Origin of the sequence: Paenibacillus sp. UNC451MF, from assembly GCF_000686845.1 — a bacterium.
GTDB lineage: Bacteria > Bacillota > Bacilli > Paenibacillales > NBRC-103111 > Paenibacillus_S.
Genome location: NZ_JMLS01000028.1, coordinates 57,672 through 103,931 on the forward strand (window position 1 = coordinate 57,672; position 46,260 = coordinate 103,931).

Below are 46,260 nucleotides of genomic sequence, written 5' to 3' on the forward strand. Positions count from 1 at the left end.
TGAAAAAAGTGCTGCTTATTGAAGACGAAAAAAACCTGGCGATGTTTATTGAACTCGAGCTTCTGCATGAATCTTTCTCCGTTACTGTCGCTAATGACGGTCGGAAAGGCGTAGAGCTGGCGCTTGAACAAGAATGGGATATGATCCTGCTTGATATCATGCTGCCAGGTCTGAACGGTCTAGATGTGTGCCGCCGAGTCCGTGAAGCCAAAAAAACGCCTATTATCATGCTTACAGCTAGAGACAGTGTTGTTGACCGCGTATCTGGATTGGACAGTGGTGCTGACGATTACATTCCGAAGCCTTTTGCAATTGAGGAATTATTAGCCCGCATGCGCTCGTTGTTCAGAAGAGTCGATATGGCGGACGAGCCTGGATCCCATCAGCTTATTTCCTGCGGCGATATCGTGATCGATCTGGATGCAAGAAAAGTGATGAGAGGAGAAGAACCGATTGAGCTGACCAAGCGGGAATTCGATCTACTCGTTATTTTCGTGCAAAATCCAAACATCGTGATGTCTCGAGACTTGCTGCTCGATCGGGTGTGGGGATTTGATTCCGAGGTGGAGACGAATGTTGTAGATGTGTATGTTCGTTACTTGAGAAATAAACTGGATCCTAAAGGCAAGGAGCGCTTTATCGAGACAGTTAGAGGAATCGGGTATGTAATGAGATGAAGAGAGTGGTCCGACAATGGGTTGCTGGATTGACCATCAAGTGGAAAATGGTGTTATGGTCCTCCTTTATGCTTATCGTTTTGTTCACAGCCTATAATTTTGCGCAATATGCAGCAGTCAATCAATGGATGGTCAAGCAGGAGAAAGCTTCGATTCAAAAAACAATGACTCAACTGGTGGATTATTTTCAAGAAAAAATCCCCTTAAACGACACCAAAATCAAGAGCAGCGCAAATTTTCTAGAGAAACTGAACGAACATAATCAATTGATCCGTATTCTTGACGAGCACGGAATACCAATAATAACCATAACAGATCAAATGCCCGAATCGTATGTAACCCCTCAGACTGTTGATCGAGAAATGCTGCTGAGTCTATGGCATTATGAAGACCATCTGTTGGTTATGCGGAGTCCGCTAATCTCCGGTGACTTTCGGGGAACGATTGAAATCGTTAACAATTTGGAGACGTTTGATCAATTTACAGCAATGATTTTTTGGGTGATGATTCTAGCTGGTTGCGGGTCCGTCCTGTTAAGTGCTCTGGGAGGCTATCTTCTGGTGAAGCAGTTTCTTAAACCGGTGCAGTCTCTGGCTGATGCAATTCGCAATGTGAAACAAAAGGGGCTTCACGAACGGGTCGAACAGCACGGAGACAAGGACGAACTTAGTCGGCTTGCAGCATTATTTAACGATCTTATGAGTGAGTTGGAAACGTCGTTCAAGCAGCAGAAACAGTTTGTTGAGGATGCTTCGCATGAGTTGCGTACTCCGATTTCCATCATTAAGGGTCATCTTTCTCTATTGGACCGCTGGGGGAAAAGCGATCCACAGATACTGGATAAATCGTTAACTGCTTCACTTCAAGAATTGAACCGGTTGGAAGGCATTGTACAAGAACTTCTGGCGCTTTCCCGTTCTGAAAATGAGCTATTAGCTGAAGAAATCACATTACTGAAGCCAGAACGCCTGCTTGAGAGGACGGTCAGACGATTTACTGTTCTCCATCCCAAGATGCAGTTTCAGGTCGACCTTTCTTCAATAGGAGAAGACACCATGATTAGGATGATACCTCATCATTTGGAACAAGTACTGCTTATTTTGTTAGATAATGCAGTGAAATATTCAAAGGAAGGTACAACCATCGCCATTAGCGGCAGAAGGCAGACTGATGCGTTGATAGTGGAAGTTCACGATCAGGGGATCGGTATTCCTCCTGAAGACTTACCTCATGTTTTCGATCGATTCTATCGGGTTGATAAGGCTAGAAGCCGGGAACAGGGAGGGACAGGCTTAGGCTTGGCCATTGCCAAACGGCTTGTTGAAGACAATGGAGGAGTCATCTCCATAGCAAGTGTGTGGCAGCAAGGAACCAAGGTTAGTTTGTCATTCCCACTAACTAGCTTCAAAGACTTAAAGTTTGACCCTGTTTGAATAAAGAGTAAATGGTGGTTCCAAGCGATCATGCGATGGGAGCATTCGCGAAAGCTACAACATTCTGGCTGCACAAACCACGGATAGGAATAGTATAGCTGGCCGCGGCGGCCTGCATTGGACTATCGCGGGTATGCACGGGAGTTCATTATCCTCTGGATGTGATAACAGGCGTGGTATGAAGGGCTTGAATACAGACTATGGGATAAGATAAGAAAAAAGAGAAGCGCACTTTGAATTCTTAATGACTACCCGGGAATGAAGATGCTAATATCAGGAAAACTTACTGGTGAGCCGAAAATTATGGTTTTAAGAGGTGAACCTATTTTGTGGAGCAGCAGCCGCAGCCATCATCCCAAACACGACTAATAAGCGTGATCAGTCTAGTACTCATCATCATAGTCATAGCCCTGTACATTTATTTACTGCGTATCGGGGAAGCGCAGCGTCTGCTGGGAGCCGTCCGACATATGGGCTTTATCGGTATCGTATTCGGAATCCTCATCCAGACGATCGTTAACATATTGCCTGTACCTGGAGAGTTCACTTCTATCGTTCTTATGGAAATTTACGGACCGATCTGGGGAGGCGTATACTCCTGGATCGGAGGACTTATGGGTGCAATTGGTGCCATGTTTTTGACCAAGTGGATCACCAAGCCGTTTTTCGGTCAGCTGACCCGTCCTTTTTTGGATAAAGTAAGACAGCTCGTACATCGGCGAGAATCATACGGATTGCTCCTTCTGCGGTTTGTTCCGTTAGTGCCTTATCATTTCGTAAATTACACGGCCGGATTGCTGAATGTAAAAACATGGGTATTTATATGGACGACTGCGGTAGGCATCCTGCCTTATACCATTGCTATGAGTGGTATTTATGCCGGTGTAAGTCAAGGTTCGCTTAAGTGGGGCCTTATTGGAGCTGGAGTGTTTGTGTTGCTCTTTGGGATTAGCCTCATTGTAAAGAAAAGAAAGCAAAGCTTATGATGCACACGATAATAGAATCTATCACGACTAATACCTAGAGAGGGGATATTCCAATGAAAAAATTGATTGCCTTAGTAGTGGCCACCTTCCTTGCATTTAGCTCCTTGGGTACCGTATCAGCAGCAGTACCGAGTTCAACTAAGCTATCTTCTCAGCAGCAGAAGCTTATCAGCGTAGGTAAGACCCAATTGGGAGTTCCTTGGAAATACGGTACGATGAAGCCAGGTATTGGCTTTGATTGCTCAAACTTCACTTCTTGGGTGTATAACAAGGCACTGGGAATTAAATTCACTAGCTCATCTAGAAGTCAGCGTTACACAACATCACTAGGTACGCCAGTAAAAATAGATAAAAATAATAAATTCAAAAATCTGCAAGTCGGAGACCTGTTGTTCTTCGCTAATTCAAGTGATGCCGGTGGTGGCGCTCATGTAGGCCTCTATGCTGGTGAGAAAAATGGTAAGCATTATGTCCTTCAAGAAGGCGGCGGACGCGGTAAAGTCACTTATGAGCCGATGGAAGGAACATGGTTTGCCAGCAAGCTGGTTTATGCCAAACGCATCTTAAAGTAAATAGTCGTTATTCTCATATCTATTGTTTGTTAACGCTGTCGAGAGCTCTCGGCAGCGTTTTGCATGTCTGTTTGTGTATGAGCAAGAAGTATCTCACAATAATGCAGATGAAAAAGGTTACATTGTGACAACCGTTTCCAGTCATGTCATTCAGGTCAAACGAGCCATTTGATTATTCAAATATGTACGTTCATTGGAAGCTGAGTATCTTCGCTTTTTTTATCCCTTTTTGTTCAACAGGATTTTTACTAAAAACATGCATATAAAGTTAATTGATCAATATAGCTTGCCTACGCTTCATCAATCATTTTTTGAAAACGCTGATGATGATAAAACCGGTAAAGTAACTATACTTTTCATTAGACAGGCGATAATGTTTGTTAAAAATTACGACACCTTTGCTTTTTCAGTTTGAACATTAGTTTTTAATGATGATCTAATTAATAAGTGCCCAAGTTTTATTGAAGGAAACTCCACAGCATAATACATAATGCTCGCTACAATAAATGATAAAACAAAAGAAATTGCTAAAATCATTTCAAATGATAAAATTTCATGAAGAATGTAAGTCATTGAAAGAATTACAATCATATGGTACAAATACAAACTATAAGAAATCTTTCCTACAAAATTAACCGGCTTAAATAATAATGCCGCTTTAATTGTCTTTGAATTAAGGCTAAAAATTATGAATATAGAACCACCAAAAGCAATTGCCCAATCATTGATAATAAATGAATGAAACATTGATTTGTTCGGCATGATTAACCAAACATACATATATGCAACGAAACCGATCGCCAAAAATGATACTTTAATTACTCTATTCAACCTTTTATAAAAAACACTAATTACATTCCGATACTTGGCTAAAATGATACCTAGAATAAAAAACGCAGAATAATGAGGTGTCATAAGATAGGAGGAGTAGCCAGTGAATCTAGTTATATCATAATGAAAGAATTTAAGTAAGAAATAATATGTCAATAAGAATAGAACAGGAATAGAGAACATGAAAACCAAATTCCACTTCCATTCTCTCTTAAGAACAGTGAACATAATTAACGGAAATAGAATTGAAATCCTCATCTCATGAATAAGTGACCAAAGAACAGGATTAAGCGTCATCGTATCCGTCTCCGCCAATAAAAAAAGATGTTCTATGAACAATTGAATTGTTATAGGCTTTGACCAAATATAATTAAACCACTTACTCAACTCTGATATTTCCTTATAGTACAATAGGTTCATCAATAAAATGCAATTAAGAACTGATATTGCACTAGGAATTAAGATTCTACATACTCTTCGAATTATGTAATCTTTATAATTTACCTGCTTTTTAGCAAGATAAGGCAGAGACAAAACGAATCCGCTTAAGATAAAAAACAAAATTACAGATTCGTGCCCTAACCAAAAAATATGAAGAGGCGTATAATTTAATTTTTCAAAGATATTGCCCCCTAACAGAATAATTGAGATATGTGCTAAAACAACCGATGTAGCAGCTATACCCCTTAACGAATCCATTTCTTCATACCGCGTGTTAACTTTCAAGATACCCCCTCCAATACTAACGAACACTTTGTTCTTTATAAAGAATATCCGGTGTTAATATCCACGTCAATATGATTAAGTAATTTGTATAGTGTTGTATGGAATATATCAATGGATAACAAACATTAAACTGAATGTTTGTATCCAAAAGAAGATGTAACCTCGAAAAGGTTCTCAAGTTATTTATGCTTTTTTAGTAAGTATCGCGGAAAAGGACTAGGATCCAAAGCAGGCAAGGAGAACGACAGGATCCGTTGATTATGAAATTCTCCCTGTAACAACGGGAGATTTTTTTTATTGACGTATTCGTTTAGAACAATTCGGTATGCAATAACTAGCCATTAGTTTCAAGACCTTTTTGAAGACCATCGGTCCTATTTATATAGGCAATTGAGCTTATTTTCGTTGGCACCTTGCTCAATTATGATTAAATAGTAATAAATACCAGTATTAATTGAATTTAATGTGAGAAGTAAGAAATGGATTGGAAATGCGTGGACTGCTATAAGTTGGCCAAAGAAAACGCTAGATATTTCCGGAAATTGTTAGAGGGGAGGGGACTGCGGTTGAGAACCTTCGGTTTCATTCTCACTCTGATCGGATTTCTGGTATGCCTTGCCACAGCCGCATTGTGGATCTGGCTCAACGCGTTTGCCTGCGGCATGAGCCCAAACGGGTGCAACAGTTTTAGTTTACACTGGGAGGACACTGAAGCCCTTGCTTACTTTATTCCGCCATTCGTACTCGGGTGTTTACTAACCGTTGCGGGGGTATTCACGATTATTAACAATCGAAAAGTCTGACTAGCTCGGCAGAAACGGTTCATAATTAATGCCCTTTTGATTCCTATTGGGGAGAAAAAGGGCTTTATAGTTTACTTTCTCATCATTTTGATGTTGCTGCTATCTTAATAAATAGCTATGAGTATCGGACAAGTTGGCATTTTACATGTATTTTCATGCAAATGTGGAGGGGGCATTTTCTATGAGAAGTTGGGCAGCGGCAAAGCTACCAGAACCAGCGAGCTTAAAAGAGCGGATGAAGATCATGGCAGCGCTGGATGCGATTTTATGCGAAGAAAATTGGCTTCGGGTTCACCGTTATGAGCATGCCTGGAAGCCGGGAGTGGATCTGGGTGTGATAGAGAACGGTGCCGGGGATCATCTGTATGTTTTGTTTATGAAAGAAGGCGTTCTCGTTAAAGGCTTTGACCATGAGTCTCCGCTCAGCCCGCATGCTAGGGAAGATGGGCGGATCTGTCCGGGCATGTATGATGAGCTGCCGGAAGACGTGCTTGCAATCCTTCAGAACAACAGCGAATTCCTTGAAGAAGAAGACGTAACCTTCTGCATATGGCGAATGAAAGCCGATTCCACATGGCGAAGCGGTGAATGGGATGGTTTGGATGAGGTGGACGAAAGCGACAGGGATGGGGGAGCAGCTTTTTTATTCGGCTATTTGAAAGAGTCAGCCGTGAACTACGTGGAATGGGCGGAAGGTTATTTCGGCCTGGAAAAACCGCTCCCGCTTGATGTTGTCAGCCAAATTTATCAAGGTTCCCGTATAGAGGAGGACTGGATTGCGACTTTGAATCCTGAGAGAAAAGTTCAGGAAGTGCTGCTTGAGTTGAACAAAATCGGGTTCAGCAACCTAGGATAACTTGGCTTGTTTTCATGTTTTCTGGCGCCGATGAGGTGTGACTACACTACAGAGCGTTCGAAGTGGCCGCTGAGCTTTTTAAAGTTGAAATCCTATAATAAAATATTCGGGACACCTGTTACCAGATTTTGCTAATGGCGGGGAAGGTGACCCATAATGGAGGGACAAACAATAGTTGCGACAATAGCCGATGAAATATTCGAAATAATGAACGAATGGTTCGATCAAATCGAAAAGAAGGACGCCGCCACGATTGTACGACGCACTTCCTTGCAGATCGGCATACATGATTATGCCCGTTTCGATTATAACGAAGGAAAAATCCGTGTATTTTCATTCGACGATGATTTTAGTTCGCCGGAATGCCAACACAAAGGCTTACGGCCGACGGAGCCGCTCACAAAGGAAAAGATTACGAACGAACTGCTGCCGTTGATAGAAGAAAGGCTTCTGAGCCGCATTAAGTCTTATGATAGCAACCCTTTGCTTCATTACCGCTTTAAGATTGTTGCAAAATTTACCGCAGCCGATGGTCCATTTGATGTCACAGTGGTGGATTATGTCAATGAAAGCAAGAGAGCAGTGCTGCTGGAACGGATTAATAACTACATACAGTATAATCTCGAAGCCAAAGCCTTTCCGACAGTTCCACTGGAAAGCTTCTTCCTATCCAATCATTTGGTTGATCCCGGTTTGTTTCCTACGTTAGATGTAAAGGAAATATTGCGTATATACGACAGGGTCATGGAGTTGAATAAGAAAAACAAGGCGAAGCTGGACGAGCATAGGGCTACGTTCATTCGCGCTTTTCGTAACTGGACCGAAACTGAATTTCTTCCTCTCTATTTTTACTGTACGAAACAGAACTGGGGACTTCCTACCTATGCAAAAAAGGATGGGATTAATCTAGCTGGCATCGATCCACATCAAATGGAGCTCGCGTTACAAACGGCTATCATGATCATTAAGTATGAGCCGAATTATAGCAGAAACACAGGTATCGAAATGTTGGAGCTGCTGAAAGAACTGGGCAGCGTCAAGGCGGAGCGGGCCATGAAGGACGGCAGCGGTACGTTTGACACAGCCGATGTTGGTTTTAAGGATGAACGGCTAGAATGCCGGGCTAATGATATATTTTCGACGATTACGGTTCATATCAAGGATGAATGCGCGGACAGCTATGCGAAGGCGATCGATTTTATTTGCAACCTGCTGAACAAAGGCTTCTCCAAAAGCTATCAGATCAAACTGAAATCCCAGTCCAAGCAGTTGCTGCCCATCCCTGGGTTGGCCAAATCGCAAACACATCGTTTCTTCGCCAACGCCCTGCAATATAGAGAGCTGTTTCCTAAGCTTGAAGTCTATGCGCGATCAGCTATGGCCGAACACGAATGGTACGACGACACGGAAGGGGAGAAAAATTGCATGCCCGGCACCTATGCTGTATTCGGCTTGGGGCTGGCAGATAAGCAGCATTTCCCGTTAGTACAAACCTATTTGAGCCTTGTGGATCAGGAGCATCAAAATGTACAGCAGTCGTTCACGCTGGCGCTTATACAACATTACGGCATCGACTCGACGTCACTTCCAATCGTCGTAGCTTGCTTAATGCGGTGTAACGAAGGTAAGTTCGTCAAGGAGCGGGCCCAATTCGAAAGCACCCAAAATTTGCAGGTACTGTTGACGCTTATGGAACCATTCGACTCGTATGAGGCCGAGCATCTGATATATATGATCTGGGGTAGCAAGAAGAACCTACAGGCGAGAGCTCGGAAGGAAAAAGACGAAGATCAGCAGCGTTTGTTCACGGACATACTGGCATTAATGGACAAACGCAAGTAAGGGGGACAACTTCATGTTGAAAGATGAGCTCATGGAACGTCTTTATCATTTTTTCGGCAAAGAGGACAATACATCTCTCGTCGCTGTACCTGCAAATGACGAACAAATTGCCGATGCGGAGCTTCGCTTGCATGTGACCTTCCATGCGGATTATATCCAATTCATCAAGGCATTCGGCGGAGGGTATGCAGGATTGCCCGTACACGCATTCTCCAACGGCAATGTGTTTGGGAATGAAACGGTCGTTGAATTGACAATGGAGTTTAGACAACAGTTCATGGGGAGTGCAGCGGGAAAGCAACTGCAGGACGGTTATGTTATTTCGATGAATGGTTGCGGCGATCCCATCATGCTCAATTCCAAAGAGGAAGTACTCATCTGTTACCATGATTCGGGTGAGATGGATGTTGTGGCAAGATCGTTCGCCGAGCTCATTGAGAGTAACTTCTACGAGTGGTAGCAGCTGACCTGTCGATCCGGACGGTCAGTCAGACACGGATGTGTTGGATGCGGAAAAGAACCGAGCAATTTAATGCCTGTTTATGTATTCCAATAACTGAACAAACAAGGCAGGTGTAGTCAAGATGAAACATATTGTAACCATATGGGGAGCCAACTTCTCTTCTGAGGAAGAACTGGAAGCTTTTGTCGAGACCGATTACGACGACGACGGAGATGCACTGCCTTCCGCCTTTCTAGCAGGCATTGGGTGCTCCTGGATCGATGAAGATTTTCAAGAGCTGCATTATTTCAACAATGAGGACGAACGTAAGGCCTTTATCGAGTATTTGCGTTTGGAATATTCGCCACACGAGCCGTTCGCCGAACAACTGCCGGCAAAGATCGCTGAAACCATTCAAGCTTATAATTCGATCATTCTTTTGTATGGAAACAATTCGCCATATGGAGCCATTAATGACGAACTGTTTCAAATCGTCGAAGCAGGCTTGCCGACTGGTTCGTTGGTTGTTCTTCTTACAAGTGTCGGGTACGAAAGCCGATAAAGATTCTTGAGATTTTATTGATTGTTAGCCATGCGGCCTCACTAAGGAGGAAATTACATGAAACAAATACTACTAGAAATAATTGAGCTTCTGCAGGGAGATCTTCCCCAGCTGGCTGCATCATTAAACCCGCCTGCTGCGGAGGAGGAGCTTCGCAAGGCGGAAGCGGCACTAGGATTTAATCTTCCGTCAGAGCTGAGGGAGTTTTACCAGATCCATAACGGAGAAAAGGAGGGAGGGCCCGGATTGTTTTTTGGACTTCCGTTTCTATCACTGGATGACATGCTTGCGGAATGCAGGATTTGGAGCGGTCTGGAAGATGATGTCATGGAAGTGGAGCATTATTCCGTTCCCGCAGGCTGGATTATGGAACAGTACATTAACCGCTATTGGCTGTCGATCAGTAAAGATTGGGGCGGCAATAACATCGGCATTGACCTGGATCCAGCAGACAAAGGGAGAGCAGGACAGATTATTAACTTTGGCCGCGATGAAGAGGTCAAGTACGTGATAGCCCTCGGTGTCTCTCAATTGCTGCATTTTATCCGCGATACTGCTAAGGAAGGCAATTACAGCGTTAATCAGGAAGATGAAGAATACATTTCATGGAGCTATGGCAAAGAAGGGGCAGTCCATTTTCTCGATGCGATTCGCAGGATGGAGCTTCCTGTGCTTGAGCCGTTAAGACAAGAAGCGGGTGTCGAGGACGCAAATGTATGGTTTGATGCCCTGGATAACGGTTGGAAAGAAAGAATCATGGATGCGAGCGGTTCTCCGGATGCTTTTCTTCGTGCGAAGCGGCATCTTTTTATAGGGAAAGGATTAACGGATATTACTCCACTGGCACAATGCGAGGACGTGCGCGAGTTGGTTCTGAGTGTGAATGAAATTCGTTCCATCGAAGCACTGAGAGGCTGTAAGCAGTTGAAAATATTGTATCTTGTGAAGAATCCGGTTTCGGACCTTCGCCCACTGCAAAGTCTGGAGCATTTACAGGAGTTGATTATTTCCGGTACGGCTGTTACCGACGTATCTCCTCTCAGCTCGCTTCCCAAATTGAAAGTAGTGGATGTACAAAATACGCACATCCGCGATTTTTCTCCATTGAAGCAGATCAAGAGCTTGCGAGCGCTGGAGATTTCCCGACCTGATGCGGAGCAGCTTTGCAGTATATCCGAACTCAAACAGGTTAAGGAGCTGTCGATATCCGGATTAGGTCAAATAACCGAGGACGACTTGGCCGTATTAGGCAAGCTCGTGAACTTACGCAAGCTGGTGCTAGATGAGGTTACTCTGCGGAATTTGCAGTTTGTTGAGAAATGCCATAAGCTGAAAGAGGTGATTATGAAAGACTCAGCAGTTGAGGATATTTCCGCACTGGCTAAGCTTGACAACCTCCAGTCCTTGGAACTGAGTGGTTGTTCTGCCGTTGGGAAGCTGGAAGAGTTGGCCCGTTCAGCCTCATTGAGCAAAATAACGGCCTCTTTCCAGCAATTTTCTTTGTTAAAAGAATGTTTCGACCGGGCAATCGATTTTTCCACCATAACCGGAGGAATGACGGAAGCCGAAAGCGACATCTGGCATGCATATTTGGATGGCGTTCGAAGATAGGGTATATGGTGAGGGTTAAGGAGTAAGTGATCTAGGACATGCCATTCTAGAGTGGCGATCAGCATCGGAGCTCTAGTTATAAGGAGTTATTCCTTGTAGCTAGGGCTTTGATTGGTTTAAGGTCACATCCCGCGTGCTCATGAACTACTATCAGCAAAAAAGGCAAAGAGCTGTATTGGACAAATATATTAAATAAATCAGGTGAAATGAACAATTTATTGGCAAGAATTGCATCCGATTATTCAGTACACTTAGAAAGTGGGCCTTATCTGGTTCTCAAATCACGAATATTTACTAGGAGGTTTTATTGATGTTGTCGAAGCCAGCAAAGAAGCAAGTACTACTTACGACGGTGTGTTCGCTGGGAATGCTGATGTTATCAGTTTATCCTGCACACTCCGGGTCCAATGCCTTCGCTGCCGAAGCGCCGAAGATCGTCAAAGCCGAAGCCATCGCGCCGACGAAGGTGAAGGTTACCTTAAGTGATAAGCTGAGCAGTTTTAACCCTGCCGATCTTGAGCTTGAGGCGGCTATGGGGGACTGGTACACTCTGAATCCGAATTTTTCGAAAGCGTTTACAGTTGTAAAAACAGTAGAGGAAAAGGATGCGGAGGGAAGAACAACCATCGTTCTTGAGACTAAGGAAGCCATGAATCCGGACGCTACGATCACCCGGCCCATAAAGGAGAATCCGAAAAGCGTTCCCTTTCAAAAGGCGGCTTATTTTACGGGTGATCCAGATAAAGATATTCGACAGGCGGACAACCTTCTCACATGGCAGACTGCGGAGGGTGGTTGGTACAAATATAGTGTGAATGATAAATACGGACGTGCTTGGGATGGCCAAGAGAGCAAGTCTGATTGGCGGACCAAAGACGGCAAGGATATTGGCACCGTCGACAATAATGCCACTACGAATGAAATATTGTTCCTCGCTGTTATGTATAAGCAGACTGGTGACCTTCGCTACAAGGAAGCTGTGAACAGAGGGCTGAATTTTTTGCTGACGATGCAATATCCGAGCGGAGGCTGGCCTCAAGTCTATCCGGCACGCGGGAATTATTCCGATTATGTCACCTTTAATGATAACGCGATGATGCGAGTGATGAATGTTCTTAGTATGGTCAAGAAGCACGATTATCCGTTTAATACCGACATTGTAGCGAATGATAACGTGACCAGGCTGCAGGAAAGTCTGGACAAGGGGTTGGATTATATTCTGAAATCACAAATTACGGCGAACGGTTTGCTAACTGCTTGGTGCGCCCAGCATGATCCCGTCACTTATGAGCCGCGAGAGGCCCGGGCTTACGAGCATCCTTCTATTTCAGGATCCGAATCGGTGGAAATTGTCAAGTATTTGATGGCACTGCCTAATCAAACACCAGAGGTTAGCAAAGCAATTAATAATGCTTTAAATTGGTTTGAAGCAAATAAACTTAGTGGGATTAAATATGTTTCGGGGGATAAGAACAATGTGTATTTCGTACCGGATCCGGCTAGTACATCCTGGTACCGTTTCTACGAAATCGGAACTAACCTGCCGATCTTCTCCGGACGCGACGGCATTATCAAGCATAATATACTCGAAATCGAAGACGAGCGCCGTAACGGGTATAGCTGGGGAGGCTCTTGGCCGTTGAACTTGCTCAAGATAGCAAATACCGCAGGTTATTATGAGAATCGTATCTATGTCAAGGTCGTAGGCAACAGCTCACAAACAGCTGACGGGCAATCCCTAAATGTCGGAGACATGAAGAGAGTCGAAGATGCAATCGCTCCAGTGATTACGCTTCAGCCGATCGGCAAAAAGACAGGGAATCACTATAATATCAGCACAACACCTTGGTTACTGGGTGGTACGGTCAGTGAGAGAGCGGAGGTCCGCGTAAATAGTATCGATGCACAGGTGGGCAACGATCTTGTCTTTATCTCAGCACCGATTGAACTTCAGCCGGGAATGAACGACATTAAAATTACGGCGGTTGACGCAGCTGGAAACTCTGCTGTACCAGTCACTCTTCAGGCAGTACCGACAAAAGGTACAGCGAAGCCATAAGTGCTAGAATATTTTCAGCATTCGGCAGCAGACCAGATTAAATCTGGTCTGCTGTTTTATTTTCCTTGGCGAATAGTGGGTGGTTCCCGTTGGAGCCGCCTTATCGATACGACGATAATGGAAGCGAATGAAGAAACCCGTACGGGGAACCTTAGTAAAGGAGAAAACTTCTACTTTTACCATGAAAGGACTGATTAGGTTGATGCGTAGCTGGTGGAAGCTAGGTTTAGCGTTCTCTTTGATCTTCGCACCTCAGCTTCAAGTTTGGTCTTCCGGGGATACGGCCGAATCGATTCAGGAGTTCTATCAGAGCTCCAAATCAGGCAAGCTCATCGACTTCGTCGGCGACAGTACGACAGAAGCTGCAGATGGCCTATATGACCAACTGGAGGAGATCTATGGGGGTCCAGGAGGCGTTCTGGAAGGAGTGAAAATCCGAAACCGAGGTTCTAGCGGCAATACGCTGCATCATTTTGTTAACCAAATCGCTACTCACGGCAATACACTTGACCATGTGATTCAAGATCAGGCCAACCTGTATATCATTTCTTACGGAATCAACGACATTCGAGAAAGCAGTCCTGCGCAGATTAAGGCTGATCTGAAGCTCGCCGTGGACAGGCTCTTGAAGGAAACTCACGGCGGGATTCTGCTGCGTATACCGAATCCATTCCTGTCAGTGAACCGATGGAGCTATATTCATATGGATAAAATAGAGAACGCGCAGCTTTACTCCGATCAGCTGTGGGAGGTTTATTATAGCTTCCGGGACTATAACCCGCGCGTCGATATTCTCGACATTCCCAGCCTCGTGTTTGGGCGTCAGGTACGGCCAGAGCATCCGTTTATGCAGGATACAATCCATCCGAATGAGGCAGGCTACCGGGCAATCGCCGATGCGGTCACTCAGAAAATATCCGGCCAGACGGTCAAGTTTAATCCGGAGGCTTTGAAGTATTCCAATAGGGAACACACCGGTATGACAGAGCCACTAGCTTCAAATCGCCAATGAAGTTATACGTTTCGGCAGACTAAACAGGTAGCTCTAGAATGGAGATTTAATGCCGCGTAAATAGCGGCTTTTTTGTTTAATGGGATTAAATTTCTTCAATAGACTGATCTGAATTGATTCACTTTAAAGTCAAGTAAAAAGGGTATCTTTGGGGATACCCTTTTTACTTGACTTTGCATTCTTGCTCAATCGAAATCCTTGTTCAAATGCGGCGTACTCAGCGTTTATCGCGAAATTGACGATGGAGCTCCCGAACTTGCTCAGCAAGTTCAGGAACAGGGCCGTCAATGGTAGTATCACGAATCACTTGGTGGATAGCGAGATTACGAACACGCGTTGCGGCAACCCCCATTTCACACATCCATTGTGCCAGCTGTTCTGAAGAACTCGCATAAACAATACGACCTAATCCAACCCATCCATGGGCCGCAGCGCACATAGGGCAATGCTCGCCCGAGGTATAGACCGTCGCCTTGCCTCGTTCATCCGTTGTCATGTTCTTGGCAGCCCAACGCGCCAAAGCAAATTCAGGGTGTTGGGTATGATCGCCACCGGCTACATGGTTGTGGTCTTCCGCAAGCACATCTCCGCTGGCTGAGACAAGGACTGAACCGAATGGCTCATCACCCGCCTCCAAAGCAGCTCTTGCAAGTTCAATACAGCGTCTCAGATGCATAAGATCATTACCATTTATCATGGTTGAACCTCCTTGTTAATTCGTTAACAAGCAGGCTCCATCTATCCATTTTCTCAGCCTGCTTTGTTTTTCATATTTATGCTAACATGAAGTCCACTTGATGAAAAATATATAAAATATAAGTTTCGCTTAGGTTTCTCATATATGAGCAGAAATCATTAGAAGGAAGATAATGGGGATATATCGAAATTATCACCACCAGATTTTATACAAGGAGACGATGCGAATGAGTAATACACAGATTGATGTTGTTCAATTAGGGGAGAGAAAATATATTGGCATCGCAGTAACTTCTCCATTGAAAAACGTTAAAGGTATTGGGGAAGCACAACAACTTTTCATGGAAAGAAAAGAAGAAATTCAAAGCATAATGGACGAGAGCACTTATGTTTGTGTACATTTTGCAAACGAGGTGTTATTCACCTATATCTATTGCATGGAAGTAACAGAACTACAATCTATTCCAGAGAGTATGATTGGCTTTAAAGTACCTAGTAACCAATATGTAAGAGTACAATCCAATGGCGAAGAGCCATATGGACTTATTGATAAATTTCTACGGGACAAAGGAATGCAAAGAAATTCAAATTCGGTTTCATTGGAAGTGTTTCAATTTGGAAAAGAGGAAAGTAAGTATACTGCTGAAATTCTAGTTCCGGTTGTTGTTAAACTCAATCCAAAGAATGATTGCTATTGAACTAGCGGGCTATTACTCCAGCACCTGCAACGGACCGTGGAGAAACATTGCTACCGATGTGGACATGACCCTACAAACTTTCATTTCAGAGTAATAAAGACGAGATTTGGGGCTCTTGTCAGTGGTAATTTTACAAATGATTATTTCGGTTTAGATTCCCGTAATATGGTATATTGAGGAGGGAATTCCTTACCTTTAATTACTTTTTTTGAGAAATTAATTAACTCTAAAGTGAAGAAGGGTTCTGCTCATGGGTATATTTGTGCGAGAGACGTCATTCTACAAAACATTCTTTACACTGACCCTTATTATCGGTTTACAAAACATCATTACTTTCGGGGTCAACTTATCCGACAATTTTATGATTGGAGGTTACAGTGAATCAGCGCTTTCCGGTGTCGCGGTAGCGAATCAAATTCAGTTTGTGCTACATATGCTTGTCATGGGGGTAGGCGAGGGATTAGTCATTATGGCATCAAGATACTGGGGTGCAAATGACATCGAATCGATAAAGAAGATTACCAGCATCGGCATGCGTCTTTCGATTCTAGTTGGTTTGAGTATGTGGGCTGTTGTCTTTTTCTTTCCTCATAGCTTACTCTCATTGTTTACTAATGATCAAAACGTTATCTCTGAGGGAACAAAATTCGTACAAATCATTTGCTTTTCTTATATATTCTTCTCTATTACCAGTATCCTACTTGCGACACTGCGGGGTGTAGAAACAGTCAAGATTGGTTTTATTTTGTCCTCGACCACGCTCATCATCAATGTGTGCCTGAATTATCTCTTCATATACGGACATTTTGGCTTTCCGAGTCTAGGGGTGCGAGGAGCAGCCATTGCAACCTTGTCGGCAAGAATCATTGAACTGATCATTGTCTTAATCTTCGTGAAGCGCTTTGATCGAAAGATCCATTTGAAGCTGCGTGATTTCTTCAAAATCGAGATGGGTTTGTTTAAGCACTATGTTAATCTAGGATCACCTATTCTAATGTCCAACTTTATTTGGGGTATTGCTATGGCGACACAAACATCCATTCTCGGGCATATGGGAGCGGCTGCGATTGCGGCCAACAGCATAGCAACGACCATCTTTCAAATTGTATCCGTCGTGGTTTTTGCCTCTGCAAGCGCTACGACAATTGTAATTGGCAAAACAATTGGGGAGGGGCACATGGATAAAATTAAATCCTACGCCAAGACCCTACAGGTGCTGTATCTCATCATTGGGCTATTTACTGGTACTCTACTTTTTATTACAAAGGATCATGTGCTTGACTTTTATTCCATTTCCGCGGAAGCAAGGGCTCTTGCACTTCAATTTATGACAGTACTGTCCATCACCGTTTGCGGAACTGCCTATCAGATGCCGTCTTTAACAGGGATCGTACGCAGTGGAGGGGATACCAAATTTGTTTTGTACAATGATACCATTTTCATGTGGCTGATTGTCCTTCCGGCTTCAGCGCTTTGTGCTTTTGTGTTTGATTTTTCGCCGTTAATTATATTTATCTGTCTAAAGTCGGACCAAATCCTTAAATGCTTTGTAGCTATTATAAAAGTTAATCGATTCAAATGGATCCGAGCGTTTGAGCCTTATTCGTCTGAAACAAAAGAAACGGTTGCTTAACGAACAACTTCACTTTGTTAAGTTCACAGGCTTCAGGTAATATTAGGAAGTATGTAGACGCGTGAGTTTTTTATAAAATTATTTTTTAAATGTGATGAAGGGAATGTAAGCGTTTCATCGAATTTTATTCTTGAATCAAACTTTAAGGGGGATTGAAGAAGGATGCGTAAACGGATAGTTGTTTCAATGCTTGCGGCAATCACTTGTTTCACAACAGCTTCAACAACCGCACTTGCAGACTCGGTCACATCGGACATGAAAGTAGCTATAAACGGCAAGGCTTCGGATTTATCGAGCAACTCCCTTCTTGTGGATCACAACTTGTATTCGCCTTATGAGTCGGTTGCCCAATCATTGGGACTCGCAGCAAAATGGCAGGAAGATGCTAAAACGCTCACCCTGACGAAAGAGGGTAACACGTTAGAAATGACCGTAGGAGCTGCCGTTTACAAGATAAATGGATTAAGCTTACCTACAGCAACACCGCTGCAGTTAATCGGTGGAAGCATAGTTGCTCCGGTCCGATCCGTATCTGAAACGTTTGGAAACGAGGTTACATACAATGACAAGCTAAGAACGGTTGCGCTCACATCCGGTAGCCAGCCGAGTCTGCAGGTGTTTGGACTAACTGAGCAGCAGGCAGTGATCGGCAGTGAATTAAAAGTTGCTGTAGTTGCTTTGAAGGCTGGGGAGGGCTATACCCAGGCTGCTATCGATGGGGAGCCTGCAATGGATGTGTCGAAAGGCCAACCGGTCATCTTCAATAAGTTAGCGCCTGGAGAGCATAAACTTACAGTCCAGCTGGTGGGTAAAGATAAGAAACCAGTGCAACCGGAAGTAAAGAAGGTCATTAATTTTCGTATGGCGCAAGCTTCAGTACTAGTTGATCTGGATCCCGAAAACGCAACTGGGATGCGCACCGAGGGCATCACTGGAGATCGACAAGGCCGTTTGTACACAGTGGATTCGAACTCCAAGCAGCTGTTCCGAATTGTACCCGAGACCGGTAAAGCTGAGGTGTTAACGGTTCTGCCACATCCGGCAACTGGGTTAGTAATGGATAAAGACGGCAATATGTATATGGCAAGTGGTGGACAGGAAGGCGTCATTCTGCGTATACCATCGAAGGTATTGGAAGGAGGTCCATTCGACGGCAGTCTGGTAGAAACGTTCGTGAGCGGGACTGTCGGTGCCAATGGAATGGTTTTCGATGCCAAAGGTAACTTGTATGTAAGCGGCGGAGCAAACGGCAACGTCTATGTCGTATCACCAAGCGGTGAGTTGAAGGTCTGGGCCAGCGGGATTGTGGCCGAACGAAAAGATCAGCTCATTACGGTGAACGGATTGGACTTTGACAAAGACGGTAGGCTATATATCGCTAACACAAGCTCAGGGGAAATTAACCGGGTGGCTGTGAATGCGGACGGAACGTTTGGTAAGGTGGAGCTTTTCGCCAAAGATGCCAGACTATATGGGGCTGACGGGATTATGTTCGGACCCAACGGTGACTTGTATGTATGTGCCAATGAGCTGAACTCAGTCGTTAAGGTGTCTTCGAACGGAAAGGTAACCGAGGTAGCCGGCAGCCCGAGCAATCAAGGTACATTAGAGTTCCCAGCGAGTGTACATGTCGTGGGCAATACTTTATACGTCAGCAATTTTGACCAACCACGAGGAGTCAATAAGCCAAATGAGCCGGGTATCGGCGCTTCGGTTGTGAAGATTGATTTGACTGGGAAATAACAATTGAAACAGAAGGCACCGACTTGAGAGACGGTGCCTTTTTTTATCCCACAAAGAGAACGTATGTGTCGAGTTAGCGCCTTCCCTTGGACTCATCCTAGCTTTACGAACTATTTTGTCCGACTGATTATACTATCCTCTCTAACAAGATCCCCACTTGATTTGCCATGACATGAGGGGGATGCGGCATTCCATTCATGATCCACCATTCCACTGTCCCTACGTAAGCCGTTCCCATAAATCGAAGCATAACATCTTCATTTAATCCGCGATTTTTTTCATCTGTTAGATTGACTTCATCCTTGAACTCTTCGATAAGAAACTCAAGGAACCGACTACGAAAAGAAGGGGCACCTTTACTCGCTAACATCGTAGAGAAGAATAAATAATTACGCTCAAAGTATTCGAAAAGGACCACAGTCGCATCGCTCCAATCCATTTCGCATGCCCACGTGCAGATTCCCCGCATTTCATTAATATGTTCTTCAATAAGCTTATCCAGTAAATCATACTTATCCTGATAATGAAGATAGATGGTTCCTCTGTTTACATTTGCCCTGTCGGAAATATCTTGTATGGTAATGTCATCAAAATTTTTTTCAGACATCAGTTCAATAATAGCTTTTTTAATCGCTTCTTGGGATTTAAGTATTCTTCTATCCACTTTGGACATTCTGAAGGTCACCAAACTTTCTTGAATAATCAACAATTATGTTAGTTTTGTTCAAAAATCAACAAAACGAGTTCATTTAACCATTGCAAACGTCTTGTTACTTTTTATAATAATAGACAAACGTTGATTATTCAATCAATATCGATTTGATTAAGGACATAAACGACATGGCTGCCAGAATATCTGAAACGGATTCATGAAAAGGGGAAGAGCGATTCGGGGGTAGAGCTCTTAAAAGGTACTGATTGCATTGTTATCTCACTTGGGGAGGATGAAACCGTGGAACGCCTGTGGACGAAGTCATTTATCCTTATGACCGTAGGGACGCTCTTCCTATTCAACGCATTTTATATGCTGTACCCAACGCTGCCGCTATTTATTAAACAGTTTGGTGGCAACGAAGCTCAGATCGGCCTGTCGATGGGCGCTTTTATGTTGACATCCGTCTTGGTTCGACCGATCGTCGGCGGGCTGCTGGACCGTTATGGCAGGAGACCGTTTATCGTCTGGGGGCTGCTGGTCTTCATTTTGGCAATGTATTTGTATAGCTGGATCGGCGGAATAGTCGCTTTATTGGGGCTCAGAATTTTGCACGGGATAAGCTGGGCCATTTCTACCACTGCCATTAGTACAACCATAACGGATATGATCCCATCCGCACGACGCGGAGAAGGCTTGGGGTGGTTTAGTACGTCGATGACCTTGGCTATGGCATTCGGCCCGGTGGTCGGGATCTGGGTGATCCAGGACTTGTCGTACCACGTTTTGTTTCTATTCGCTGTCGTTCTTTCTGCCATAGCGCTGCTCCTAACGTTTGGAGCCAAAATGCCATTCCATCCTCAAGTAGGCGCAAGAAGAATCGAATTGTTTGAAAAATCGGTCCTGCCCATCTCTACATCGGTCTTTTTCATGTTCATTGCATATGGCGGCATTACCACCTTTGTCCCGCTGTTCGCGGAATCCATCAAAGTCAATTCCGGTATGTTTTTTCTAGCCTTTGCAGCAACACTTGCCCTGAGCCGTCCTCTATCGGGGAAGTTGTCGGACCGGTATGGAGAGACATTTGTCATCGTACCGGCTCTTGTCATTACGATGATGGCTTTAATTTGCTTGAGTTTATCGACCGGAATGTTCGGGGTGCTCGTTTCGGCTGTTTTGTACGGAATCGGTTTCGGTTCCGCGCATCCGGCTCTCCAATCGGCAACAATACGTCTTGCCCACCCAGATCGTAAAGGAGTTGCCAATGCTTCTTTAGCGACAGCCACCGACCTTGGTATCGGGTTAGGCGCGATCATGCTAGGCTGGGTATCTCAGTACACGAGCTATTCTTTCTTGTTCGCGGTCAGCGCAGCGATGGTCGCATTCTCGATGTTGGCGTTCATTTTCTTTGTGAAACGATCGTTGAAAACAAAACTTCAACTCACTTCAATAGAGGTGTGAAAGTACAAGATCTTGCAAATCGATGCCGTATCTGAAGAATTCTATATTTCATATTTAGTTTAATAAAGGGGTAGTGAGAGATATGTGTAATTCTCATGTTCTAAGTGTTTCAAGTGCCAAAGCACTATTCGAAAAGACAACGATTGAGCGCAGAGCATTGCGGCCTGACGACATTTTAATCGATATTAAGTATAGCGGGATTTGCCATTCCGATATTCACAGTGCACATGACGAATGGGGTGGAGGAATCTTTCCGATGGTCCCCGGTCACGAAATTGCTGGGGTCGTGGCAGCGGTTGGATCAGAAGTAACGAAATTTGTAATTGGCGACCGCGTTGGCGTCGGCTGCTTTGTAGACTCCTGCGGAGAATGCGAATATTGCCTTAGCGGTGAAGAACAATATTGTACAAAAGGCGTTGTGTCAACCTATAATGCCTTGGACTACGACGGTCAACCAACTTACGGTGGATACAGTCAAAAAATTGTGGTAACTGAAAGGTTCGTCGTCCGTATTCCGGACGCTCTATCAATGGATGTGGCAAGCCCCTTATTGTGCGCAGGCATTACTACTTACTCACCTTTGAAACACTGGAACGCCGGACCGGGCAAGAAGGTTGCGATTGTGGGAATGGGCGGACTTGGCCACCTGGCGATCCAATATGCGCATGCCTTAGGTGCTGAAGTCACCGTCTTAAGCCGGTCTATGAACAAGAAAAGCGAAGCCCTGGGTTTTGGCGCTGATCATTATTTTGCAACCAGTGATCCCACTACATTCACTGAGTTGGCTGGACGTTTTGACCTCATTTTAAACACCGTGTCTGCAAATCTTGACGTCGATGCTTATTTATCTTTGCTCCGCGTGGATGGAACGCTAGTCAATGTTGGTGCTCCAGGCAAGCCGGATCAATACAATGTGTTTTCCTTAATCATGGGCCGCCGCAGTATAGCAGGGTCACTCGTTGGCGGAATTCTGGAAACACAAGAGATGATCGACTTCTCGGCTCAACACGGCATTGTGCCAAAAATTGAGGTGATTCATGCTGAGCAAGTAGACGAAGCATACGAGAGAGTCCTCCGAAGTGATGTGCGTTATCGATTTGTTATCGACATCTCGACCTTATAATTCGCATTTTAGCTTCCTGGTAAGGGAAAATGGAGTATGTGATTCAGCCATTCTATGGGCATAATTTCGCAATCGCTGGCTGGACAACTGATCCATGTATTGGCCGTGTAACAAAATGACTACAGGCTGCCGGCAATATCGGCAGCCTGTTCAGCTTTTACCAGGTTGAAGTATTTTTATTAGACAACTAAGCAAATTTCTTTAATTTACAAATAAATTACGTTCTGGGTATTGACATAGATAACTGTTAACTTTATTGTAACAGAGCGGACGGATACAGGGCCGCGTACAAATAGAGATTTTACAGGAGAAGGAAGTGGAATGGGAATGAAGCAATACAATACGCGTGCCATTATGGCATCGCTGCTCATCTGCGGCTTTGTTGGCATGTTCAGCGAGACGGCGCTCAATATCGCGATCAGTAATTTAATGGACGTGTTCCAAATATCGGCAGCGACAGCGCAGTGGCTGACGACGGGGTTCCTGCTGACGCTCGGTATTCTGATGCCTATGACAGGGCTTCTGCTGCAATGGTTTACAACGAGGCAACTGTTCATTGGCTCCCTCGTTAGCTCCATCATCGGCACGTTGATTGCAGCTCTCGCATTCAATTTCGAAATGTTGATGGTTGCTCGCGTTCTGCAAGCGGCTGGCATGGGCTTGTTAATTCCGCTTATGTTCAATACGATCCTCATTGTCTATCCGCCGGAAAAGCGCGGTGCTGCGATGGGCTTCGTAGGTCTAGTCATCATGTTCGCGCCGGCAACTGGCCCCACAGTGGCGGGGCTCTTGATCGAATATTTATCATGGCACTACATCTTTTGGCTCTCACTTCCGTTTCTGATCATAGGACTGTTGGTAGGGTTAAAATATTTGGAAAACGTCACCGAACTCACGAAGCCCCGTATTGATCTATTGTCTGTCGTATTGTCCACGATCGGCTTCGGCGGTGTCGTCTTTGGCTTCAGTAAGGCGGGCGAAGGCGAGGAAGGCTGGACTAGCGCTATTGTGATTACCTCGATAATCATCGGGATGGTCGCACTCGTGTTGTTTGCTCTGCGGCAGATTTTCATGCGTGAGCCGATGATGAACTTGCGCGTCTTCAAGTACCCTATGTTCATTGTAGGGCTGCTTATGGTACTGTCGTGTATGATGATCATCTTGTCGAGCATGATTATTCTTCCGATGTACCTGCAGAACGGCATGAAACTGTCGGCGTTCGCTGCCGGACTCATGCTCTTGCCCGGCAGCGCACTGAACGGAATCCTGTCACCTCACATGGGGCGTTTGTTTGACAAGTATGGGCCAAAGTGGCTCGTAATTCCCGGTCTCTTCGTTGTGGCGGCAATGTTATGGTTTTTCTCCGGCATTACGTTGGCATCTTCGATCACTTTGATCGTCGCTTTGCATATCGGCCTAATGGTCGGCATCTCCATGGTTTGGATGCCAGCTCAGACGAATGGCCTGAACCAGTTGCCACCGGAATTGTATCCACACGGTACGGCTGTCATGAATACGCTGCAGCAGGTCGCGGGCGCGATCGGCACAGCGATCGCGATCAGCATCCTTACAAAAGGCATGGAAAAATACTTGCACGAATCCCCAGCGCCGAACGAGATGACCGAGGTGGCCAATGCGATGACATTCGGCTCGCAGAACGTGTTCTTTTTCGCAATGATCGTGACGATTATCGGTCTGGCCATAGCGTTCTTTATCCGCCGCGTGGTCGTTAATCGTGCAGCGATGAATCCGATGCATTAATTTCTCCAAAAGGGAGCCCAAGGGCTCCCTTTTTTCGTTGTTATCGGTAAGTTGCGAAGCCAGCAACACCACAAGTGGCTAAACTTTCAATTTACTTATATCCGACTTTTTGACATCACGCTTTATTTGGTAACGTTCTGTGTATTATGTACAGTTCTCGCTATATAGAGATGATGAATTTCTGAATAATTCGCGAATTGGAAGAGCATAACATTAATTAAAATGTCGAATAACAGGGGGTTAGTATGTATAAACCGTATCCGGAGGATCCAAGCATAGACAAAGAACTGTATCATACTTTGATATCAGCCGATCTGGCCGGAAACGTGCGTCATTTGAAGAAGATATTTGAGTCTTGCGAAGATGTGATATTCCATCCCATTCGTTTAAATTGCGGTATTAGTGCCATTGTAGTGTATACTCGTGGTTTGGTTGATATGGAGCTGTTGGATGGATATGTACTTTCACCGCTCTTGAAAGCCGAAATGAATCCTTCCGGTTCCATCTGTAACTTTAAGGAACAAATTATCGTGTCAGATACTAAAGAGCTTCAAAATATCGGGGATATCCTCCATGAGGCATTGGGAGGTAAGCCGGTTTTGCTTGTGGATACACTCCAAGGTGCTTTATCAATTGAAGTGACGAGTTACGCTAAGCGGGCCGTTGAAGAACCGCTGGCCGAGGCGGTTGTGCGCGGACCCCGTGAAGGTTTTATTGAAGCGTTATCAGTGAATATATCCTTGATTCGAAGAAGGCTAAGGACACCCGCATTAAAATTCGTATCCTTCACTGTAGGTCGTTATTCAAAAACAGATGTAACGGTGGGCTACATGGAAGGAATTGCGAAACAAGAAATAGTCCGCCAAGTATCGGATCGAATCTCCCAAATGGACATAGACGGTGTGATCGAGAGTGGAATAATTGAAGAATTAATGGAGAGCAACAACTATTCGCCATTTCCCCAGATGCAAACTACGGAACGTCCCGACGTGGCTGCAGCATGTCTTTTAGAAGGAAGAATCATTATCATGACAGACAATACACCTATCGCTCTAATTGCACCAACAACCTTTTGGTCCATGCTGCAATCCCCAGAGGATTACTATCAACGCTTTATAATAGGAACTCTCATTCGTTGGCTTCGGTATATGTTCTTCTTAATCGCTATGCTTGCTCCTGCAATCTATGTAGCGGTATTAACTTTTCATCAAGAGATGGTTCCCACCACACTGCTGCTTCGCGTTGCGAAATCAAGAGAAGAAATCCCGTTTCCTGCTCTAGTGGAAGCTCTGATTATGGAAATTACATTTGAAGCCTTACGTGAAGCCGGTGTTCGTCTTCCGAGACAGATTGGATCTGCGGTAAGTATTGTAGGCGCACTTGTTATCGGTCAAGCAGCCATTCAAGCAGGCTTGGTTTCTGCTCCGATGGTCATGGTCGTAGCAATAACCGGGATTTCATCGTTCATGATGCCTCAGTATCCGACAAGTATTGCTCTCAGAATCCTTCGGTTTCCGATCATGATTTTATCTGGAATGTTAGGTTTATTCGGTCTTATCTTAGCCATGCTGTTAATCATAAGTCATTTGTGTATTCTCCGTTCTTTTGGAGTTTCTTATCTGACTCCGTTGGCGCCAATATATCCCAATGGATTAAAGGATGTACTGATACGTGCACCTGGAGGCAAGATGAAATTTCGTCCCGCTTTTTATGCGAGAGGTAATTTGAAAAGGCAAGGCGATAAACCAGATAATTCTCAGGAATAAGTCGAGTGGATATGTGTAGGGAGGCAAAAAATGAGGATTTTCTTAATCTTCCCGGTATTCTTGATCCTGTTTTTACTTGTTGGCTGCTGGGACAAAGTAGAAGTAAACGACATGGCCCTAATCGTATCCGCAGGCATAGACAAAATTGAAGACGATCGTATTGAATTAACCGTACAAGTCTTTATACCCAATCCGACCGGATCTGGGTCAGGATCGAGTGGGGGAGGGGGAGGAGGAGAAGGTAATGTTTACACCTTTTCAACGCAGGGGAGCTCAATGGCCGATGCATTAACAGAGATACAAAAGAAGCTGCCACGATATTTTACCTGGGGGCATACAAAAGCGTATGTTTTTGGTGAGGCTTTGGCACGGCAAGGTATGTATAACGAGTTTGATTTCTTATTTAGAGATATTCAGCCGCGGGAGCAAGCCAATTTCTTTGTTTGCAAAGGGACAGCGAAAAAGCTGCTTGAATCACAAAATGATCCAAATACCTATGAAACCCTCATTAAGCTTTCACAGAAACCGTCAACCCGCTCCTCTACGATGCACGAGGTAGAGGAAATGTTCAACGGAGATTCGGGAGCCTTCTTACTTCCTGTCGCATCCTTAACCTCGATGATTTCTAACGGTTCCGAAAAGGCTATCCTGTCTGTCAGCGGGATTTCGGTTATTCATATGAAAAAGCTTGCCGGTTTTCTGAATAGTCAATCACTCATAGGGATTCGGCTCCTTAATCATGCTGAGCTTGGCCGAAATATTACCTTAACCAAAAAAGGAGAAGGAGGGCAAATTGTCATTAGGGTGCTTCATACCAAGGCCAAGTTGTTTCCAACTATTGAGAACGGTATTTGGAAAGTAAAAATACAATTAAAGCTTACTGCCGATGTAGTACAAAATTCAACGACCATGACTATAGCCAATGGGACTAATAGTTTGAGAAAACTAGAGGGAGTATTCGATGAGGAATTAAAGAAAGTGCTTAAAAGTACATTAGACCAGCTGCAAAAAGAGTTAAAGACGGATGTAGTTGGTTTTGCCCGAGCCTTTCACAAGAAATATCCGCAAGAATGGAAGAAGGTGAAAAACAATTGGGGTTCCGTATTCCAAACGATAGACGTTCAGTTAGAGGTGAATAGTGAAATCCATAGACCTGGAATAACCAATATTACGGTCCGAGGCAAAAGAGAGGGAATGTAATGAGTGATATGGAATTAACAAATCGGCAGCTATTCTGGATGATGGTTAGCACGCAGATCATTATGACGATACTTCTCACTACTTCTCCCGCTATTCAATCAGCACAGCAGGATGCATGGATCTCCGCCTTGCTAGCGATGGGTATCAGTATTGGTATCGCCTATATTTGCGGGAAACTCTACACCATTTTTCCAGACAAATCCTTAATCGAATATAACCGTGGTTTGCTTGGTAAATGGTTGGGAGGATTAGTTTCCGCCATGTACATCTTAGTTTGGATTCTCATCCTTGCCGTGATCTTAAAGCAATTTAGTTTATTTATAACCGGTACAATCATGCCTAAAACACCAGTATCTATTATTATCATTTTGATGCTTATCGTCGTGCTATATCCTACTTTGCATGGAGTAGGTGTTATTGGACGTATATGCGAATTGACAGGGCCTATCATATTGATCGGCGTTATAGGGCCCATGTTTTTAGCTATTAATGAAATGGATAGGGATCGTTTGCTTCCTATTTTTTCGGATAGCGGTTATATGGCTATCATGAAAGGAGCGCTGCCTACAGCAGCCTTCTTAGGTGATTGCATATTGATTCTTATACTCAGCTCCTTTGTAGACCATAGCAAGTTTAAAGTCCGTCATTCCGTTTACGGAGTCATGGTTTCAGGAATTTTCACCTCATTATCCGTAATCGTCAGTCTCCTCATGTTTGGCTCTAACGTAGCTTCCGGGTATCCGTATCCAATGCTAATGACAGTACGTTCCATATCCATTGGCGGAATTATTGAAAATCTCGATGCCGTTGTTATTACGATTTGGATCATGAGCATATTTACTAAACTAGCCTTATATTTATTTGTGGCTGGGTACGGTACCTCACAGCTATTTGGCATGAAGAACTGGAGAATCCCTGTATGGGTTATTGCTGGAGTTGCTTTGGTTATAGCGTTGCTCCCTACGAACTATGAAGAAATTTCGGTCATTTTCCCACAAAAAGTAGCCACAAAGTACGTATTCCCTATATTTATGGCAGGAGGACCCTTGTTACTGCTAATTTTAGGCCTTTTTAAACGTAAAAAGTTGAATCCGGCGCCCCCTAGATCATAGCCTTAGCTAACATGGAACTAAGGTGGTTATCCCTGCTAAAAAAGATACATTTGCAATTATTAATATGACACAAGCTGACATATTAATGGTTCATAATGGGAGGTAGATCAACGAAAGGAGTAACAGAATATGAAACCTCTAGATGGAAAAGTAGCTTTGGTGGCGGGTGCAACGCGCGGCGCAGGTAGAGGAATAGCTATCGAATTAGGCGCAGCTGGGGCTACTGTTTATTTGACTGGACGTACGACACGAACACAACGATCCGAGTATAATCGTCCTGAAACTATTGAAGAAACCGCTGATCTTGTAAACAATGTGGGTGGTAGAGGAATAGCGATTCAAGTAGATCATCTGGATCCGGATCAGGTCCAGGCTCTAATTGCACGTATTGAGAACGAACAGGGGAGACTGGACATCCTGGTCAACGATGTGTGGGGGGCTGAATATTTGGCACAGTGGAACGTGCCCTTATGGGAGCACTCCCTAGAACGAGGGTTTCGCATGCTTCGGCTTGCGATTGACACGCATATCATTACAAGCCACTTTGCACTACCATTATTAATACGAAACAAGAATGGACTTGTCATTGAGATATCGGACGGCACGGCAGAATATAACGATAAAAACTACCGTTTATCACTGTTCTACGATCTCGCGAAGACGTCCGTCATTCGTATGGCTCAGTCTTTAGCCCATGAACTTTCACCCCATAAATGCAACGCCATAGCAGTGACCCCGGGTTGGATGCGTTCTGAAATCATGCTTGATCACTACGGTGTTAAAGAAGAAAACTGGCGTGATGCCACTATTAAGGAACCCCATTTCATCATCTCGGAATCTCCGCGTTTTGTAGGGCGTGCTGTTGCCGCGCTAGCTGGTGATCCGGAAGCTGCTCGATGGAACGGTCACTCTTTGTCCAGCGGTAAGCTCGCACAAATGTATGGTTTTTATGATCTTGACGGGTCACAGCCCGACTGCTGGCGGTATCTCGTAGAAGTTCAAGAAGCGGGCAAACCAGCGAATGCTACTGGGTATCGATAACGGTCAAGAATTTGATCCGAGTTAAGCAGCAAGCTTTAATTCAATGCAGAATGATACACGGATTCATACCTCATGAATCATCTCTTTTCTCTTCACGATATTCCCGTGGTGACCTTCCGTTTAACCTGCTAAATAGCTTAGAAAAATAATGAACAGACGAGAAACCATGCTTCTCCGCTATCTCAGTGATGCTTAGATTCGTAAATAGGAGGTCATTCTTCGCCCGATTGATCTTGAATTGAATGATATATTGTGTTGGTGGCAAACCAGTAGCTTGTTTGAACAAATTGAAAAAATAACCTCGGCTTATTCGTAGTTCTTTGTAATATGTCTTTAAGGGCTGCAGCTTTCCATGCAACAAATCTTGATCCAATCGGTCGAGCAGCTTGTACATTCGGGGATCAGGGATATATTCCTCATTCAGAGCAAAATGGAGAAAAAACTCAATAAATTGTTGGAAGCTGCTCTGTATCTTCAGACTGCGAATGTATGTCCTCTCATTCGTATATTGATTGTCAGTATAAAACTTCTCGAAGAAATCAATCCATATCCGCAGCTTCTCCACTTTCATATATTCAGGTAAAGAGTATGGAAAAGTGGGGCCAATCAGAGAAGGCTGTAGAGATGCTGGATCAAAGCAGATGATGCTTGGGTTGATAAATTCCATTCTTCGATCCCTATATGACCAATCGAAATAGCAGCACACATGTACCATCGGTTCATCTCTGTCAGCAATCCAATGGTGGAGCTGCCCAGCTGGTATATATACGAGTGAGCCGACCTCAGTATCGTAAGTTCGACCACATGTTTGAATAACACCTTTTCCTTCGCTGATCAAATAGAGAGAGGAGGCATAGCTGATCCGATTGCTGCTGGTCTGTCCTTTGGAAAAGGGATACCGGGTTGCATAATAAACGTAAGGATGAAAGTCTCCGAAATCCATCTTCGATCACCACCTCTAACAAAATAATAATGCAATTGATATGACGATTGTACAAATGATTGACCTTTTTCCAAATACAATTCACACCTTGCGCTGTAAGATTAACAAAGTAATCATACAACATCTAAAGGTGGAGATAACATGTTAGACAGCAAGCACTTGTTAACAGATGAGCAAATGCTGCAGTTTATTACCAAAGGGTATCTTGTACTTAAGAACGATTTGCCACATCAGCTTCATAACAGTATTATGAACCAAATCTATTACGTACTGCACGAAGAGGGTAACCCGGGCAACAACATTCTACCTCGAGTTCCGGATATACAGCAACTGTTCGATACTCCGGTTGTCAAAGGAGCCTTAACGAGTGTTCTTGGATCGGACTATTACATGCATCCTCACCGTCACTGTCACTACAACCGACCAGGAAACCAGACTCCAGGGGGCGGAACATGGCACAAAGACGGTTATTGGTCATCATTTCGCAGCCATCGGCCGTGGTGGGCCATGATTTTTTATTATACTCACGACATTACTGAGGATTTAGGGCCTACTGCGATCATGCCTGGCACCCAATACTACGAAAAATTTCTCGACGAACGAGGGGAGACGCTTCTGCCGACAGGCAAGGCGGGAACGATGGTACTGGTACATTTCGACTTGTGGCATAAAGCCTCACTTAATGTATCGGATCTAGATCGATATATGCTCAAGTTTCAATTTCTCAGGTTATCCGCACCGGAATTTCCAAGTTGGAATCATCAGAGCAAGGAGATGATCGTGCCTGAAGGAACACCCGCTATCCATATGAATTTATGGCAGGATGTCTGGGATTGGCTCCGGGGAGACAAACATACGGCAAAGCAGAACAGCATGAATATTAACGATGAGAGATTGTTGGCATTACAACAAGACCTTGAAGCAGAGGATTCGACCGTGCGCGAGCGGGCTGCAGACGATTTGGGGAGGATAGGTATAGCAGCGGCTTCTTGTGCTCCCCAATTAGGGGTTCTGTTGAATGATCCGGTAGAAACGACCGCGTTGAACGCAGCCTACGCCCTTGGACAATTAGGAATAAAAGGTATTGAAGTGCTAATCGGTCATTTAAAAGAAGGATCGAGCTTAGTAGCGGAACGTGCCGCATACGGATTACAAGGAGCAGGCATGGAAGCCATTCCAGCACTGCTACATGTTATGAAGCATGAAGATGAGAAGCGCAGGGCGTTAGCAGTGTTCGTGCTAGGAATGATCGGATATCCCGAAGGCGAAGCGATATCCTCGCTTATCTCATGCTTACAAGATGAGAGTGATTGGGTCCGTAGAAATGCGGTCGAAGCTTTGGGCATGGTCAGAAATCCTGGAGAAGAGGTCGTTTCGGCATTAGCAAATGTATTGGAGGAGTCTTTGCTATGTGAAATATGTGAAACTGACGAAGCTTCTGAGACGAAAGACATGCAATCGAAAAATGCATATGTAACCATGCAGCACTACATTTCTAATAAGATCGGTTATACGGCGGCACTGTCACTGTTGCGCAAAGGTAAGACAGGCGATCCAATGAAAGTTGTTCGCTCCCTGCAACAAGCGCTGTACAGCAAAGATCGTTATGTCAGGGCTTATGCGGCGGAAGCACTCACCCATCTGCGAACGGATGAAGCAATTGAGATCATGATACGGTATTATCGATCTTCCCGTTGGTGTCAGGATACTAGTAAAGCAAGCACTTTCTAGGTTATTAAGTGGACACATAAAGGAGAAATCAATTATCTATGAAAATAACAAAAGTGGAGTCATTTATTCTGCATGTTCCTATAACTCCTCCGATAACGGATGCAATAAATGTAGCTACTCATTGGGGACTAGCCGGAGTAAGGATTTTTACAGATGACGGTTTTATTGGATACGGTTATACAGGTACTTGTGCTAATGGAGACGAGATGATTATCGATACCATCGATCGGTATTATGCGCCGGAATTGATAGGTAAAGATCCCTTCATGGTAAGGGAAATATGGGATCAACTTAGATTTGGCAAGATGCACTGGATCGGAAGAGCTGGAATTACTCACATGGCTCTTGCCGCAGTGGACATAGCATTATGGGACATCATGTCCAAAGCCTCAAATAAACCTTTGTGGCAGTACTTGGGTGGACATAAGTCGAAGCAATTAAAAGCTTATAACACAAACGGGGGTTGGCTAAATTGGAGCAAAGAACGTCTGATCAAGGATGTTTGCGAAATCGTCGAACAAGGGTTTACTGGAGTTAAAATTAAAGTAGGAAAACCAGATCCTCATGAAGATTTTGATCGCGTTAGGGCCGTGAGAAGAGCAATTGGCGACAACACAACCTTTATGATCGATGTTAATCAACAGTGGAATATTAATACCGCGATGACTTGGGGCAAAAAGCTGGAGGAATTCGACTTGTTCTGGCTGGAGGAGCCGCTTAATCCAGACGACGTTCTTGGACATAAGAAGCTCGCGGATACATTGACGGTGCCGATTGCCTTAGGCGAGCACGTCTATTCAAAATTTGCTTTCCGTGATTATATTCATCAAGGTGCAGTCGAATATGTAAAAGTCGATGTGACCCGAGTGGGGGGGATAACTGAGTGGTTACAGGTTGCTGGTCTCGCAGCTTCCTATGACTTACCGATTTGTCCACATGTGGGAGATATGGGGCAAATACATCAGCACCTTGTCGCCTCTACATCAAACGCAACGATGCTGGAGTATATTCCTTGGATTCGTCATATTTTTGAAGAGCCTGCTACTGTTAAGGACGGTTACTACGTGTTACCCCAAATGCCAGGGGCTTCGACTCAGATCATACCCCAATTTTTCGAAGAATACAGAGTTAAGTAGGGGAAATTAAAGAAAATTGAAGATGATCGGCAGTCTAGGACATTATTTTGTATCATTAGGTCAACCAGGAACTCTGGTTGGCTTTTTTTCTTGGGAATTATATGATGGCGTTATCCGGGAAACAAGTCTGCAAGCACGACGGTGGACTTAGTTCAGGTCATTTTTCTTGAAAAACTGAAATAATTCCGTAAGGAGTATAAAAAATAAAGTTCTTGACTTTTAGTTGTGATCAAACGGGTACTTGACAGCCGTGTGCTATCATTAAACAAAGATCATATCACGGGGGTAGGGGAGGATACTAGATCCTATTCTAAAAAGTGAGGGATAAACTAAGTTTGAAAAACAACCAGGATTTAGTCAAGAATATCATTTATCCATCTTGATGAAAGATCGAACTGAATGCTTGATTATCACCACTAATGGAGTACAAATCAAAGGAACAATTGAACTTTTTGATAAACATGTCGTCTTTATACGCGCGCACTCTGGAAAACAGAGCATGATCTATAAGCATGCATTATCCACGATCATACCTAGCATTAAATAAGCCTTATACTTAACTCAAAAAGACTAAGCTTACAATAATACTTGGGAGGCAACTTATGTTTCAGCATAGTAATCAAAAATATGAAGGAATAGACTTTGGTACACAAGATTTAAGGTACGGCGATTTAATAAGTTGTACATTTAATCGTTGCTCGTTTTCTAATGGATCTCTTGATGAGATTACATCCAGTTTCTGCCGTTTTATTGAGTGTGATTTTCGAGGAGCTTCATTAAATGGGTCCATTCATAAAGAATCAGCGTTTGAGAATTGCAACTTTAATGGAACTAATCTTTTTGTTTCGAAATTTGAAGAATGTAAAATGACAGGTTCAGATTTTTCTAGCTCAAATATGGATGGGATCACAATTTTTCAAGGAGATTGGTCTTACACAAATTTGAGAAATTCCAGATTAGTTAAACAGGATTTACGCAGGGTTAAATTTTACGAAGCAGACTTGTCAGGAGCAAATTTAGAAAAAGCCGATTTAAGAGATTGTGATCTGACTATGGCTATACTGACAAAAGCAAAGTTACAGGATGCGGATGTAAGAGGGGCTAAAATGGAAGGAGTAGATTTTAAAACATTCACCATTACAGGAATGAGAATGGATAGAGAGCAATCTGTATTGCTTGCGCTTTCTCATGGAGCCAAGGTAAGTTAATCGGATATTAAGATCATTCTTGAGCTCCACAGGCAAACTAGCACCTTTTGGCAGTAAAATGTGTGGTTATGGCAGTTCTTTCTTCCTTATGCTGATCATGTAAAAATCAATTCTGACTAAGAGAGGTGCTTTCACATGACACAGCAACAAAATGGAGTAAAGACGATTGAAGGAGATACACTGATTCGAAAAGTTCTCCTGACGAATGCCGTTTCCTCGGGAGCTGTTGGATTGCTGCTGCTTATGTTTCCCGGATTTGCCCGCAGCTGGACAGGTTTGGACAACCTGAGCGCACTAGCAGGAACAGGCGTTTTCCTGCTCATTGTCGTCGCATTACTATTGTGGACAGCAACCAGGAACTTAATATCTCCTCGGCTAGTGCTCTTTTTTGCCATTCTCGATTTATTATGGGTAATTGATAGTGTTCTTCTTCTGGGGGTTAACGGATCTGTCACAGCTATCGGCATATGGGCGATTATAGTGGTTGCTGCAGTTGTAGGTGTATTTGCGAGCTTTGAGATGTCCTACTACTGGCACAACCGTTATTATCGCAAGTAAAGATGATTTGGGAATCGATCTAGTAACAGTATTGTATCTGAAAATTTAACTACAGTTTAATACCAATCACTAAATAGCAGGTGCCGCGGCACCTGCTATTTTTATTGAAATAAAGGCTAGATTTAATGGTGCTGCCGCTATCCTCCACTTTTTAAGGTTCCTGTAAGGTTCGCATTAAAACGTTGTAAGGTAGGAGAACTATAATTGTTTTTGTAGAGAAACAAGGAGGATGGCTATATGAAAACCATTTTACAGGCAAACAACGTTCAAAAAATATACGGTACGAAGGAAAACCAATACAAGGCACTTGAAGATATCGATCTGGAAGTGATGGAAAGCGAGTTTATTGGCATTATGGGACCTTCGGGAGCAGGGAAATCAACCTTACTTAATATTTTGTCTACCATCGATAGCCCCACGTCTGGAGAAATTGTCATCGCCGGTCAAAATATCTTGCAGATGAACGAGGAACAATTGTCGGACTTTCGTCGCAATCAGCTTGGATTTATTTTTCAAGATTATAACCTTCTCGATACGCTGACGGTGAAAGAGAATATTTTGCTTCCGCTTGCTTTATCGAAGGTTCCGGCCAACGATATCGAAGCGCGTGTCCAGGAAATCGCCGATACATTCGGCATTCGGGACATCCTCGAGAAATACCCCTATCACATCTCAGGGGGCCAGAAACAGCGAACAGCCGCGTCGCGCGCCATTGTCGCCAATCCTAGCCTGATCCTAGCGGACGAGCCGACGGGCGCATTGGATTCGAAATCGTCTGCTAGTCTGCTCGAAAGCCTGACCCAGCTTAACGAACGGCATCGATCAACCATCATGATGGTGACGCATGACGCGTTTGCCGCAAGCTTCTGCAAGCGAATCCTATTTATTAAAGACGGCAAAATGTACGCGGAAATTCATAAGCATCAGCAATCGCGGCAGGAATTTTTTCAGCAAATAATGGATGTCCTTGCTTCGCTTGGAGGTGGCGGTAAATGACGTTGTTTCAGCTTGCGGGAAAAAACATCCGGAAAAACTTCACCAACTACTTCCTGTACTTTGCTTCGATGATTTTTAGCATCGTCATTTACTTCACGTTCGTTTCGTTAAAATACGATTCGACGATCCTAGCGACGTCGGACGCTTCGCCCAAAATCAGCTCTGCCTTTTCCGGAGCGTCAGTGGTCTTAATGATTTTCGTCGCCATATTCATCTGGTACTCCAATTCCTTCTTTACCAGGAAGCGTAAAAAAGAAGTCGGACTGTACTCGTTGCTCGGCGTGCGGAAGAAACAAATCGGTCGCATGCTGTTCTACGAAAATTTTATAATGGGCATCTTGGCCATCATATTCGGGATTTTGCTTGGATCTTTATTGTCCCGAAGCTTCGTGTCGATTTTGATGAAGGTCATGGGCTATGATGCAATGATACATTTTCACATGTCTCCTCAAGCGGTGATCCATACCATCGTTGTATTCACCGTGATTACCATCCTTACTTCGTTCCATGGGTACCGACTGATTTATCGGTTCAAATTAATTGAGCTATTTCAGGCAGACAAAGAAGGTGAGGAAGAGCCGAGAGCCTCTTGGATAATGGCATTGTTAGCCGTAATATTGATTGGACTCGGCTATTGGCTGGCGCTTCAAAACATATTGGAGTCCTCCATTTGGCGAAACATGGGTTTCATGGTCACACCGCTGGTTATATGTGCCACCGTGATCATAGGCACTTATTTATTGTACAGCACGTTCATCGTGTACTTGTTAAAGATGGCCTGTAAAAACAAAAAAAGATTTTGGAACGGCATTCATCTCATCAGCACTTCCCAGCTTCTGTACCGCATGAAAGGAAACGCCCGTACGTTAACGATCATCGCTGTCCTAAGCGCTACGACATTGACGGCCGTCGGAACTGCATACAGCTTTTATTACAACAACCGAAGCAATGTCGAGCTTGCCGATCCTAACAGCATGATGTTTATAACGAACGACCAAAGCATAGTGATTGAAGTTAACGAACGGATTTCGCGCGATAAAAAGCATGAGGTTGTTTATCATGTGAGCATCCCGGCTCTGCAAATGAAGGTAGATATTACGAGCCTGAACAGTAAAATCTCCAGCAATATCGTGAACTATACCCTCATTTCCAATGCAACCTTTAACAAGCTGGCTGAAGTTCAACAAAGAAATGATTCGCTGATGCTAAGAGGACAAGAAGCGGCTGTGTTGGATGCGGGATATTACGAAGGGCTATCGCCTGCATATGTCAACTCTACGATCTCACTGAATGCGAAGGAGCTTACGGAGAACGTTACTTTCAAAAGCTTAAAGCGGTATAACGTCTTGAACCTTCGGACGGCGAATACAGCTGTCGTGGTTAGCGATGAGGTATTTGCCGAATTGCAAAAAGAAGCTCCACTCGTGAATATGGAAGCTTACAAGATTACACACGAAGACGAAGCCAAGCAACTATCCAGTGATGTTCAAACCATACTGCCGCGAGATGCGTACTTCTCCAGCTTCTATACGGATTATGCCGCAGGAACGGAATCTACTGGGTTAATCATTTTTATGGGCGGGTTCCTAGGATTGGTTTTTCTTGCAGCCACGGGAAGTATCATTTACTTTAAACAGCTGACGGAAGCCAACTTAGACAAGGAACGTTACGTCATTTTGCACAAAATCGGAGTGAACAAAAAAGAAATTCGCAAATCGATCGCTAGCCAAATTTTATTCGTGTTTGCTCTGCCATTAATTGCGGGAATTGCTCATTGCATCGTTGCTTTAACGGCTCTATCCAGGCTCATCCAAATCAACCTGGTGATACCTGTCCTCCTATGCATAGGTGTATATGCTAGCATGTACATCGTTTATTACTTCTTAACCGTCAATACCTACTACAAAATTGTCATCAAATCGAATGCCTAACACGGAACGGGAGAGGACTATGAAAAAAATATTCATTTCTTGCATCGTCATTGCGGCTCTTTTAGTTGCAGGTATGTTCTTATTTCAGAACGTCAATCTGAACCGGCTAGGGACAGATGTCTACTATATTCAGATTCAAGGGCAAGGAAAGAAGCTTGAATATAAAATGGACAGTGGAGAAATCGTTGTACGATTCGAATACGAGCTGCCGGCTTTCGATAAGAACGGGGGGCAAAAAACATTGAAGTTCTCCGCCCCGAAGCCGCTGAGGGAGCGAGCTTATCTTAGTCTGTTTGTTAAAGAAGGAAGAGGCGTGACCTCTTACCAGGAAGTAACGAAAGAAAAGCTGCCAGAGAAAGCAAGTCAGAAGTTGCAATAAATCGAAGGATCATAAGGAGTAAAGCAATATGAACCCATCTATTCCACAGCAAGATAGGATTATTGCCTTAGATATCATTCGGGGGCTTGCGTTATTCGGAATCTTGTTTATTAATGTAAAAGGATATATTGTCCTTACCGAAGGTATGATAATACCAGAATACACCGGAATCAATCAAATGATTGACACCTTGATTCTCATTCTTGTGGAAAAGAAATTTTTCTCTATCTTCTCATTTTTGTTCGGTGTTGGCTTCTACATTTTTGCCTCTCATGCAGAGCGAAGGGGGGACAAGCCCATCTGGCGATTTACACGTCGATTGCTCATGCTCCTCATCATGGGCATTATCCATGCCCTTTTTTTCTGGGGCACCATCCTGCCTGGCTACGCGTTGATAGGTCTGTTTTTGCTTCCTTTTTACAGGGCTAAGGTGACGACCATCTGCAATTGGCTTGGAGGAATCACGGGGGTTTACTTGCTCGCGCTCATTTCAAAGCTTACGATGGGAGGAGCCGGTCCATTATCCAACGCGATTGACTTTGCAACCTCGGATTCTACCTTAGTCTACATCATGTTTTTAGCTGGATTTCTGGTAGCGAAGGCTGATTGGATCCGACGGGTAGGGGAATTGAAAAAACAGGTTCGTCAGGTGCAGCTTGTGTCATTACCGATCTTTGCAGGGTTGTCGATCTGGATCTGGACGGCGGCCCAGCATGGAGCTGATAACCTGAAGATCATCGTTTCCTTGAGCTCCATTCCGGGAGTCTTGTTGTATGTAACATCTTTGTTATTGATACTGGAGCATCAGTCAGTCCGGAAGCTGCTTCAGCCCTTCGCACGCGTGGGCCAGATGGCGCTAACAAACTACGTCGCCCAAAGCTTTATCGGACTGTGGATCATATCGCTAATGGGGCTGGAGACGGTGTCCCCCTCCAATGTGACCCTGATTGCATGCCTGATCATGATCGTGGAGCTTATCTGCAGCAATCTGTGGTTCTGCTATTTTAAAATGGGTCCGTTGGAAAAAGTATGGCGATACATGACTTATGGCAAAAAACAAACCGTCCAATAAACCCGGACAATGCGCAAAGAAGCCGATGCAGCATGGCTTTCTTGCGCATTTGTTTCATGCTCCGCGGCTCCGTACAGCCAGATACGAGAGAAAGTGCCGCATACTTACAGGAAATGAATTACCTATACGTTTCTTTCCAGGAGGCAGGATGACATGTCGATCAACAAAAAGGTTTTGATTATAGACGATGAGGAAGCGATATTGAAGCTTATCGCTACGGTTTTACGAAAAGAAGGCATTGAACATGTCATCACATCCACGACAGCGGCAGACGGATTTGCCCAATTCCAGCAAAAGCAGCCCGATCTTGTATTACTGGACATTATGCTGCCAGATGGGGAAGGCTACGACTTATGCAAGCAAATGAGGGCGGTTTCGAAGGTTCCAATTTTATTTTTATCAGCCAAAACAGAGGAAATTGATAAGGTCTTAGGCTTTGCCATTGGTGGCGACGATTATATCACCAAGCCGTTCAGCCCCAAAGAGCTGGCTTACCGTGTGAAAGCCCAATTGCGCAGAGCCGATTATATGCTGCCAGTGACAACGAAGGATACAGTTTTAACAGCTGGCCCCTTTGTATTAAACGAACAAAAAGCGGAATTATTAAAGAACGGGACCGGCATTGAATTAAAACCGAAAGAGCTTGGTTTAATGAAGTATTTTCTTCAGAACGTGAATAAAGTGATCAGCAAAGAAAGGCTTTACGATGCTGTTTGGGGGGAGGATTTTATCGGTATCGATAATACGGTCATGGTTCATATCCGAAGGCTGCGGGAAAAAATAGAAGAGCACCCCTCAGAACCCCGCTATTTAATTACTATCAAAGGCTTAGGTTACAAACTTGCAGTAGAGGATGAATAGTTTATGAAATGGAAGTTAACAGTAAGATATCTCATCTCGGTTGTCTTCGTAGTGATCTTCATTATTTTCATAAACCTTTTCATTACACTTGCTTTGTTCATAGCTCACGCTACTTTAAATCCCCCTATCATTCAAGAAGAGGAACATTCTCCCGAGCAATTTGCAAGGCAGTTTGAGGATCAAATCACGATTTCCGGCAATGAACTGACGATTTCCGAAGCAGGTCAGGAAGAGCTGACCAACAGAAATGCATGGATTCAAATTTTGGATGAAAACGGAAATGAGCTTTTCTGTTCCCAGGCACCAGAAGGGCTAAAGAAACACTACACTCCCTCGGAAATCATTCAAATGTACAAGTACAAGGAAGTGAATTCAGAAACAACCGTTTTTATCGGAGATAAGAAAGCAAACGGCCACACATACAGCTATTTGATTGGGATCGAGAATCGCAATATTAACCGATATTTTATTTTATACGATAATCATTCGTTGTTTCGCATGGTTAAAGTCGGAGGCGTCGTTTTAGCTATCGATATATTGATTACGTTATTGATCGGGTATTTCTTGAGCAAACGGCTGACAATGCCGCTATATACATTGATCGACGGGATTAAGAGGCTGGCAAGCAATGAATATTTTCATGCACAGCCGGTAGGTATTTTCAAACAAGTATTTTTAAATATCAATCATTTATCCAATCAGCTAAAGGCGAATGAGTCTGAACGGAAAAAATTAGACCGCATGAAAGAGGAATGGGTAACCAACATATCTCACGATATTAAGACGCCTCTGGCCTCGATTCAAGGCTTTGCAGAAATGATAAAAAACCCTGATTATCGCTTTACTGTAGACGAAATCAGGGAATATGCTGATATTATCGAGAAAAAGTCGCTATATATCAAAGAGGTCATAGAAGATTTAAGCTTGACGACAAGATTGAAACATAAAGAACTGATGTTAAACAAAAAAATGACGAATATGGTCGTGATCTTGCGAAATATCGTGATCGATATTGTCAATGACCCGAAATATGCCAAACGACATATTGAGTTTCATACTAATCAAGAAAACATTCCGGTAGAGGTGGATGAAATTCTGATTCGGAGAGCGATCAACAATTTAATTTATAATGCGCTTGTCCATAATGACGCTAACGTAAACATATCCGTAAGTATAGAAAAGACCGATCGGACCCAAATTGTCATCCATGATAACGGCAAAGGCATAAGGAAAGAGGAGCTCGACAAAATTTTCAACCGCTATTACCGCGGAACCAACACTGGGGATGCTCATAAAGGCTCCGGGCTCGGAATGGCGATAGCCAAAGATATTATTCAGGTGCATGATGGAGAAATTGCCATTCACAGTGAAGTGGGTGTTGGGACGACTATTGACATTCGACTATAATTCGGTTGGTGACAAAGGGGAGGGAGCACGTTATTGCGTGCCCCTTCTTTATGTTAAACGGGAAAATTTTATGCTATTGAACGAGTTGAATGGTTGGCCAATTTTAATTATTGAAAACGCACCAGCGTGTCCGGTGAATATAATATAATCTCATTCCCGACGATCATTTTACGAGCAAACATTATTTACAAACGAACATACGTTTGATATTATATTAGTAAATAATGGTAAATGAACTAAATTATCTGTCTTACATATTCAAATAAATATGAATTTTTGTTCAACGGCAAGTAGGAGGCTTCACTTATGAGCATAAAATGGAAAAGAAAGATTCTGATCAATGACCCTGTTGTACTGGACCCTGTTCAGATCGAGCGAAGAAAGCTTCTTTCGTTTAAGCAATTCAAAGATCCAAAATGGAGGCAATACAAAATATGAATATAGTTCTTATAGGTATGTCTGGAGCTGGTAAAAGTACTTTGGGTGTGTTACTTGCAAAAGCTTTAGGAATGGATTACGTAGATACAGATATTGTTATAAAACAACTTGAAGGTAGGTTGTTACAAGATATAATTGATAATGATGGTATCGAAAAATTTATGGAAGTCGAAGAAAAAATTGTGTCTGAATTGCAACTGAAAAATAGCATTATATCTACAGGTGGGAGTGTTATATATTCAGAAAAAGCTATGAATGTCCTTAAACAGGATGGACAGATTATTTATTTACATGTCCCATATGAAGAAATTAATAGGAGACTAATAAACATAGCAACCAGAGGCATCGTAATAAAGAAAGGAAATAGTCTTAAGGACGTTTACAAGGAAAGAGTTCCTCTATACATTAAATATAGTGATAAAACTCTTGATTGCTCCAATAAGGATATAGAACATTGTGTTAGTGAAATTATAGAGAAAATTAAAGAAAACCATTGAGATGTTTCAACTAAAGGGAAACTTTAGTTCTACAACAGTTAGCGAGGAGCTGCCGCGCCTGTCAATCAAATCGGTAGCATATCAGATTACAATATCTAATCTTATACCTTTGTACTACGTTTATTAAGGAGTGTGATAAATGTGAGTATTATTTAAAGTAAAGTTGGAGCCGTTTTCATTCCAGTAAGTGACATCAGTGAGGCTAGGGAATGGTATTGCTCCATTCTTGGACTGGAACCTACGTTTGATATTATTGCGGGCCATCTTTGTTGTATACCATTGGATAATAATGGAATGAATCTTGTGTTAGACAGCAATATTTACAATGGGGATTCATACTTTAGAAATCCTACCTTTCATTTTAACACTGACGATATACATAAAGCTTATCAATTCATGAAAGACCGTAAAGTTGAACTTGTTACCGATATTGAGAATGGACATTGGTTCAATTTCAAAGATCCGGATGGAAATATGTTGATGATTTGTAAATGTTAGAGCCAACGGTCGTTGCACTAACAGGAAACGATAGCTCTATTAATAATCAGGACGAGGATGCCAGACAAAATGAGTCAATCGAAAGCGGATACTGCTGAGTAAATAATTGAGATGCTCATTATTGTAAAACCGTTAATTAGCTAAAACTGTTTTTTTTGGGAAATGACGATTATTAATGAAAAGGCTAGAATAATGATAAAAAAATATAAACTGGCCTTTGTCTTCTTGCTCTACAACTATAACATCATCTTGGATCCTGCTCAATTCTTCCTCCAAAGCTTCCCAATCCGTGATTAACATATCAAATTTGAAGCATCCGCTACTTGTAAGAAGCCATTGAATCCAATATTGGTATTTGGGGATAGGACTACATTTTTACGACTATTCTCAATTACAGCATTCTGAAATGCTGTACCTCATGGTGATCAATTTAAAGAAACTATGGATTTTCCAAAACTCCTTTCCTATTTCTTTAGAGAAGATGTGGACAGCAACTTAAGCCATATTAATCTGTTGTGAACTCTATGATAGTGAGTAAGGAGTGAAAGTTATGCAAAAATTTTCAGAACTCAATTATATAAGCCCGGATTATGAAAAAGAAAAAGCTGCCTTGCTGAAATCTAAGGAGGGAATGGCAAATGCTTCTTCCTATGAGAACTTTCGTGATTTATGGCTATCACGAAAAAAAGCGGATCAATATTTGGATATGTTAACAGATCTCGCATACATACGATTTCTGACCGATACTTCGGATACATTTTACAAGAATACAGTGCACACAGATAGTATTGAAGAGCCGCAGATTAGATTGCTTCGAAAAGAATGTGACGATGTACTTCTAGATTCCCTTTATATTGAGGGGATTAAAGCTGAATTCGGAGATAAGATTATCCAAGATATGAGAATTAGAAGGAGCCTATCAGGGGAAAATGCCGTTTCGCTGCAACTTGAAGAAAACCGATTATGTATAGAATATAACAAGCTGGTTTCTTCAGGGAAATCAAAAGAAGCGAGGTCCAGTGAAATCGATGACTTATATAACAGCATGATCAATGTGCGGACGAATCTGGCTAAAAGTCTCGGTTTCGATAGTTATATAGAGATGGCGTATCGAATCCAGGGACGCATCGATTACGGGAAGGAAGCTATCTCCTCTTTTCGTTCTCAGGTGCTTGACGTCATTACTCCTGCTTGTGCCGTGTTTGAAAAGGAAAGACCCCAAGATAATTCTGTGCCAATTGGCGCAGTTGGGAATATTGTCCATACTGTCAAAAATATATTTCACGAAATATCGCAGGAAAGCAGCGATTTCATTAATTTTATTTATGATTATGAATTGTTTGATGTTGAGTCTAGACTCAACAAACGTCCTTTTTACTGCTGTTGTATGCTTTCACACTATAAAGCACCCTTCATTATTTGCGACTTAAAAGCTAATGGCAATGACGCGTTAATGTTTATCCATGAGTTGGGGCATGGTTTTGCATTTTATACCGCAGCACGAAGTCAGAAGTTGTTCGAATACCACCGTTCAACAGTCAGTATCAACGAAGTACATTCCAAGACGATGGAACTCCTTGCATACCCCTATTTGGAGCTTATCGTCGGGGAACATAAAGATAACTTTAGACGGAATCATCTGTATGAGGCATTGCGGTATCTTCCTTATAGATGTGCCATTGATGAATTTGAACACAAAGTATATGAGAACACAACCTTAACAAAATCTCAGCGTTGTGAACTGTGGAGTGAAATTGAACAGAAATATATGCCCTGGCGTGCCGGGAGTAATCATGAATCCGTTAAGCGTGGAACCTCTTGGTACAGCCAACCTCATCTCTTCAACGCTCCTTTTTCCTATATCGACTACAACTTTGCACAGATGAGTGCTTTTGAATTCTATGGACGGTCAAAAATCAACTATCAGGAGACTTGGAAAGACTATCTCGCATTTTGCAGTAAGGGAGGTAGTACAAACTATCTGAATCTTTTGGCTGCAGGAAAATTAGTCAATCCATTTTCCGTCGGTGCGGTAGCCGACATATGTGCGCCTATTCTGAATGAACTATATGGATAGTTTTAGCGTGATGAAGATGGGCGATATATCGAGAGTTCAATTACCAACCAGAACAAAGGCTGCCGGCACGGACGGCAGCCTTTGTTCACCTAACAAGTAGAATTCAAGTTTTTTACCAATAAAAAACTATAGGCTATTATATTCTTGCTTTAACTAATATAAGCAAATTTAATCAAGTTTTTTTCTCTTTTTCCAACCCATTTCATCATTATTATTTATAGTGAATGAATTTAGTTTAAATAATCGTGCAATTAAAAAGAGCATGGGTAGGGGATAAGCATAATTGAAACCTATAATACAACTACTTCACTTTGGCTATCATCAGGCGATGAGCTGCATATTTCCTGTTGCTATCTTTGGAACTTTGGCTCTCTCTAATGTGATTAAGGTGCCATTCATACATCGTTACGATGCTATTTTAATTATATTGCTTGGGGTTCAATACCTTATGTATCGCTGTCATTTAGAGACACGAGATGAAATCAAAGTAATCTGTATATTTCACTTGATTGGTTTGGTACTGGAGTTGTATAAGGTAAGGATGGGATCATGGTCATACCCAGATCCTGGATATACGAAGCTGCTCGGTGTCCCGCTCTACAGCGGTTTTATGTATGCTAGTGTAGCAAGCTATATGTGTCAGGTATGGCGGAGACTGAGAATGGACATGACCGGCTGGCCTGGTCTTACATCTTCCGTACTGCTAGGTGGAGCTATCTATTTCAACTTTTTCACTCATCATTTTATTCCCGATTTCCGTTGGTGGCTTACTGCTCTTGTATTTATTGTTTTCTGGAAAACATGGATCATCTATCGGGTACGGACTTTAACTTATCGAATGCCCTTAACGCTTGCGTTTATTATTGTAGGTGTTTTCATCTGGTTAGCAGAGAATATTGCCACATTTTTTGGTGCTTGGAAATACCCTGACCAGTACCAAACCTGGAAGCTAGTTAGTTTCAATAAGATAAGCTCATGGTTCCTTCTGGTAATCATTAGCGTCATCATCGTTGCCCAGCTTAAACATGTCAAAGCTAGTCGAACAACGAACGAATCTTAGTCCAGCTAGCTTTTCTCTCAAAGAGCCACCTCGGATTTGAACTGCACCCCTTATAGTGGACATTGGTAAAACACCCTGGTGTTAATAACCGATGAAAACTGTAGGGGGTGCTTTTCGTTATGGCAAAAAAGGGGCAAAAGCTCACGACGTATAGCTTTGAGATAAGGAAA

At 43.3% G+C, this 46,260-nt stretch carries 41 protein-coding genes and 1 pseudogene (1 of these 42 cut by a window edge); 38 read left to right on the forward strand and 4 right to left on the reverse strand.

All coding sequences use genetic code 11. From position 1 onward, the window contains the following. The 5 genes from BP97_RS0125255 to BP97_RS0125270 all read left to right on the forward strand — a co-directional run. On the forward strand, positions 1–677 hold the 3' portion of the coding sequence (locus tag BP97_RS0125255) for a response regulator transcription factor (RefSeq protein WP_028551622.1). Its footprint begins 1 nt before the window's first position; only the last 677 of its 678 coding nucleotides appear in the window; the start codon is cut by the window's left edge — 2 of its three bases fall inside, at positions 1–2; the stop codon is at positions 675–677. 5 nt (positions 678–682) lie between these two features. Continuing rightward, complete coding sequence (locus BP97_RS0125260; RefSeq protein ID WP_442952388.1) at positions 683–2,110, forward strand: sensor histidine kinase; 1,428 nt, start codon at positions 683–685, stop codon at positions 2,108–2,110. Between the two features lie 98 nt (positions 2,111–2,208). Further along, a complete protein-coding gene (locus BP97_RS41765; protein WP_156043314.1) occupies positions 2,209–2,292 on the forward strand; it encodes a phosphatase PAP2 family protein in 84 nt (27 codons plus the stop codon). A 147-nt stretch (positions 2,293–2,439) separates the two neighbouring features. Beyond that, positions 2,440–3,096, forward strand: a complete 657-nt coding sequence (locus BP97_RS0125265) for a TVP38/TMEM64 family protein (RefSeq protein WP_028551624.1) — start codon at positions 2,440–2,442, stop codon at positions 3,094–3,096. A gap of 53 nt (positions 3,097–3,149) precedes the next feature. After that, positions 3,150–3,668 carry a C40 family peptidase gene (locus BP97_RS0125270; protein ID WP_028551625.1) on the forward strand — a complete coding sequence of 173 codons (519 nt, stop codon included), beginning with the start codon at positions 3,150–3,152 and terminating at the stop codon, positions 3,666–3,668. A gap of 387 nt (positions 3,669–4,055) precedes the next feature. On the opposite strand, the gene BP97_RS0125275 is transcribed toward BP97_RS0125270, so the two are convergent. Further along, entirely contained in the window at positions 4,056–5,225 is a 1,170-nt protein-coding gene (locus BP97_RS0125275; protein ID WP_028551626.1) for an acyltransferase family protein, read from the reverse strand. Between the two features lie 984 nt (positions 5,226–6,209). Between BP97_RS0125275 and BP97_RS0125285 the strand changes: the two genes are divergently transcribed. The 7 genes from BP97_RS0125285 to BP97_RS0125315 all read left to right on the forward strand — a co-directional run bounded on the left by BP97_RS0125285 (position 6,210) and on the right by BP97_RS0125315 (position 14,412). After that, entirely contained in the window at positions 6,210–6,884 is a 675-nt protein-coding gene (locus BP97_RS0125285) for a hypothetical protein (protein WP_028551628.1), read from the forward strand. A gap of 156 nt (positions 6,885–7,040) precedes the next feature. Beyond that, positions 7,041–8,726 (forward strand): DUF6138 family protein, encoded by a 1,686-nt coding sequence (locus tag BP97_RS0125290; protein WP_028551629.1) that lies wholly within the window; start codon positions 7,041–7,043, stop codon positions 8,724–8,726. Positions 8,727–8,739: 13 nt separating this feature from the next. Continuing rightward, the gene (locus tag BP97_RS0125295) at positions 8,740–9,186 is read left to right on the forward strand and encodes an SMI1/KNR4 family protein (protein ID WP_231506409.1); all 447 of its coding nucleotides are present in this window, start codon (positions 8,740–8,742) and stop codon (positions 9,184–9,186) included. Between the two features lie 124 nt (positions 9,187–9,310). Further along, positions 9,311–9,730: an immunity 22 family protein gene (locus tag BP97_RS0125300; RefSeq protein ID WP_028551631.1), complete on the forward strand. Its 420-nt coding sequence runs from the start codon at positions 9,311–9,313 to the stop codon at positions 9,728–9,730. A 57-nt stretch (positions 9,731–9,787) separates the two neighbouring features. Next, positions 9,788–11,341, forward strand: coding sequence for a leucine-rich repeat domain-containing protein (locus BP97_RS0125305; protein WP_028551632.1), 1,554 nt, complete (start codon positions 9,788–9,790; stop codon positions 11,339–11,341). A 310-nt stretch (positions 11,342–11,651) separates the two neighbouring features. After that, on the forward strand, positions 11,652–13,400 hold the full coding sequence (gene pelA / locus BP97_RS0125310; protein ID WP_028551633.1) for a pectate lyase: 1,749 nt from the start codon (positions 11,652–11,654) through the stop codon (positions 13,398–13,400). Between the two features lie 202 nt (positions 13,401–13,602). After that, positions 13,603–14,412 (forward strand): SGNH/GDSL hydrolase family protein, encoded by an 810-nt coding sequence (locus BP97_RS0125315; RefSeq protein ID WP_231506412.1) that lies wholly within the window; start codon positions 13,603–13,605, stop codon positions 14,410–14,412. A 217-nt stretch (positions 14,413–14,629) separates the two neighbouring features. Here the strand turns inward: BP97_RS0125315 and BP97_RS0125320 are convergent, their stop codons facing one another. Continuing rightward, the gene (locus BP97_RS0125320) at positions 14,630–15,109 is read right to left on the reverse strand and encodes a nucleoside deaminase (protein ID WP_028551635.1); all 480 of its coding nucleotides are present in this window, start codon (positions 15,107–15,109) and stop codon (positions 14,630–14,632) included. A 226-nt stretch (positions 15,110–15,335) separates the two neighbouring features. Here BP97_RS0125320 and BP97_RS0125325 point away from each other — a divergent pair, with 226 nt between their 5' ends. The 3 genes from BP97_RS0125325 to BP97_RS39095 all read left to right on the forward strand — a co-directional run bounded on the left by BP97_RS0125325 (position 15,336) and on the right by BP97_RS39095 (position 19,182). Beyond that, positions 15,336–15,806 carry a GyrI-like domain-containing protein gene (locus BP97_RS0125325; RefSeq protein WP_028551636.1) on the forward strand — a complete coding sequence of 157 codons (471 nt, stop codon included), beginning with the start codon at positions 15,336–15,338 and terminating at the stop codon, positions 15,804–15,806. A gap of 250 nt (positions 15,807–16,056) precedes the next feature. Continuing rightward, positions 16,057–17,439 carry an MATE family efflux transporter gene (locus tag BP97_RS0125330; protein ID WP_028551637.1) on the forward strand — a complete coding sequence of 461 codons (1,383 nt, stop codon included), beginning with the start codon at positions 16,057–16,059 and terminating at the stop codon, positions 17,437–17,439. A 162-nt stretch (positions 17,440–17,601) separates the two neighbouring features. Then, positions 17,602–19,182, forward strand: a complete 1,581-nt coding sequence (locus BP97_RS39095; RefSeq protein WP_051620956.1) for a stalk domain-containing protein — start codon at positions 17,602–17,604, stop codon at positions 19,180–19,182. Positions 19,183–19,309: 127 nt separating this feature from the next. Here BP97_RS39095 and BP97_RS0125340 read toward each other — a convergent pair whose 3' ends face one another. Beyond that, entirely contained in the window at positions 19,310–19,855 is a 546-nt protein-coding gene (locus BP97_RS0125340; RefSeq protein WP_028551638.1) for a TetR/AcrR family transcriptional regulator, read from the reverse strand. Between the two features lie 279 nt (positions 19,856–20,134). On the opposite strand from BP97_RS0125340, the gene BP97_RS0125345 reads away from it, so the two are divergent. The 7 genes from BP97_RS0125345 (at position 20,135) to BP97_RS0125375 (ending at position 29,298) form a co-directional block, all read left to right on the forward strand. After that, positions 20,135–21,295 carry an MFS transporter gene (locus BP97_RS0125345; RefSeq protein WP_028551639.1) on the forward strand — a complete coding sequence of 387 codons (1,161 nt, stop codon included), beginning with the start codon at positions 20,135–20,137 and terminating at the stop codon, positions 21,293–21,295. Positions 21,296–21,377: 82 nt separating this feature from the next. Further along, a complete protein-coding gene (locus tag BP97_RS0125350; RefSeq protein WP_028551640.1) occupies positions 21,378–22,418 on the forward strand; it encodes an NAD(P)-dependent alcohol dehydrogenase in 1,041 nt (346 codons plus the stop codon). Between the two features lie 321 nt (positions 22,419–22,739). Continuing rightward, complete coding sequence (locus BP97_RS0125355) at positions 22,740–24,179, forward strand: DHA2 family efflux MFS transporter permease subunit (RefSeq protein ID WP_028551641.1); 1,440 nt, start codon at positions 22,740–22,742, stop codon at positions 24,177–24,179. Between the two features lie 245 nt (positions 24,180–24,424). Next, positions 24,425–25,945, forward strand: coding sequence for a spore germination protein (locus BP97_RS0125360; RefSeq protein ID WP_051620957.1), 1,521 nt, complete (start codon positions 24,425–24,427; stop codon positions 25,943–25,945). A gap of 30 nt (positions 25,946–25,975) precedes the next feature. Next, positions 25,976–27,145, forward strand: a complete 1,170-nt coding sequence (locus BP97_RS0125365; protein WP_028551643.1) for a Ger(x)C family spore germination protein — start codon at positions 25,976–25,978, stop codon at positions 27,143–27,145. Continuing rightward, positions 27,145–28,257 (forward strand): GerAB/ArcD/ProY family transporter, encoded by a 1,113-nt coding sequence (locus BP97_RS0125370; RefSeq protein ID WP_028551644.1) that lies wholly within the window; start codon positions 27,145–27,147, stop codon positions 28,255–28,257. Before BP97_RS0125365 ends, BP97_RS0125370 begins: the two co-directional genes overlap by 1 nt. Before the next feature lie 129 nt (positions 28,258–28,386). Beyond that, entirely contained in the window at positions 28,387–29,298 is a 912-nt protein-coding gene (locus BP97_RS0125375) for an SDR family oxidoreductase (RefSeq protein WP_028551645.1), read from the forward strand. Positions 29,299–29,368: 70 nt separating this feature from the next. Here the strand turns inward: BP97_RS0125375 and BP97_RS0125380 are convergent, their stop codons facing one another. Then, complete coding sequence (locus BP97_RS0125380) at positions 29,369–30,241, reverse strand: AraC family transcriptional regulator (protein WP_028551646.1); 873 nt, start codon at positions 30,239–30,241, stop codon at positions 29,369–29,371. A gap of 141 nt (positions 30,242–30,382) precedes the next feature. Between BP97_RS0125380 and BP97_RS0125385 the strand changes: the two genes are divergently transcribed. From BP97_RS0125385 to BP97_RS0125460, 16 genes and pseudogenes are all read left to right on the forward strand, one after another. Beyond that, positions 30,383–31,972, forward strand: coding sequence for a HEAT repeat domain-containing protein (locus BP97_RS0125385; protein WP_028551647.1), 1,590 nt, complete (start codon positions 30,383–30,385; stop codon positions 31,970–31,972). A 38-nt stretch (positions 31,973–32,010) separates the two neighbouring features. Further along, positions 32,011–33,108, forward strand: coding sequence for a mandelate racemase/muconate lactonizing enzyme family protein (locus BP97_RS0125390; RefSeq protein ID WP_028551648.1), 1,098 nt, complete (start codon positions 32,011–32,013; stop codon positions 33,106–33,108). Between the two features lie 370 nt (positions 33,109–33,478). Beyond that, positions 33,479–33,655, forward strand: a pseudogene (locus tag BP97_RS39830) (RNA chaperone Hfq); the annotation flags it as partial. Between the two features lie 55 nt (positions 33,656–33,710). Further along, positions 33,711–34,316: a pentapeptide repeat-containing protein gene (locus BP97_RS0125395; protein ID WP_028551649.1), complete on the forward strand. Its 606-nt coding sequence runs from the start codon at positions 33,711–33,713 to the stop codon at positions 34,314–34,316. 135 nt (positions 34,317–34,451) lie between these two features. Continuing rightward, entirely contained in the window at positions 34,452–34,874 is a 423-nt protein-coding gene (locus BP97_RS0125400) for a hypothetical protein (RefSeq protein WP_051620958.1), read from the forward strand. 237 nt (positions 34,875–35,111) lie between these two features. Beyond that, positions 35,112–35,870, forward strand: a complete 759-nt coding sequence (locus BP97_RS0125405; protein WP_028551651.1) for an ABC transporter ATP-binding protein — start codon at positions 35,112–35,114, stop codon at positions 35,868–35,870. Next, entirely contained in the window at positions 35,867–37,801 is a 1,935-nt protein-coding gene (locus BP97_RS0125410; RefSeq protein ID WP_028551652.1) for an ABC transporter permease, read from the forward strand. Before BP97_RS0125405 ends, BP97_RS0125410 begins: the two co-directional genes overlap by 4 nt. Before the next feature lie 19 nt (positions 37,802–37,820). After that, a complete protein-coding gene (locus BP97_RS0125415; RefSeq protein ID WP_028551653.1) occupies positions 37,821–38,180 on the forward strand; it encodes a YxeA family protein in 360 nt (119 codons plus the stop codon). Positions 38,181–38,208: 28 nt separating this feature from the next. After that, positions 38,209–39,252: a DUF418 domain-containing protein gene (locus tag BP97_RS0125420; RefSeq protein ID WP_028551654.1), complete on the forward strand. Its 1,044-nt coding sequence runs from the start codon at positions 38,209–38,211 to the stop codon at positions 39,250–39,252. A gap of 153 nt (positions 39,253–39,405) precedes the next feature. Continuing rightward, positions 39,406–40,113 (forward strand): response regulator transcription factor, encoded by a 708-nt coding sequence (locus tag BP97_RS0125425; RefSeq protein WP_028551655.1) that lies wholly within the window; start codon positions 39,406–39,408, stop codon positions 40,111–40,113. A gap of 3 nt (positions 40,114–40,116) precedes the next feature. Further along, entirely contained in the window at positions 40,117–41,520 is a 1,404-nt protein-coding gene (locus BP97_RS0125430; RefSeq protein ID WP_028551656.1) for a sensor histidine kinase, read from the forward strand. Positions 41,521–41,826: 306 nt separating this feature from the next. After that, positions 41,827–41,958, forward strand: a complete 132-nt coding sequence (locus BP97_RS41470) for a hypothetical protein (RefSeq protein ID WP_269321927.1) — start codon at positions 41,827–41,829, stop codon at positions 41,956–41,958. Continuing rightward, positions 41,955–42,455 carry a shikimate kinase gene (locus BP97_RS0125440; RefSeq protein ID WP_036746516.1) on the forward strand — a complete coding sequence of 167 codons (501 nt, stop codon included), beginning with the start codon at positions 41,955–41,957 and terminating at the stop codon, positions 42,453–42,455. The genes BP97_RS41470 and BP97_RS0125440 overlap by 4 nt, the downstream gene beginning before the upstream one ends. A gap of 177 nt (positions 42,456–42,632) precedes the next feature. After that, the gene (locus BP97_RS37385; RefSeq protein WP_197035535.1) at positions 42,633–42,953 is read left to right on the forward strand and encodes a VOC family protein; all 321 of its coding nucleotides are present in this window, start codon (positions 42,633–42,635) and stop codon (positions 42,951–42,953) included. Positions 42,954–43,503: 550 nt separating this feature from the next. Beyond that, positions 43,504–45,030 (forward strand): M3 family metallopeptidase, encoded by a 1,527-nt coding sequence (locus tag BP97_RS0125455; RefSeq protein ID WP_028551658.1) that lies wholly within the window; start codon positions 43,504–43,506, stop codon positions 45,028–45,030. 283 nt (positions 45,031–45,313) lie between these two features. Continuing rightward, on the forward strand, positions 45,314–46,090 hold the full coding sequence (locus BP97_RS0125460) for a DUF817 domain-containing protein (protein WP_028551659.1): 777 nt from the start codon (positions 45,314–45,316) through the stop codon (positions 46,088–46,090). Positions 46,091–46,260: the final 170 nt, after the last annotated feature.

What these genes read in the sequence shown, in the direction of transcription:
- BP97_RS0125270 (WP_028551625.1), top strand. Translation starts at nt 3,150, where the DNA reads ATGAAAAAATTGATTGCCTTAGTAGTGGCCACCTTCCTTGCATTTAGC.
- BP97_RS0125285 (WP_028551628.1), top strand. Translation starts at nt 6,210, where the DNA reads ATGAGAAGTTGGGCAGCGGCAAAGCTACCAGAACCAGCGAGCTTAAAA.
- BP97_RS0125290 (WP_028551629.1), top strand. Translation starts at nt 7,041, where the DNA reads ATGGAGGGACAAACAATAGTTGCGACAATAGCCGATGAAATATTCGAA.
- BP97_RS0125295 (WP_231506409.1), top strand. Translation starts at nt 8,740, where the DNA reads ATGTTGAAAGATGAGCTCATGGAACGTCTTTATCATTTTTTCGGCAAA.
- BP97_RS0125300 (WP_028551631.1), top strand. Translation starts at nt 9,311, where the DNA reads ATGAAACATATTGTAACCATATGGGGAGCCAACTTCTCTTCTGAGGAA.
- BP97_RS0125305 (WP_028551632.1), top strand. Translation starts at nt 9,788, where the DNA reads ATGAAACAAATACTACTAGAAATAATTGAGCTTCTGCAGGGAGATCTT.
- pelA (WP_028551633.1), top strand. Translation starts at nt 11,652, where the DNA reads ATGTTGTCGAAGCCAGCAAAGAAGCAAGTACTACTTACGACGGTGTGT.
- BP97_RS0125315 (WP_231506412.1), top strand. Translation starts at nt 13,603, where the DNA reads ATGCGTAGCTGGTGGAAGCTAGGTTTAGCGTTCTCTTTGATCTTCGCA.
- BP97_RS0125320 (WP_028551635.1), bottom strand. Translation starts at nt 15,109, where the DNA reads ATGATAAATGGTAATGATCTTATGCATCTGAGACGCTGTATTGAACTT.
- BP97_RS0125325 (WP_028551636.1), top strand. Translation starts at nt 15,336, where the DNA reads ATGAGTAATACACAGATTGATGTTGTTCAATTAGGGGAGAGAAAATAT.
- BP97_RS0125330 (WP_028551637.1), top strand. Translation starts at nt 16,057, where the DNA reads ATGGGTATATTTGTGCGAGAGACGTCATTCTACAAAACATTCTTTACA.
- BP97_RS39095 (WP_051620956.1), top strand. Translation starts at nt 17,602, where the DNA reads ATGCGTAAACGGATAGTTGTTTCAATGCTTGCGGCAATCACTTGTTTC.
- BP97_RS0125340 (WP_028551638.1), bottom strand. Translation starts at nt 19,855, where the DNA reads ATGTCCAAAGTGGATAGAAGAATACTTAAATCCCAAGAAGCGATTAAA.
- BP97_RS0125350 (WP_028551640.1), top strand. Translation starts at nt 21,378, where the DNA reads ATGTGTAATTCTCATGTTCTAAGTGTTTCAAGTGCCAAAGCACTATTC.
- BP97_RS0125355 (WP_028551641.1), top strand. Translation starts at nt 22,740, where the DNA reads ATGGGAATGAAGCAATACAATACGCGTGCCATTATGGCATCGCTGCTC.
- BP97_RS0125360 (WP_051620957.1), top strand. Translation starts at nt 24,425, where the DNA reads ATGTATAAACCGTATCCGGAGGATCCAAGCATAGACAAAGAACTGTAT.
- BP97_RS0125365 (WP_028551643.1), top strand. Translation starts at nt 25,976, where the DNA reads ATGAGGATTTTCTTAATCTTCCCGGTATTCTTGATCCTGTTTTTACTT.
- BP97_RS0125370 (WP_028551644.1), top strand. Translation starts at nt 27,145, where the DNA reads ATGAGTGATATGGAATTAACAAATCGGCAGCTATTCTGGATGATGGTT.
- BP97_RS0125375 (WP_028551645.1), top strand. Translation starts at nt 28,387, where the DNA reads ATGAAACCTCTAGATGGAAAAGTAGCTTTGGTGGCGGGTGCAACGCGC.
- BP97_RS0125380 (WP_028551646.1), bottom strand. Translation starts at nt 30,241, where the DNA reads ATGGATTTCGGAGACTTTCATCCTTACGTTTATTATGCAACCCGGTAT.
- BP97_RS0125385 (WP_028551647.1), top strand. Translation starts at nt 30,383, where the DNA reads ATGTTAGACAGCAAGCACTTGTTAACAGATGAGCAAATGCTGCAGTTT.
- BP97_RS0125390 (WP_028551648.1), top strand. Translation starts at nt 32,011, where the DNA reads ATGAAAATAACAAAAGTGGAGTCATTTATTCTGCATGTTCCTATAACT.
- BP97_RS0125395 (WP_028551649.1), top strand. Translation starts at nt 33,711, where the DNA reads ATGTTTCAGCATAGTAATCAAAAATATGAAGGAATAGACTTTGGTACA.
- BP97_RS0125400 (WP_051620958.1), top strand. Translation starts at nt 34,452, where the DNA reads ATGACACAGCAACAAAATGGAGTAAAGACGATTGAAGGAGATACACTG.
- BP97_RS0125405 (WP_028551651.1), top strand. Translation starts at nt 35,112, where the DNA reads ATGAAAACCATTTTACAGGCAAACAACGTTCAAAAAATATACGGTACG.
- BP97_RS0125410 (WP_028551652.1), top strand. Translation starts at nt 35,867, where the DNA reads ATGACGTTGTTTCAGCTTGCGGGAAAAAACATCCGGAAAAACTTCACC.
- BP97_RS0125415 (WP_028551653.1), top strand. Translation starts at nt 37,821, where the DNA reads ATGAAAAAAATATTCATTTCTTGCATCGTCATTGCGGCTCTTTTAGTT.
- BP97_RS0125420 (WP_028551654.1), top strand. Translation starts at nt 38,209, where the DNA reads ATGAACCCATCTATTCCACAGCAAGATAGGATTATTGCCTTAGATATC.
- BP97_RS0125425 (WP_028551655.1), top strand. Translation starts at nt 39,406, where the DNA reads ATGTCGATCAACAAAAAGGTTTTGATTATAGACGATGAGGAAGCGATA.
- BP97_RS0125430 (WP_028551656.1), top strand. Translation starts at nt 40,117, where the DNA reads ATGAAATGGAAGTTAACAGTAAGATATCTCATCTCGGTTGTCTTCGTA.
- BP97_RS41470 (WP_269321927.1), top strand. Translation starts at nt 41,827, where the DNA reads ATGAGCATAAAATGGAAAAGAAAGATTCTGATCAATGACCCTGTTGTA.
- BP97_RS0125440 (WP_036746516.1), top strand. Translation starts at nt 41,955, where the DNA reads ATGAATATAGTTCTTATAGGTATGTCTGGAGCTGGTAAAAGTACTTTG.
- BP97_RS0125455 (WP_028551658.1), top strand. Translation starts at nt 43,504, where the DNA reads ATGCAAAAATTTTCAGAACTCAATTATATAAGCCCGGATTATGAAAAA.